Annotated in this window: 38 protein-coding genes and 1 tRNA gene; 16 read left to right on the top strand and 23 right to left on the bottom strand. The window is 39.9% G+C overall.

Annotated features, from left to right (window positions below; genetic code table 11):
• Positions 1 to 125: 125 nt before the first annotated feature.
• Positions 126 to 3,449 (bottom strand): TonB-dependent receptor, encoded by a 3,324-nt coding sequence (locus tag JWR23_RS17730; protein ID WP_299517870.1) that lies wholly within the window; start codon positions 3,447 to 3,449, stop codon positions 126 to 128.
• 919 nt (positions 3,450 to 4,368) lie between these two features.
• Positions 4,369 to 5,274, bottom strand: coding sequence for a 23S rRNA (adenine(1618)-N(6))-methyltransferase RlmF (rlmF, locus tag JWR23_RS17725; RefSeq protein ID WP_299517869.1), 906 nt, complete (start codon positions 5,272 to 5,274; stop codon positions 4,369 to 4,371).
• Positions 5,275 to 5,393: 119 nt separating this feature from the next.
• On the opposite strand from rlmF, the gene JWR23_RS17720 reads away from it, so the two are divergent.
• The 3 genes from JWR23_RS17720 (at position 5,394) to JWR23_RS17710 (ending at position 8,284) form a co-directional block, all read left to right on the top strand.
• Positions 5,394 to 5,768, top strand: coding sequence for a response regulator transcription factor (locus JWR23_RS17720; protein WP_299517867.1), 375 nt, complete (start codon positions 5,394 to 5,396; stop codon positions 5,766 to 5,768).
• Positions 5,769 to 5,921: 153 nt separating this feature from the next.
• Positions 5,922 to 6,863, top strand: a complete 942-nt coding sequence (locus JWR23_RS17715; RefSeq protein ID WP_299517866.1) for a HEAT repeat domain-containing protein — start codon at positions 5,922 to 5,924, stop codon at positions 6,861 to 6,863.
• Positions 6,860 to 8,284, top strand: a complete 1,425-nt coding sequence (locus JWR23_RS17710; RefSeq protein WP_299517865.1) for a glycosyltransferase family 2 protein — start codon at positions 6,860 to 6,862, stop codon at positions 8,282 to 8,284. The genes JWR23_RS17715 and JWR23_RS17710 overlap by 4 nt, the downstream gene beginning before the upstream one ends.
• Before the next feature lie 10 nt (positions 8,285 to 8,294).
• On the opposite strand, the gene JWR23_RS17705 is transcribed toward JWR23_RS17710, so the two are convergent.
• Entirely contained in the window at positions 8,295 to 9,542 is a 1,248-nt protein-coding gene (locus tag JWR23_RS17705; RefSeq protein WP_299517864.1) for a YaiO family outer membrane beta-barrel protein, read from the bottom strand.
• A gap of 331 nt (positions 9,543 to 9,873) precedes the next feature.
• Positions 9,874 to 10,581 carry an MBL fold metallo-hydrolase gene (locus JWR23_RS17700; RefSeq protein WP_299517863.1) on the bottom strand — a complete coding sequence of 236 codons (708 nt, stop codon included), beginning with the start codon at positions 10,579 to 10,581 and terminating at the stop codon, positions 9,874 to 9,876.
• Between the two features lie 1,124 nt (positions 10,582 to 11,705).
• Between JWR23_RS17700 and JWR23_RS17695 the strand changes: the two genes are divergently transcribed.
• Entirely contained in the window at positions 11,706 to 12,224 is a 519-nt protein-coding gene (locus JWR23_RS17695) for a hypothetical protein (RefSeq protein ID WP_299517862.1), read from the top strand.
• A gap of 236 nt (positions 12,225 to 12,460) precedes the next feature.
• Here JWR23_RS17695 and JWR23_RS17690 read toward each other — a convergent pair.
• Positions 12,461 to 12,532, bottom strand: a tRNA-Arg gene (locus JWR23_RS17690).
• Positions 12,533 to 12,620: 88 nt separating this feature from the next.
• Complete coding sequence (gene metG, locus JWR23_RS17685; RefSeq protein WP_299517861.1) at positions 12,621 to 14,690, bottom strand: methionine--tRNA ligase; 2,070 nt, start codon at positions 14,688 to 14,690, stop codon at positions 12,621 to 12,623.
• Positions 14,691 to 14,835: 145 nt separating this feature from the next.
• On the opposite strand from metG, the gene JWR23_RS17680 reads away from it, so the two are divergent.
• Positions 14,836 to 15,756, top strand: a complete 921-nt coding sequence (locus JWR23_RS17680; protein WP_299517859.1) for an LD-carboxypeptidase — start codon at positions 14,836 to 14,838, stop codon at positions 15,754 to 15,756.
• 53 nt (positions 15,757 to 15,809) lie between these two features.
• Positions 15,810 to 16,733, top strand: coding sequence for an FKBP-type peptidyl-prolyl cis-trans isomerase (locus tag JWR23_RS17675; protein ID WP_299517857.1), 924 nt, complete (start codon positions 15,810 to 15,812; stop codon positions 16,731 to 16,733).
• Between the two features lie 357 nt (positions 16,734 to 17,090).
• Here JWR23_RS17675 and JWR23_RS17670 read toward each other — a convergent pair whose 3' ends face one another.
• Genes JWR23_RS17670 through JWR23_RS17660 form a run of 3 tightly spaced genes read right to left on the bottom strand, consistent with a single transcriptional unit; the run spans position 17,091 to position 22,541 of the window.
• On the bottom strand, positions 17,091 to 17,684 hold the full coding sequence (locus JWR23_RS17670) for a DUF1735 domain-containing protein (protein ID WP_299517856.1): 594 nt from the start codon (positions 17,682 to 17,684) through the stop codon (positions 17,091 to 17,093).
• Between the two features lie 52 nt (positions 17,685 to 17,736).
• On the bottom strand, positions 17,737 to 19,338 hold the full coding sequence (locus tag JWR23_RS17665) for a SusD/RagB family nutrient-binding outer membrane lipoprotein (RefSeq protein WP_299517854.1): 1,602 nt from the start codon (positions 19,336 to 19,338) through the stop codon (positions 17,737 to 17,739).
• Positions 19,339 to 19,349: 11 nt separating this feature from the next.
• Positions 19,350 to 22,541 carry a SusC/RagA family TonB-linked outer membrane protein gene (locus tag JWR23_RS17660; protein WP_299517851.1) on the bottom strand — a complete coding sequence of 1,064 codons (3,192 nt, stop codon included), beginning with the start codon at positions 22,539 to 22,541 and terminating at the stop codon, positions 19,350 to 19,352.
• Positions 22,542 to 22,727: 186 nt separating this feature from the next.
• On the opposite strand from JWR23_RS17660, the gene JWR23_RS17655 reads away from it, so the two are divergent.
• From JWR23_RS17655 to JWR23_RS17645, 3 genes are all read left to right on the top strand, one after another.
• Complete coding sequence (locus tag JWR23_RS17655; RefSeq protein WP_299517849.1) at positions 22,728 to 23,060, top strand: PadR family transcriptional regulator; 333 nt, start codon at positions 22,728 to 22,730, stop codon at positions 23,058 to 23,060.
• 24 nt (positions 23,061 to 23,084) lie between these two features.
• Positions 23,085 to 24,731 (top strand): PspC domain-containing protein, encoded by a 1,647-nt coding sequence (locus tag JWR23_RS17650; RefSeq protein ID WP_299517847.1) that lies wholly within the window; start codon positions 23,085 to 23,087, stop codon positions 24,729 to 24,731.
• A 414-nt stretch (positions 24,732 to 25,145) separates the two neighbouring features.
• Entirely contained in the window at positions 25,146 to 27,590 is a 2,445-nt protein-coding gene (locus JWR23_RS17645) for an outer membrane beta-barrel family protein (RefSeq protein WP_299517845.1), read from the top strand.
• A 55-nt stretch (positions 27,591 to 27,645) separates the two neighbouring features.
• Here JWR23_RS17645 and JWR23_RS17640 read toward each other — a convergent pair whose 3' ends face one another.
• Genes JWR23_RS17640 through JWR23_RS17630 form a run of 3 tightly spaced genes read right to left on the bottom strand, consistent with a single transcriptional unit; the run spans position 27,646 to position 30,730 of the window.
• The gene (locus JWR23_RS17640) at positions 27,646 to 30,144 is read right to left on the bottom strand and encodes a M14 metallopeptidase family protein (protein ID WP_299517843.1); all 2,499 of its coding nucleotides are present in this window, start codon (positions 30,142 to 30,144) and stop codon (positions 27,646 to 27,648) included.
• A gap of 17 nt (positions 30,145 to 30,161) precedes the next feature.
• Positions 30,162 to 30,509, bottom strand: a complete 348-nt coding sequence (locus tag JWR23_RS17635; RefSeq protein ID WP_299517841.1) for a DUF5615 family PIN-like protein — start codon at positions 30,507 to 30,509, stop codon at positions 30,162 to 30,164.
• Entirely contained in the window at positions 30,506 to 30,730 is a 225-nt protein-coding gene (locus tag JWR23_RS17630; RefSeq protein ID WP_299517839.1) for a DUF433 domain-containing protein, read from the bottom strand. The genes JWR23_RS17635 and JWR23_RS17630 overlap by 4 nt, the downstream gene beginning before the upstream one ends.
• Before the next feature lie 123 nt (positions 30,731 to 30,853).
• On the opposite strand from JWR23_RS17630, the gene recQ reads away from it, so the two are divergent.
• Both recQ and murF read left to right on the top strand, forming a co-directional pair.
• On the top strand, positions 30,854 to 33,010 hold the full coding sequence (gene recQ, locus JWR23_RS17625) for a DNA helicase RecQ (protein WP_299517836.1): 2,157 nt from the start codon (positions 30,854 to 30,856) through the stop codon (positions 33,008 to 33,010).
• A 30-nt stretch (positions 33,011 to 33,040) separates the two neighbouring features.
• Positions 33,041 to 34,360: a UDP-N-acetylmuramoyl-tripeptide--D-alanyl-D-alanine ligase gene (gene murF, locus JWR23_RS17620; protein ID WP_299517834.1), complete on the top strand. Its 1,320-nt coding sequence runs from the start codon at positions 33,041 to 33,043 to the stop codon at positions 34,358 to 34,360.
• An 18-nt stretch (positions 34,361 to 34,378) separates the two neighbouring features.
• On the opposite strand, the gene JWR23_RS17615 is transcribed toward murF, so the two are convergent.
• Positions 34,379 to 35,518 carry an FAD-binding oxidoreductase gene (locus JWR23_RS17615; RefSeq protein ID WP_299517832.1) on the bottom strand — a complete coding sequence of 380 codons (1,140 nt, stop codon included), beginning with the start codon at positions 35,516 to 35,518 and terminating at the stop codon, positions 34,379 to 34,381.
• Between the two features lie 135 nt (positions 35,519 to 35,653).
• On the opposite strand from JWR23_RS17615, the gene JWR23_RS17610 reads away from it, so the two are divergent.
• Positions 35,654 to 36,346, top strand: coding sequence for a zinc metallopeptidase (locus tag JWR23_RS17610; RefSeq protein ID WP_299517830.1), 693 nt, complete (start codon positions 35,654 to 35,656; stop codon positions 36,344 to 36,346).
• Positions 36,347 to 36,531: 185 nt separating this feature from the next.
• Here the strand turns inward: JWR23_RS17610 and apaG are convergent, their stop codons facing one another.
• Both apaG and dusB read right to left on the bottom strand, forming a co-directional pair.
• Positions 36,532 to 36,918, bottom strand: a complete 387-nt coding sequence (apaG, locus tag JWR23_RS17605) for a Co2+/Mg2+ efflux protein ApaG (protein ID WP_299517827.1) — start codon at positions 36,916 to 36,918, stop codon at positions 36,532 to 36,534.
• 115 nt (positions 36,919 to 37,033) lie between these two features.
• On the bottom strand, positions 37,034 to 38,044 hold the full coding sequence (gene dusB / locus JWR23_RS17600; RefSeq protein ID WP_299517824.1) for a tRNA dihydrouridine synthase DusB: 1,011 nt from the start codon (positions 38,042 to 38,044) through the stop codon (positions 37,034 to 37,036).
• A gap of 42 nt (positions 38,045 to 38,086) precedes the next feature.
• On the opposite strand from dusB, the gene JWR23_RS17595 reads away from it, so the two are divergent.
• From JWR23_RS17595 to JWR23_RS17580, 4 genes are read left to right on the top strand one after another with little or no spacing between them, the layout of a single operon-like run.
• Complete coding sequence (locus tag JWR23_RS17595; protein WP_299517821.1) at positions 38,087 to 39,013, top strand: CPBP family intramembrane glutamic endopeptidase; 927 nt, start codon at positions 38,087 to 38,089, stop codon at positions 39,011 to 39,013.
• The gene (locus tag JWR23_RS17590) at positions 39,014 to 39,220 is read left to right on the top strand and encodes a hypothetical protein (RefSeq protein WP_299517819.1); all 207 of its coding nucleotides are present in this window, start codon (positions 39,014 to 39,016) and stop codon (positions 39,218 to 39,220) included.
• A 3-nt stretch (positions 39,221 to 39,223) separates the two neighbouring features.
• Positions 39,224 to 40,036, top strand: a complete 813-nt coding sequence (locus JWR23_RS17585) for a phosphatidate cytidylyltransferase (RefSeq protein WP_299517817.1) — start codon at positions 39,224 to 39,226, stop codon at positions 40,034 to 40,036.
• Between the two features lie 18 nt (positions 40,037 to 40,054).
• On the top strand, positions 40,055 to 40,717 hold the full coding sequence (locus JWR23_RS17580; RefSeq protein WP_299517872.1) for a phosphatidylserine decarboxylase family protein: 663 nt from the start codon (positions 40,055 to 40,057) through the stop codon (positions 40,715 to 40,717).
• A 3-nt stretch (positions 40,718 to 40,720) separates the two neighbouring features.
• On the opposite strand, the gene JWR23_RS17575 is transcribed toward JWR23_RS17580, so the two are convergent.
• The 8 genes from JWR23_RS17575 to JWR23_RS17540 form a co-directional block, all read right to left on the bottom strand.
• Positions 40,721 to 41,386 (bottom strand): polymer-forming cytoskeletal protein, encoded by a 666-nt coding sequence (locus JWR23_RS17575; RefSeq protein WP_299517815.1) that lies wholly within the window; start codon positions 41,384 to 41,386, stop codon positions 40,721 to 40,723.
• Between the two features lie 21 nt (positions 41,387 to 41,407).
• Positions 41,408 to 42,430 carry a hypothetical protein gene (locus JWR23_RS17570; protein WP_299517813.1) on the bottom strand — a complete coding sequence of 341 codons (1,023 nt, stop codon included), beginning with the start codon at positions 42,428 to 42,430 and terminating at the stop codon, positions 41,408 to 41,410.
• Between the two features lie 285 nt (positions 42,431 to 42,715).
• On the bottom strand, positions 42,716 to 43,063 hold the full coding sequence (rplS, locus tag JWR23_RS17565; RefSeq protein ID WP_299495973.1) for a 50S ribosomal protein L19: 348 nt from the start codon (positions 43,061 to 43,063) through the stop codon (positions 42,716 to 42,718).
• A gap of 130 nt (positions 43,064 to 43,193) precedes the next feature.
• On the bottom strand, positions 43,194 to 43,442 hold the full coding sequence (locus JWR23_RS17560; RefSeq protein ID WP_299517810.1) for a hypothetical protein: 249 nt from the start codon (positions 43,440 to 43,442) through the stop codon (positions 43,194 to 43,196).
• A 4-nt stretch (positions 43,443 to 43,446) separates the two neighbouring features.
• Positions 43,447 to 43,944, bottom strand: coding sequence for a hypothetical protein (locus tag JWR23_RS17555; RefSeq protein ID WP_299517808.1), 498 nt, complete (start codon positions 43,942 to 43,944; stop codon positions 43,447 to 43,449).
• A 43-nt stretch (positions 43,945 to 43,987) separates the two neighbouring features.
• The gene (locus JWR23_RS17550) at positions 43,988 to 44,551 is read right to left on the bottom strand and encodes an RNA polymerase sigma factor (protein WP_299517805.1); all 564 of its coding nucleotides are present in this window, start codon (positions 44,549 to 44,551) and stop codon (positions 43,988 to 43,990) included.
• Between the two features lie 55 nt (positions 44,552 to 44,606).
• Positions 44,607 to 45,284, bottom strand: a complete 678-nt coding sequence (gene trmD, locus JWR23_RS17545; protein ID WP_299495970.1) for a tRNA (guanosine(37)-N1)-methyltransferase TrmD — start codon at positions 45,282 to 45,284, stop codon at positions 44,607 to 44,609.
• 55 nt (positions 45,285 to 45,339) lie between these two features.
• Positions 45,340 to 45,756: a VOC family protein gene (locus JWR23_RS17540; protein ID WP_299517803.1), complete on the bottom strand. Its 417-nt coding sequence runs from the start codon at positions 45,754 to 45,756 to the stop codon at positions 45,340 to 45,342.
• Positions 45,757 to 45,947: the final 191 nt, after the last annotated feature.

Raw genomic sequence — 45,947 nt, 5'->3', positions numbered from 1 at the left:
TTACAATCTGGTCGGCTGTCAGCAAATTGGTTGGCTGTACAGTCAACAGGTTCTTCCGGCAGGAGCATAGCCCTGTCAAAACCACCATTAGTAATACAATTTTAATCTGTCTCATTTCTTTAGTTTTAAAAAGTTATGTTAGCACCTGCTGTTATATTCATAACCAAAGGGGCATTATAGTTAGAACCACCACTTTGAGGGTTGCTGTCAGTATATTCCGGATCAACAAAACTCAAACCCTTGCCATGCACTGTAAAAACGTTGTATGCAGATGCAAAAATGCGTAACTTGCTGATATTTATTTTACTAAGCAATTTCTTAGGGAAAGTATAGCCAACCTGTACTTGTTTTAAACGTGCATAAGATCCGTCGAATACAGTAAATGTACTTTTGTTTTGTAAACGGTTACTCCTATCGTTCGGACCAGCTGTTGATGGCCATTTTCCTGGTACCCACGGGCTATTTTGGTCAAACAGATCCTGGTGGTGCCATCTGTCAATATATTCAGTAATAGGATCCTGCGGGTCACGAATGAACGGTTGTGATAAGGCGTCAGTATAGTTAACGTTATAATTTGTAGCACCTTGTATCAGGAAGGTAACATCTAAACCTTTCCAGGTAGCATCAACAGTCATACCAAAGAAAACCAGTGGTTTTAAACCGCCATTAGCTAAAATTGTTTCGTCATTACCATCAATTATACCGTCACCATTGGTATCCTGATATTTTAAATCGCCCGGTAAAACTGTTCTGTTACCGTTATTATCAATAATAGGTTTGTATGCATAAATATCAGCATAGCTTTGGAACTGTCCAACAACTGTTCTTCCGCGGATGAAATCCACATACCTGTTTTCGCTATTATTTAACCAGTTATCATATGGATTTGTCCTTGGAGCTTGCTCATTATGGATCCAGTTAGAACGTGAAAAGCCCATGTTAGTGCTAATACCGTAGCTCACTTCGCCGGATACACCTCTATGGCCCAGGGTAATTTCAAAACCACGTGTACGGTCAGAGTTCAGGTTAACCTGAGGTAATGTACCACCAAAGTTACCCGGAATTGCAATTAATCTTGTGGCTAATAAACCATGTCTTGTTCTGCTAAATACATCAGCTTCAAAAGTTAATAATGAATGCCAGAATGATGTTTCTAAACCTATATCAGCAGTTGTTGAAGTATACCAGGTAATATCAGGGTTGGCAATTGATTTATAATCAACACCCTTAGTAGTACCACCGGTTGTACCAAATACGGTACCTACCTGTAAACCACCGTTTCTGCCGCCTGTTGAAGGCTGATAGATAGAGTTAACCGATGGATAAGTATACCCTGTTGTAAATGCAGGGAAACTACCAGCAGCGCCCTGGTCATCTCCGGTTGTACCGTATGAACCGCGAAGCTTAATGTTATCTATCCATTTAAAATTGTTTTTTATAAATGATTCTTCAGATATTCTCCATCCACCTGATACGTAAGGGAAAAAGCCCCAACGGCCCGATGGCGGGAAATAAGATGATCCTTCATACCTGAAACCACCTTCTAAAAGGTATTTACCGGCATAATCATAATTTAAACGACCAACATAACTTTCGTTAGAGTTGATGTTTTTGCCGCCTCTTGCACTTTGGCCAACTGCCAAACCTGCATTTAACAAGTCAAGCACGTCAACCGCGAAAGCTGAAGTTCCTGTTAGGTTATCACTTTCATTATACAGTGCTTCATAAAGTGCCAACGCAGAAAAATTATGCTTTCCGAAATGCTTGTTGTAGTTTAATGAAAACTGCAAATCATTTCTCATGCTTTGAATATAATTTTCTGATAATTGGGTTAAACCACCTATACCACCGTGGTTATAAGTATTTAAACTGTTAGTAGTAAAGTTCCAATTGTATTGGTTAAATGCTTTTATTTGTTGTTTTTCTAAGCTGTTATTATTATCCCAGCCAACTTGTACTTTAGCTGTTAATCCTTTAATATGCGGAACTACCCAGGTTAAACCGGTAACAGAAGTAAACTGTTTAGCATTCATATCATCATATCCACCTACGCTACGGGTAATAGTTGCCAATGGGTTATCTCCTCCATTGTCTATAGCCTGATTAAAGTATTTAGGATTGTCATTTAAATAAATAGGATCCTGCGGAGTAAAGCCCCATGTGTTACGGGTTAGTACATAATACCTTGCAGTTGATTGATTTGGTCTTGAATATAATTGATCAATAAAGCCAATATTAACATCAAAAGTAAGGCCCTTTGTTATTTCGGCTGTTACAGATTGTCTTGCGTTGTATTTATCAGATGATTCGATATTTGTTGAAAGCAAACCACCTTCATGGATATAACCGCCTGAAGTAAAGAATTGTACCTTATCAGAACCACCACTTAAATTAACGTTGTGCTGATATTGATTGCTACGGCTGTTTTCTAAAGTACTAAGCCAATCAACGCTTGTACCTTTTCCGTTAAAAGCATCTTGAATATTCTGAGAGGTCCATTTAGGAGTAATAGGATCGTCCCGGTTAGCTATCTGCCTGTTAAACAGCATTTCATCATAAGTTGTTTCCTCCTGATAAGAATTCTGCAACTTAGGATACGTTAAGATCAAAACAACACCACCCTGACCTGTGTAGTTAACTTGTACCTTACCTGCCGCGCCTTTTCTGGTAGTAACCAAAATTACACCATTTGCAGCTTGTACACCGTATATCGCAGCAGACGCATCCTTTAATACAGAGAAGCTTTCAATTTCATTCGGATCCAAGTGGTCAAATGATGCTTTATCTCTTGGGATACCATCAATAACGAATAGTGGGTTTTGATAACCACCAGCTGCACCAGTATAACCACGGATATCTATATTAGTATTATATAAACCCGGGTTAGCATCAACCGTTGTAACACGCACACCAGGTGTACGACCAACGATAGCGTTAGTTAAATCCGTTACTGAGTTTCTTTTGATCTCGGCAGCGTTAATTGTACCTACAGCACCGGTTACGCTTGTACGTTTTTGTGTGCCGTAAGCCACAACTACTACTTCATCAAGATTTGAGTTGGTTGGTACCATTGTTACGTTAATAACAGTTTTACCTCTTGATGATTGCTCCTGAGTTTCGTAACCCACAAATGAGTAAATAATTGTGGCATTATCATCAGTTGAAACTAATTTATAGTTACCCTGAGCATCAGTTGTAGTAACATTTGTAGCGTTACTTTTTGATTTTACAATAACTCCTGGTAATGGTAAGCCCTTCTCATCGACTACCTTACCTGTTATTGTTTTTTGTGCAACTTCTAAAGTTGTACCAACAACATTAGAAGATTTCGCGCTTGCCTGCATGAAGGCCATAGTTAACAAAACCATGGTAAGCTTCATTATAAGCAGCGATTTTTTTGAACAGCAAAATTTTTTGCCGCAAATAAATGCATTATATATCTTATACATTGAATGTTAGTTTAATTGTAATTGGTTAAATTAAATGATTACCTGGGGTCAGCTTCCAAAAGCCAAAAACCGGAGTAAAAGTACTCGGTACTTAATTAGGTAACAGTGAGGTTTAGGTATCGATTAAGCCATAGTTGCCCTCCTTTCTTCACTTTTTAAATGCGCGCTTGCTTTGATCTTTTTTAACAAAGAGTTAGCACCAACATTAGCTGACACAGCTAATGTTGTATTGTAATTAACCGGGGCTAAATAAGCCCGCAATTCGTTACAATCGATTGTACTAATTGTATTAAAAAAGTACATTTTCAACAAAACACACAATCTATCGTTGTTCACTTGTTTTGATTTAATATTCGAAAAAAGGGTATTATATTGGTTGTATTCTATAAAAATTGGTAAACAAATGTAACAATAAAATTATATTTGCAAATAAAATTTTAAAGTAATTGCCCATTTATTAGTATTTATTCTGTTTTTATACTATATTATATTGCAATCGATGCCATAGCTATGGCATCGATGCCAAAAACCCATATTGATTAGTGGCCGAAATATTGGTAATAAAAAAGTATAGGTTATGCTTTTATTAATTAACCATATTGGTTGTTACTGATAAATCATTATCTGATAACGTATTATTAATGGTGGCACACCCTGTATCACCCTATTACGGGTGCCCGGTTGGGTGTATCGCTAAACACGTTAATAGTTAGTTTTATTTGGAAATTGTTTAATATGATGATTTTCAGCGCATTACAATTTTGGGTGTACCAGGGTGTATCAACGTGTACATGGTACAGTACAGTAATAACATTTAATGGGTATAGGTTTATTGCTGCATTTGCTTACTTCACGGGGGAAACTAATTTTTTATATCGAATTTAATCACTAAACACGTTTTATATAATAAAACAAACAGCTAAAATCGCCAGGCAACAACTCTGCTTATTTTTTGCCCTTGTGCCATATTTATGGTTCTGACATCTGCAGCATTTACCCATTTTAGTGTTTTATAAATTATTGGAAGTGTGTCTTTTTTGGACACCAATGAAGAGAACCATTTACATTGATTAGCTACTAAAACGCTTTGCTCAATTATTCGATTGATAAATGCCGCCTCGCCACCCGCGCACCATAGCTCTGTATTTTTGCCGCCAAAGTTTAATTGTGTACTTAGACTCCTGCCTTTCAGGTTTTCCCACTTTTTCACAGTGCCTGCCTGCGCATCCTGTGAAGATGCATGGAAAGGCGGATTGCAAATACTAATATCAAAAACCTCTCCCGGTTTAATTACTTCTTTAAAAATATCGTTCTGGCCGGTTTGCAGGCGCAGCTCAATATTATCCTGAAAGCTTTTATTTGTTGAAATTATCTTTTTTGCTGATCTTATTGCGTCAGGATCTATATCTGTGCCAACAAACTGCCAACCATAGATACTATTACCTATTAAAGGATAAATGCAACTTGCCCCTACACCAATATCTAAAACTTTTATTTTATTGCCCGCAACACCGGTTTGGGTTTCGTTTAGCAAGTCGGCTATATAATGAATATAGTCTGCCCGGCCCGGTATAGGCGGACAAAGGTATCCTGGCGGAATATCCCAGTTATCAACATTATAAAAATGTTTTAACAATGCTTTATTTAGGGCCCGTACGGCTTCGCGGTTGCTAAAATCTATAGACTCATCCTGGTATTGATTTATCGATACAAACGCCTTTAAGCCGGGGCTGGTTTTGCAAAGCTGTTTAAAATCATACCTGCCACGGTGCAAGTTGCGCGGATGTAAATTTTCCTTTTCGGCAGATTGTGATTTTTGAGGCATAAATAAGCTATAGTTATAAAACTTAAACCGGCAGCAATTTACACTATCAAGTTTGAAGTTTGGTACTTCGCTAAATTTTGTACAACTTTAGGATAATAATTTCGTATAAATGCTGAGATATGAGGATTTTAGTAGCTGAAGATGATGATTTAATGCTTAAAACTTTAGAGTTCCGCCTTAAAAAGGATGGGCATGAAGTAATAATAACACATGACGGACGGGAAGCATTAGAAAAAATAGAATCATGTATGCCTGATCTAATAATTACCGATATTATGATGCCTTACTCATCGGGATTAGAAATTATCAGTGCTGTGCGGCAAAAGTATGCTAACCGGATCCCCATCATTATGCTTTCTGGCATGGGGCAGGAAGATGTTGTACTTGAGGCGTTTCAGCTTGGTGCAGATGATTATATAACCAAGCCATTTAGCCCGAATGAGCTATCAGTTCGCATTAAGAGGTTCGGACTAATAAAAGTTGGTCATTCATAAAATAAATTCACTTATTTTATGGTCATCGAGCTCCACTATTTTAACCTGGCCATCCTTTTTTTTATTGTAGTTATTTTACTGCTTATTGGTTTTATTCTTATTTATATGCATTTAAGAATTAAACGTAGCCACAAGCTTCATAAATGGAAGTTGATGGCAAATCTTTTAATTCGCAAAGCCATATTCTATGAAGAAACTGAAGATGATCCTGCAAACAACATCCCAATTACCTCGCGCACAAAGAGGCTGTTGTTAAAAAATTCTCATTTCAGAAAATTGCTTACAGATGAGCTGTTAAATGCTAAGAAGAATGTAAGCGGCAGCTCTGCCGAAAATCTCAAACATCTTTATATACAGCTTGGCTTACATCAATATGCATTAGCCGAGCTTAAAAACTACAAATGGTACATAAAAGCACAGGCTATACAAGAATTATCTATCATGGGCTTAAAGGAAAATTTAACATCAGTATACCGGTTTACCAATAACGCTAACGAACTGGTGCGCATGGAGGCGCAAATTGCTGTTGTAAATTTTTATGGCTTTGAGGGATTGCGCTTTTTAGATGTGATATCGCATCCGGTTACCGAGTGGCAACAAATTCAATTATTACATGAACTATCTCATACCACCGAAAATTTCAGTGGTATCGAAAAATGGCTTAAATCTGAAAACAAAACAGTGGTTGCTTTTGCCTTAAAGTTAGCCGGAAACTATCATAGGTTTGAATTGCACGATAGTATCGTTGAATGCCTGGAAGACCTAGATCCTAATGTAAGATTACAAGCTATAATAAGCTTGGGTGAAATTTATACTGATAAAACTTCTGAAATTTTAATTAGCAGATATTTAATAGAAGATATAAAGCACCAAATGGCAATTGTTAAAGTATTGCAAAATATTGCTACAAATGATGATATCCCGATTTTATTAGATCAGCTAAATAATGAAAACGCGGCGTTAAAACTAATGGTTGCACGCACCCTGGCTAAAATTGGCGCCGATGGTTTTAAAAGTTTGCAACATCATTATCAAGCGCAGCAATATCCGCTTGCAGAAATTATTGCTCAAATAAAAAACGAGTTGGCTTTATGAATTTGCTGCCAGTTATAATTGATATTTTCACTTATGGCATATTAGCCTATTCAATAATATTGCTATTGTGTTATATATTTATTGGCATATACTCTATTGGCGAAGTAAATAATTATCTGCATAAAAATAGCTTTACCGACTACCGCATACTGGCGGCCTCAACCCAGGCACCCAGTATTAGTATTTTGGCGCCTGCTTATAACGAAGGTGCAAATATAATTGAGAATGTACGATCATTGCTTTCTATCCATTACAACAATTTAGAGGTTATTATTATAAACGACGGAAGCAAAGATGACTCATTAGAAAAGTTAATTAAAGGATATGACTTATATAAGGTTGGTTTTTTTGTAAACCAGCAAATTCCAACCAAAAACGTACGCGGTGTATATAAAAGCCATAATCATATATACCGCAAACTTATAGTAGTTGATAAGGATAACGGTGGTAAAGCGGACGCTTTAAATGTAGGTGTTAATATTGCTAAAAATGATTACATCGTATGTATTGATGTAGACTGCATTTTAGAGCAGGATGCCTTGCTAAAACTTACCAAGCCATTTTTAGAGCACCCCCATCATAGGGTAATTGCAACAGGTGGTGTAATACGTATTGCCAACGGCTGCGAAATTGAAGGAGGCAGGTTAATAAATGTAAATTTACCTAAACAGTTTTTACCCCGGGTGCAAACACTTGAATATATACGGGCTTTCTTGCTTGCGCGTATGGCCTGGAGCCGGCTAAACGGCTTGCTATTAATATCTGGTGCGTTTGGGGCGTTTGATAAAGAAATTGTAATTAAATGTGGTGGTTATAATCATAACACCGTTGGGGAAGACATGGAGCTGGTGGTTAGAATGCGCCGCTATATGAAAGAATTAAATCTACCCTATAAAGTAGCTTTTATTCCTGACCCGTTATGTTGGACAGAAGCCCCGGAAACTTTCAAAATTTTGGGCCGGCAGCGCAATCGCTGGACCCGCGGCACTATTGAAACACTGCGCCTCCATAAGGTTATGTTTTTTAACCCGCGTTATGGCTTATTAGGAATGATAAGTTACCCCTATTGGTTCTTTTTTGAGTTTTTGGCGCCAATTGTTGAATTCGTTGGCATGGCGGGTTTTTTAGTACTCGGTATTTTGGGCTTAATAAATTGGATTTTCTTTGTTACGTTATTGGGCTTTATATTCAGCTTTGGTTTTCTGTATTCTATTTTTGCAATATTAATGGAAGTTTTAACATACCATCAATATAAGCGGCAAAAAGATATATTAAATTTAATGTTAACTGCACTTTTAGAGCCCTTAATATTCCACCCATTTGTGGTATGGTCTGCCATCAAGGGCAATATAGATTTATTAAGAAAGAAAAATTCATGGGGCGAAATGACGCGAAAGGGGTTTACAACCAAAAAAAGTTAGCCGCCCAGGATTAAAAATGCCTGATATAACCAATACCGGCATCAATCTGATTTCCCCTGGTTTGTTGCTTATACTCCTGGTTAATCCAGCTTAAGTTTATAAAAATCACATTTAATGTTTTAAAGGCGTGCCTGTAACCAACAGCTATATTGTTTGAACGCAATTTATAAGCATTGTCACTATTTAATAAAATGTTATTCCTCGGGTCATCCGGAGATATACCGGTGCCTATACTAAAACTTAGATAATCATCTGCTCCCGAATAATAATACCTGGCGTTAAGCAAAAATGATTGCGAAACACTATTGTTGTTTGGTGTAAGAAAGCTTCGAAAATTAAACCAGTAATTTTTATAATACTTACTTACTGATGCAGTATATATCCAGGTAGGCCCGCTGAAACTTAAATACCTAAAGCCAGCCTCGCCCTCAAAACTGGCGGGTAAATTAGCGTACAATGAAAAACCCGCCCGGTATTTTGGGAATATACCAACATTAGCCGAGTAGCCGCCGCTTACGTATGCATAAAATATTTTAGATAAATGCGGATAGGCATCTACTTCAAACTGGGCGCCATTGGTTTTAAAACGATTAGCATAATTTATGCGACCCGTTATAGATCCTATAGTGGTTTGCCTGCTATAGTCAATACTCGCCAAGTGCCAGGGATTACTAAATTGCTTATCAAAATTAATGAAATCGTAATTTACGCTAAACTTGTTTTTTGAAGTTTTGTCTTTTATTCGTGCTGCCAGTGCTCTGGCTTCTGTATTTTTGGGGTTTATTGTAAGCACAGTGTTAATAGCAAGGTTTGCCTCATGGAACCGCTTCAGATCATTAAGTACTTTAGCTTTTAATAATAAAAGATCTATCGACGCAGGATGATATCTCAGCCCCTGTTGTACAAATAGCAATGCCTTTGCCGAATGGTCATTCCAATACTCTAAACTGGCATAGGCAACTGCACCGTCTTCGTTATCAGGGTGCCTGTTTAATGCTTCGTCGAGCTGCACACGTGCGCTATCCACATGGTTCGACCAAATATAAAGCCGACCCAAAAATACCCGAATATCAGTATAATCCGGACTTTTAGAAAGCGCCTGTTGAGATAAAGCTATAGCGTCTGCGTAGTTCTTATTGTCGAAAGCCATTTTTCGCGCCTGCTGAAAAAGTTCATCAGACGACGACGGTATACTTTGAGCAAATATTAAGTTTAATGGATTAAGTAACAGAATTATAAATAAAAGTTTATATCGCATAAAAGCAAGCCCGTCGTATCAAATAATATTCTTCCTTTTACGATAAAGGTAAGATAATAGATTGCTAATAATAAGATTAGTTTGCGCAAGCTTAATAAGGATTATTTAATTAATACCCGGGTAGAATATTTACGGCTATATAGTTTATATATCATAGCTAAGTTGAATAGCGTGAAATTTGAAATCTTTGTTATACAAATATTAATTAAAGAGGCAAACAAGGTTGGCCCACTGCATTCTGCATAGACAAAGATAAGTTTAAGGCCAAAGGTATAAAGCTCTCGGCCCTGGTGCTTCAGGATTTGAGTGACTTTCATGTTTGGTGCCCGGCTTAAATGAGTGCATAATCATAGTTAACGAAGGCCTGCCGCGTGATGCTGCCGGCATCCTTCAAAATTGGCCTGCCATGCCCGAAGACCATTTTATCAAAGTCCAGGTTGGTCACTTTCAGGATGCTGCTGATGCCTTCGGCCATATTTTCATAGATGACGCTCAGGCCCAACCCGGTGCTGTTTGACAATAGGTCGCCTGCTATTAGTACTTCTTCGTTTTCTGCCAGCAGCGAGATATGGCCTTTACTATGGCCTGGTGTGTGGATGACGCGAATGCCACCTAACAAAGGCAGCAGGTCATGGTCATTTAACTGTTCGTCTATACAAACCGGCTCAATATTGATGCCGGCCCGTTTGATGGCCAACTCATAGATCAGCCAGTTTTTCAGTCCGGGCGTCAGGCAGATCTCTTTGCGGCAGGCAATACCATAGCGCATGATCTTCGCATCCTCGCTGTGCGCCATTACCGGAACCCCTAACATTCGCTTAAGCTCTTCGGCACTTCCGGCATGATCCGGATGTGCATGGGTCAGAATAATCTGTTTGATATCGTGAGGGTTCTTTCCGGCGTTCTTAATTGCGCCGAAAATTTTTCCTACACTCCCTTTGGTACCGGTATCAATCAGGGTCAGGCCATCATCTTCTATTACAAAAACGTTGACCCAGCCTAAGCTGATCTGGTATATATTACTGCTGATCCTTTTCATACGATTATTCATTTTAAATAAAAACTTATTGATTAATGCGTAAAAATGAGTTCATAGCTCTTGCTTTCGGATTTGAAGTAGTTATTTAACAGTTATCGTTTGTACCTGCAAGGTTGTCCCTGCTGAAATATCAAACGTTGTTTTATGATGCAAACGTTCACAAGGGTCATGTTAACAAGTGTTAAAAGCGACAGTCTGGCGTATTTTGCCTATTAATAGCCAAATTAAAGCGACGATATCAAGTAAATTTTTTAAAAGAAACAGGCAACTTGGGAGAGTGTGGGCACCGGGAAATGAGAAGGCGGGCATTCCTATTAATAATTAACCCGGATTTACCTGTTACGCGCCCATTAGGCAAAACGCAGCTCTTGTAATAAGAAACTGCGTTTTTTTGTGGTCCTTAGACTACAAAACTCGAACTCTTTTATGGCTGATTTGCATTGTGCGGCGGGTTTGGATGATAATTTGTATCCGACTTTGGATGGGATGTAATTACATCGTAACAATAAAAAAGCCAGTTTTACACTGGCTTTTTTGTGGAGATGGGAGGAATCGAACCTCTGGGGTGTTATGATATTTTCGTTCATGCACCGTCTCAACAGATTAACTTTTTTGAAAGCATCCCCGTAACTACCCCAATCCACCTTATTATGTTATTTTTCATATCATTTAAATTTAATTGTTTTACAAAACCGTTTACACTAACTATGCCCATAACTAACTGAAAAAAAGTTGGGAATGGGTAACTAAAAATTAAAGTTGATATAAATGCAAGAACTACTGTTATCCGAAGTACAGTACAAAGGTAAATAATAATTAAGGGAACCTGAATGACTAACGATCTGTATAAATCAGTTCTAAGTCATATTTATCCGCCAAAAACTCGGCGATTTTTTTGACTTCATAATATGCTCCAACTTTTACTTCTGAATTTTGATTAATAACTTACATCAGGCAGAAATATATACCCCCATAATTAATATAATATGGGTTTTTATAATACATAAATTGTGATGAAGTATGCAAAATGACATAATTATACCATTACTTAAAACAGGCAAGAGAAATATTTGTAACTATTTGAAAATGACTATATTTGGTTACACAAACTTAAACTCTCAAGTATGAAATTCCCCAACATCCTCGGTACAATTGTTGCAGAAGCAACATTGACCAACAAAGAATCGATTTCAAAAGCCTTTAATCTTTTTGCCGATCAAAGCCGTTTCGATTACTTTACATTTAGAAACGACACTGTCAATTGGGTTGCGAAATTAGTACTTTTCACGGGCCATGACGAATCTGGTGTACCTACAAGACCCGGATATGTAACCGAAACAGGAGTTACAGTTGGTGGCGTTAACGTTACAGAAAGGTCAGCTCAAACAACAACGTTGCAGCCACAAGTGAAGTGTTTAGCAACGCGAGTTAAGTGTTCCGCTCAATGTTTCAGACCGAGTGATGGCGCTCAACAACAGATAAATTTTCAAGATCATGTAGCACCTGCTGGTAAGTACTTTATTAACGCAACCTTTGGCATAGCTAATCCAACATTGGCAGGTAACCAAAATGACACACAGGCGTTTGTCGAATTAATTGATAATGATGGTGCCAAATACACACTCACTGTTAATATAAAGTGATTAATTACACTATAATTGTGGTATCCTTTTTGTTCCTTTAATATTAATTATGTAGAAATTAATCCAACTAAAAGAGGCCGTCTCATAAGTAAAATCAAGGCTCTGAGAATCGCTTATACGAAAATACTCTCCACCATCTATCCGAATAAATCAAATTAAAAGAGGCTGGTCACACACTTATGAGACAGCCTTTTTTAATTTGATTCCCATGACGCACCAACGGTGGATCATTTCAGTGGTCCCGACGAGAATCGAACTCATATCTAGAGTTTAGGAAACTCCTATTCTATCCGTTGAACTACGGGACCTTTTTTATTGAAGTGCAAATGTGCAAATTATAGCTGAGTTAGTCAAAAACATTTGCACATCTGCATATCCACGCATTTGCACATTAATCTATCTTACAACAGATCCATTGTGCAAATCATCAACGGGCGATACAAAGCTCAGTTTGCCTTCGTTATCCTCGGCCATTAATATCATACCCTGCGATATGATGCCTTTTATTTCGCGCGGTTCAAGGTTAACCAAAATACTTACCTTTTGCCCTATAATGGCATCGGGCTCATAAAACTCTGCAATTCCCGATACTACTGTACGCTCATCAATGCCGGTATCAATAGTTAGTTTAAGCAGCTTTTTGGTTTTGGCAACTTTTTCGGCAGTTAAAATGGTGCCGGTTCGTATATCCATTGTAGCAAAGGTTTCATAATTGATGTTTTCCTTTGCGGGGGTTATTGGCGTTTCTTCCACTGCTTCGGTTGCTTGTTTCTTATTATGTAATTTTTCTATTTGTAAAGCTATTACCTCATCCTCAACCTTCTCAAACAATAATGCTGATGGGTTTAGCTGATGGCCGTTTGCAAACGCTATTTCGCTTTCAAAATCAATCTGGGCAGGCAGGTTTAGCATGCCAAATATTTTTTTAGCGGTAGCCGGTAAAAACGGCTGTAAACAGGCTGCTAAATGCCCTATTATAAACAGGCAATTATGCAATGCATCCTTAGCATCTGCAGGATCGGTTTTTATCGATTTCCAGGGCTCTTTGTCTGTTAAATATTTATTGCCCAAACGCGCAATATCCATTACGCTTTGCAGGCCCTGCCTAAATCTATAGGTTTCCAGGCTGCTTTCCAGCGAATCATAAAATATACCTATTTCATCATTTAAATAGCCATCTGTTAGCCTGATTTTAACGGTATCGCTTTCTACTTTGCCATCATAAAACTTGTGCATCAGTATCATTACACGGTTAACAAAATTGCCTAAAATAGCTACCAGTTCGTTGTTTACACGGGCCTGGTAATCTTTCCAGGTAAACTCGCTGTCGCTGGTTTCGGGTAATATTGATGTTAGTACATAGCGCAACTCATCCTGCTTACCGGGGAACTCTTCCAAATACTCATGCAGCCACACCGCATGGTTGCGCGATGTTGAAAGCTTATCACCCTCCAAATTTAAAAACTCATTTGCAGGTACATTTTGAGGTAAAATATACCCGCCATGCGCATGCAGTATTGATGGGAAAATAATGCAGTGAAACACAATATTGTCTTTACCAATAAAATGGATAAGGCAGCTATCATCTGCTTCATTCGCCTGTTTTTTCCAGTATAGTTTCCAGTCTTTTCCGTTATCAATGGCCCATTGCTTGGTTGCCGAAATATAGCCAATCGGCGCATCCATCCATACATAAAGCTTTTTGCCTTTAGCCTCTTCTAATGGCACATCAATCCCCCAATCCAGATCGCGTGTCATAGAGCGAGGCTGCAGGCCTGATTTTAGCCATGATTTGCATTGCCCAAATACATTTACTTTCCAGCTGCCCTCTTTTTTATCTATCCATTGCTCCAGCCAGGGCTGATATTTATCCAACGGCAAATACCAATGTTTGGTAGGGCGCAAAACCGGCGATTTACCACTTAGGGTTGATATTGGATTAATAAGGTCTGTTGGGTTTAATGAGGTGCCGCATCTTTCGCATTGATCGCCATAGGCATTTTCATTATGACAGTTGGGGCAGGTACCTATTATGTATCTGTCTGCCAAAAACTGGTTAAAGTCTTCATCATAATATTGTTCAGACATTTTTTCTACGAACTCATCCTTTTCATACAAATTCAGAAAAAACTCCTGCGAAAGATCATGATGTATGGGTGATGACGTGCGATGATAAATATCGAACGCTATACCAAACTCTTCAAAGCTGCTTTTAATTTGGTTATGATATTTATCAATTATAGCTTGTGGTGTTGTGCCTTCTTTTTTAGCTTTTATGGTGATGGCTGCGCCATGCTCGTCTGATCCGCAGATGTAAACTACATCCCGTTTCTTCAGGCGCAAATATCTAACAAAGATATCAGCAGGTAAATATGCTCCGGCTAAGTGGCCAATATGCAACGGGCCGTTAGCATAAGGTAAAGCCGAGGTAATAGTGAATCGTTTAAATTGAGTAAGTTGCGACATAATGGATTTGGCAAAGATAAGCTATTTGGTTTGGGAAGCAAAAAGGGCGTTGCACAACACATGCATACCTGCACCTAACTGCACTATTTTACTTGTTCAGTACCGGTATAAACCATAAAGTCAGAAAGTTTTTTTAATATTGGCTATGCATAACGCAACGCCAACTTCCGGAATACAACCCCCATATCTTAAAAAGGGCGACAAGATTGCAATAACCTGTCCGGCCAAAAAATTACCCGGCCCAATGACGGATGCTATTACCCTGCTACAATCATGGGGGCTTGAGGTTGTTTTGGGCGAAACGGTTGACGCATCCTTTCATCAATTTGCCGGGGATGACGACTTTCGCGCACGAGACATGCAGCGCCTTATTGATGATGACAGCGTTAAAGCGATAATTGCCGCCCGGGGCGGTTATGGTACTATCCGCATAATAGATAAGGTTAATTTTAGCCGCCTTGCTCAAAATCCTAAATGGTTAATTGGCTTTAGCGATATTACCCTGCTGCACACCCATTTATACAGCAACTATAATATACAAACCATTCATGGGCAAATGCCGGTAAACATTCCTGATGCTTCTGCCAGATCTTTAGAAAGCTTAAAAAAAGCATTATTTGGTGATGAAATAACCTATTCTTTTAACGCTCATCCTTTAAATCGTTGCGGCGAGGGGGCCGGTGTTTTAATTGGCGGTAACTTAAGTTTGTTAATTGCGTCGTTAGGTTCTGTATCTGATTTTAGTTATGACGGCAAAATATTATTTATTGAGGATGTGGGTGAATATTTATATTCGACAGACCGAATGATACGTACGCTTGACAGAGCCGGAAAATTAAAAACCCTTGCTGGCCTAATAGTGGGAAGCTTTACCGAAGTAAAGGATAACGACATCCCCTTTGGGCAAACTGTTGAAGATATTGTTATGGATGTTGTAAAAGATTATAGCTACCCGGTTTGTTTTGATTTCCCGGCGGGTCATATTCCTGATAATTGCTCTTTAATATTTGGCCGGGGTTTACAATTATCTGTAAAAACACATCATGTTGCGGCAAGCTATATTTAAGTTATAAATTTGCTCAATTAAGCCTAATTTTATCCCCATTAAACCATAATTAAATGACGAGAAAAAGCATATTATTTTTAGCGTTTGCTATGATAGTATTGGTAAGCTGTAATGGCGGCTATCAAAAGGCTACGGACGGGACGTTGTATATTAAGTATACTAACAAAGGCGGCCCCAGAATAAAAGCGGGCGATTTTGTAAGTATGAATGTTATTGTAAAAACAGATCTTGATAGTGTAATAGATAATACTTTTTTAAAGGGAACGCCAAGATTAATGATTTTACCCAACCCTATTTTTAAAGGCGACGTATTCTCTGCTTTACGGCTAATGGCCGAGGGTGACAGCCTTTCTGTTAAAATGAGCGACGACAGCATATTTAAAAAAACTACCAGGCCGGCTGGCTTTAAAGGCCAGTTTGTAATTTATGATATAAAAGTTGAGAAAGTAATACCTAAAGGTACAATGACCGGGCAGGCATTACAAGAGAAAGCGATGGCTTATGTGAGGGGGCTGGCAGATGTGATTAAAAATGCCGAGCCTGCTAAGATTAATAAATACATTGCCGATAAGAAGATGAAGGTTACAAAAACAGACTCGGGCCTATATTATAGGGTGGATAAAAAGGGAACGGGGCCCACGGCAGCAGTAAATGATACTGCGGTGATAGTGTATGTAGGCTCATTATTTAACGGAAAAATTTTTGATACTAATATTTTAGAAAAGGCCCAAAGCGCAAAAATATTTAACCCTAAACGCGAGTATCAGCCAATAGGTATACCGGTACAACCACAAAAAGCTATAGCCGGGTGGATACAAGGCTTGCAATTATTAAATAAGGGAGCTATTGCTACTTTTATAATACCATCAAAACTGGCTTATGGCAATAATGGCAATGGCGTTATCCCTCCTTACAGCCCCCTGGTTTATCAAATTGAAGTGGTAAGTATTATACATTCTTCGAAGGCTAAAAAATAATTTGAATTTTATTACCTGATAACTGATCAATAAAACCACGAACAAAAAAGCCCCGCGATAATATCATGGGGCTTTGTATTAGTATATAATTATTAAGCAGTAAATTATGTGCCTGCTGTAATAGCGTAGATCAATTTATTAAACTGTTCTACAATTACGCCCTGGCCGCTTGCACTTGTAATAATAAGTGGTAAAGCGTATTTAAACGTTGGGTCATATTAATACCAATGGCCACTTTTCATTAGCTTTTACTCCGGCCTAATCAATGAACAGCGTAACAACGCATTTAAAACCGCGCCAAATAAAAAAAGCCCCCCAAATCTCGGGGGGCTTTTGAGTTATTAATTAAATATGTTATTATGGGCCAACTACAATTTTGAAAAATAAAGTTTTGAATTGGTCAACAATAGCGTCATTTCCTGTTGCCGATGATATAGTAAGTGGCAGCATGTAAGTTACTGTTGGATTAGCAGTCTGCAATGTTTTAAGAGCAGGGCCATTAACAGTGAACGATACGTATCCTAAGCTGGTTGGTAAAGTTACCGGAGTGCCTACTATTGGCAGCACCGGGGCAACACGCTCTACAATACCAGGAACAATGTTAACAGTAAGGCTACCTGCTATAGTGTAAACGCTTGCAGGTAATAGGGTGTAAGTTGTTCCATATTTAGTTGTCATTGCAGCCTGGTCAACAATTACCGTAACCGCTGTAGGCGACGTAAGATCGCGCGGTGCGGAAGCAACTATCTGGGCGTTAAGGCTGCTGGTTGCTGCTGTACCAGATATGGTGGCAGTTGTTAATTGCTTGGCATTAGCCGTCAATGCAAAATCAACAACAGGCTTATTCGATGCAAAATCGATAGACCTTCCATCATCTTTTAAACATGAGCTAAAAACAGTCGCCAACATCAATGAAGCCGAGGCGAGTTTTATATAAAATAGTTTTTTCATCTTTTAATTTTTTAATTTAATTTATAGGGTTAATGCCTTATTTAACTTTAAATTACGGTTTCGCCCAAAAAATCCTGCCTGTAAATGTATCAGCCACACCCGCTTTAGCTACGTTAGCAGCATTGGTGTTGTACTCGGTTAACGGATACGGGATCCGCGCCGGTTGGGTTGTACCGGTAGCGGCCGGGAATATAGAGCGGGGCAGATCCGGATAGCCTGTTCTGCGGTACTCATTAAACGCTTCAAAGTAATTGGCAGGATTTAACGCAACCCATTTTTGATAGATAATAGCACTTTCCTGTACATCATCTGATCCGGCAGCAGGATAAGCATAAGCTGGCTTGGCCAAATATGTGGTTGCCGCGGTAGCAGTTAAACCAAAATCAATAAATGAAGCGGTTACACCTGCGTTATATAACGTAGCAGGTATCCCTGTTATTAAACCACTTTTAGCGGCTTCTGCCTGCAAAAATAATGATTCTGCAGCCGTGAAGATCGGCGATGATTTTACCGGGTTTAATATAAACGCGCTGTATTTACTTTGGTTAACGCCTACCAACGCGGTACCTGCATTATTAAGCTCTTGCGGTGGCGCGGTTTGACCAAGGGCGGTAGCTTCAATTTTACCAACAGCGGCATTAACAATAGGAGCTGTAGTAGCTGAAGTTGATTGCGCATAAACCTGGAATAAACGAACATCATCAGGCGCGTATGGTGTACCGGCCCCGATCAGTTTGTTAACATAATATGAGTTAGCAAAATAAGTAGCACCTGACCCGGATACACCGCCGGTTTGCGTGAAACCAACCGCTTGATCGATAGGTGACTGTTGGCCGTTGATATTGGCATAACCCGGCTGTACGTTAGCCTCGGCTCCTACAACTAAATTGCCTGATGTGTTAGTTGGTACAGCAACGTTAATGTAACCGATAGCAGCAGTAGCCTGTACTGCAGTTTTAAGTGCCGCGGCTTTGGCAGCAACGTTTGACTGGCGAATTGCTAATTTCAATTTCAGCGTATTAGCAAATATTTTCCAGTTACCCATTTCAGTAGTTTTGTTAGCGCCATACACAATGTCTGATGTGCCTGGTGCATTAACGGTGGCTGGCGCATTGGTAATTAACACGATAGCCGCGTCAAGCTGCTTCATCAGGTCATCATAAATCGACGAACCACTGTCATAAACAGGTGTTAAATTAGTTGCGCCCTGCAATGCCTGGCTGTAAGGTACATCATTATAATTATCAACCAATGTCTGGAACATATAAACCTTCATGATCTTAGCTATAGCAGTATAGTAAGGATCGGTAGTTGATTTGATGATATTATCATAACTGGCCAGGTTAGCGTATATAGGCGTAAAAAAATCAAAGGTCGACGTGGTGTAGATATACTGGTATACTGCCTGGTCTGGCTGTGTACCGGTACTCCATGACAAATAGCCCGAATAAAAACCATAAATGGTAAGCCTGGTTACACGCGAAGATCCCGGAGCAACCAGGTCTGCGGTTGTTTTTAAGGCGCCGGCCAGCAATAACGCGGGCGTTGCAACAGCCGGCGTATTAGGGTTAACCGCCAGTTCGCTTAAAAATGTCTTCTTACAACCGCTCCCGGCCGTTGCAAGTATCAAAATAGCAATTATATATTTTTTCATTTTTTTTGTTGTTAAAAAGTCACATTTAAAGACCCGCCAAATATACGGGTTGCTAAAGTTGTACCAACGAAACCTTGGTTGTTACCGGTTCCACCAAATTCCGGATCGAAATATTGATTGGTTTTCGGCCTGAACATTAATAGGTTACGTCCGTTTACAGCGATGGAAATCCGTTTGATAGCTTTGATACTCTTAGTAAACGATGTAAGATCAAATACCAGATCGGCCTCTCTTAGTTTCCAATATGCACCACTGGTTGTGTAGGTTGTATTTGCGTTATAAAACGCGCCGCTATCCCAGAAGTTAATGTTGCCTTCACTAATGGCTGAATTAGTATTAGTTACGTATACAGGGGCGGCGGTAGTCCCGGTATTAATTACTGAGTTAGGGAACACAAAACGGCTACGGCCTGTAGAGGCAGAAAATGCTGATATACCAGCGCCTGTTAGGGTTCTTAAACCGTCAAGATATACTACATACCCTGTACGGAATTCACTGGTAACGGTTAGCGTAATAAATTTATAACTTACTGTTTGCGTTAAACCTAATATATACTTAGGTGTGGTACGGCCCAGCGGGCGCACAGTAGGGTCGGCTACCGGGTAACCGGTAGCAGCGTTTACTACAGCATGGCCCTGGCCATCGCGCAATATATCGGTACCTACTAATTGTGGGAATGCTAACCCTACAATAGCCTGGTTATTGTTTGTAATGGATATTGCATTTATCCCGGGTATAATCGAAAGAACTTTTGAATCCTGGATAGCCAGGTTTCCGCTCAAATCTAACCCTACTTTATTCTTCGCTTTGGTTAAAACCTGGCCACTTAATCTAAACTCCATACCATAGTTTCTTACATCGCCCACATTAAGCGTGGTACTTGTATAACCGATTGATGGTGAAGTTGTAACCTGTAGGGTTTGATTAGTGGTGTGGTTATTATAATAAGTAGCAGAACCTGTAATTCGTCCGTCAAACAAGCCTAACTCCAGGCCCAATTCTGTTTCCCTGGTAACCTCAGGCTTTAATGCCGGGTTGTTTAAGTTGGCTGAAGGGTATAAAGCGGTTAAGCTTCCGTAAGGAAAGCCTCCGGAAGCTACGCTTGGTACAGAGAAGCTGGTTGGTTGGTAAAGATAAGGACCAATGTTTACGTCACCCACTTCGGCCCAGCCACCTCTTACTTTTAAGTAGCTGATATATTTGTTGTCTTTTAATGCCGGTATAGCATTTGTTAACACAATTGAGGCGTTGGCAGATGGGAACCAAATAGAACGTACAGACTCTGCAAGACGAGAATCATGTTCGTTACGTACAGTTCCTTCGATAAAAGCAACATTCTTATAGGCTAAGTTTAGGTCGCCAAAATAACCGGTCTGTCTGATTTTAGCACTTTCCTGGGTAGTTGTAGGCTGGCCTGAGATATATCCGATGTTATAAAAATCCTGGATAAACAAACTTGTGCTGCTGTTGGTGATACGGTTATAATTTTCTTCCCAAATGGTAGCACCTATACGGGCGTCAGCTTTAAAATTTGTCAGAAAATCATGTTGAAAGTGAACCAACATGTCTTGTGTGGTACGTGCAAAGCCTTGCGGTCCTGCTCCTGTTGAGTTAGAAGCATCACCAAACTGGGAAATATTTGTTACCTGGCCAGGGAAGATCGGCGTACCTACACCTGAAGCGCGGTTACCGGTACCTCCCGGATCAGAAAGTGCATACTGGCTATAATTACGTTGGCGTTGCGTAAATTGAGACTGATAAGTACCAAAGTTAGTAGCTAAACGATAAGTCGCATCAAGCCACTTGTTAAAGGTGTACACACCGCTAAAACTACCATTGAACGCATCCTGACGTACATTTGTCCTTGACTCTGCTATACCTGCATATGGGTTGGTATTGTAAGAGTTGAAATAGGTATTCCGGTCAGCAAAATCTGAATAAATATTTTGGAAATTTTGCAACGGCACCCATGATGGGGTGTTTATCAATGTGTTTATCGGATCAGCGCCGGTGCTTTGATCTGATTTAGAGTAACTCGCTGTGAAATCCGCTTTAAATTTGCCATAAGTATGCGCTGCCGATATCCGTACTATGGTACGTTGGTAGGTATCGCCGGGTGTAATAGCGGTTTTATCCAGGCGGTTTAAAGACAAGTTAAAGGTATTACCTGTAGCAGCGTCACCTTGTGAATATGAAAGTGCATTTTGCTCGGTATGGGCAGTCTGGTAGAAACCCCAGCGTGAATCGGGGTTAATGTGTGAATAAGGATATTTCTGTGTGGTACCGTTTTCCAAAGGAATACCTAACACTTGCAGGCTGCCATCATATAAAGGGCCGTAAGATTGGTTTTCGTAAGAGATTGGGTGAGTAATAAAACCTGTGTTAGGATCAAGATCGCCGGTTTCACCACCATAGCTACCAAAAAGTTTTTGAGTAGCAGGTATGTTTGCAAGCTTCTCTAACTGGTAAGTATTACTGTAACTAATCTGCGGAGCGCCATTAGACGAACCTTTTTTAGTGGTGATTACCATTACACCGTTAGATGCCTCAGAACCATACAATGCTGATGCTGCCGCACCGTTCAGCACGTCAACACTCTCAATGTCGTCCGGGCTGATGGTGTTAACATCATTTGGCGAGATTGGCACACCGTTTAAAACCACCAACGCGAAGTTGTTGCCATTAATGTGGCGTGTACCGCGCAGGGTAAAACGTGTGGCAGGATTAATGCCGTTGTCCTGCGTTGTAACTACCAAACCTGCTACCTTACCGGCCAGGCCGTTGGTAAAGTTGGTAACACCACCGTGCTTAAGCTCCTTGGCACTAACCGAAGTTGTAGTGTAGCCCAAGCTTTCTGAGGTCCTTTTAACACCAAAAGCGGTATTAACCACAACCTCACTTAATTGGTTGGTTGTAGTTTCAAGCATCACTTTTAGTTGAGTGCTGCTGGCAGATACTTCTTGGCTTGCGTAACCGATAAAGTTGAACACTAACACCGCGGTAGGTGGAGCGCTTATCGAAAATTTACCATTCACATCTGTTGGCACTCCAACACTTGTTCCTTTAATTTTTACTGTTACTCCCGGAATGGGTAGGCCATCATCCTTGGCGGTAACCGTACCAGTAACTGTACGGTTTTGTGCGAATACTTGTGTTACGCATAACACCAGAAAACACAAACTTACTAGTAGAAGTTTTTTCATGTTTGTTAATAATAAGATCAGTTAATAGTTAATTAATTATAAAAGTAGTGTTCCATTATCAAAAAGACAAATAAAATCGTTAAAAAATTGAAAGTTTTTTTCCGAAAAGTGCATTTAATTAAAAAATATTAAATTATTTAGTACCATGTATTGCATAATACATTTTAAAGCATATATCTTTGCCATATGATTGCAGAAAACACACAAACACAAATGCGTAAGGGTATATTGGAGTATTGCATACTATCAATCATAGCCCGTGACGAAACTTACGCCTCTGATATAATTGCCGAGCTTAAAAAAGCACAACTACTTGTTGTAGAGGGCACTTTATATCCATTATTAACGCGGTTAAAAAACAATGGCCTGCTTACTTATAATTGGGTTGAATCAACGTCTGGGCCGCCAAGAAAATATTATGCGCTATCTGATGAAGGCCGGAAGACGCTGGAACAGTTGGATAAAACCTGGCAGGAGCTTGCCTTTGCAGTACAAACCACTATTGGAAAAAAGAAATAAACCAAACCGATAAAATATCATATCATGAACAAAACGATCATTATAAACATAAACGGCACCGTTTTTCATATTGAAGAAGATGCCTACGAAACATTAAAAACTTATATGACGGATGTAAAACGTCATTTTTTAAACTCGGCAGACAGCCTTGAAATTACAACAGATATTGAAAACCGCATTGCCGAAATGTTTACTGATATACTGGCCCGTGAAAACAAACAGGTTATAGTTGAGCAGGATGTTAGGCTGATTATTGAGCAAATGGGCACAGTTGAAGATTTTGAACATGCCGAAGAAGAAACATCATCCACACACAATAACTATACCTATAATAATAGCGCCACACGTGCGTTGTTCCGCGATCCGGACGATCATTTGTTAGGTGGTGTTTGTGCCGGGCTGGCAAATTACTTTGATATACAAACTATATGGGTAAGGCTGGCCTTTGCCTTGTCTGCTGCTTTTTTTGGAACCGGCGTTTTATTGTATGCTATATTGTGGATAATAATCCCCCGCGCTATTACCCGTGCAGACCGCATGGCCATGAAGGGCGAAAAGCTAAATCTTCAGGGTTTTAAAAACAACTTCGAAGAAGAATTAAGTGCTGTGCGCAACCACTTAACAAATTTGCAGGAAGAAGCAAAGCCCCTTGTATATAAGTTTAGAGACTTCATAAATGAGTTCTTTTTCCACTTAGGTAAATTTATCAGAGGTGCCGGTAAAATATTTATTAAAATATTGGGCATAATGATACTATTGGCCTGTTTAGGCTTTGCCATATTCCTGGTAGTTTGCCTGGGCCTTGCAACCGTATGGGGCGACTCACATACGCACATGTTCCCATTTAGCGTCATGTTAAATGAATATGCAAACAGAATATATGTATCCGGCTTTATTGCGGCCTTTATTCCTGTACTTGCTATTTTCTTATTAACTATTAAAGCAATATTTAATACCCGCACTATCGATAAGTCAATTGCCTCTGTAATATTTGTAGCCTGGTTATTTGCTGTTGGGGTACTGGTTTTTTACGGCTCAAAAATTGCAGCCGGTTTCAGGTCATCCGCCAGCTTTAACCAAACAGTTACAATAGCTCCTACCCCTAAAAACACCTATTATTTAAAACTTAATGATGTAAAATACTTTTCACATGATGATAGTGTTAGGCTCGATATGAAATCACATTTTCAAAACATGGTTGTTACCGATGAGAATAATGATTTTGAACCGGATAACCTTTCCATCAAAATAGAAAAAAGCGACGTGAGCCAACCTGTTCTGATCGAGACCTTTCATGCCAAGGGCAGCCACTATGATGACGCATTATTAAACGCGCGCAATACCCGGTATATATTTGTACAGCAGGACTCAATTTTAAAATTCGACCGGTATCTGCAAAGAATGCCAGGCGAATCATGGCACGACCAGGAAATTGAACTTACTTTAAAGATGCCTTTAAATTCAACCCTGATAATTGATGAAAGGTTAAATGAGTTCTTGAGAAACGGTATCAATGTGCGCGAATGCAAAGAAAGCAACAAAAAGCCTGACGCAACATCGGCCACATTTATCATGACAGTTAACGGACTGGAATGTAAAATAGATACATTGGTTACCCCGGTAATAAAACCAGATTCGGCTAAAGTTGCAAAACCTGCAAAAGTTAAATAATGAAACTATTTGTTACATATATAAGGTATATAAGTCTGCTGCTTATTGGCGGGCTTATATTAACCTTATATATTAATAGTATAACTCCTATTACTACTAAAGCAGAAAAGCATGTGGCAGAAAAGAATGACTTATGTAGTACCCATAGTAAATCGCCTTCCATAACCTTTTCACTTTTAGATGATTTATTAGGTGCACTTTTCCCCGCATTAAAAAATTAAATCAATTTGTAACCTTAACCCCCTTTTATGCATCTTATATAAAACATTTGCCCCGGCATTTAAAAAGATACGCTATGAAGAACAACAGCCGGGAAACAAAGCCGGTTAAATAAAAATATCAAACCTTAATTAACAAACTAAAAAAGAAGGAAAAAATCCTTCACTGGCATACTATTGCCTAAAATTTATACTTATGAAATCAATCACTACTAAAATATATTATACGCTGTTATTAACAATATTGGGCTTTAGCACCGCATTTGCGCAAACAGCAAAATCAACCATTACCATAACAGGCAAGCTGGTTGGCGAGCAAAATACACCTATAGATTACGCTACCGTTAGCCTGCTAAAAGCAACAGACTCTACCGTTGTGAAGGGCACACTTACCAATGGCGACGGCGTATATTCTTTTGACAACATTACCCCGGGCAATTATATAGTTAAAGGAACAACTGTGGGATATAATAAAGTGGCAAGCGCGGTATTCAGCGTAACCAACGCACGCCTTGCCGTTCCTGATCTAACTATGCACCCTAATGTGAAAAGTTTAAATACGGTCACCATTACCTCATCAAGGCCATTAATTGAGCGCAAAATAGACCGCACCGTAATGAATGTTGAAAACAGCGTTCTGGCGGCAGGCAACACCGCTATGGAAATTTTAGAAAGGGCGCCCGGCGTAACGGTTGATAAAGATGATAACATCAGCCTGAAAGGAAAACAGGGCGTAACCGTAATGATAAATGATAAGCTGACCTATTTGTCGGCAGCACAGCTGGCCACGTTGCTGCGATCGACCGATGGCACTACCATACAATCCATCGAGATCATTACCAACCCATCAGCTAAATATGATGCGGCAGGTAACTCGGGTATCATCAACATCAAACTAAAAAAGAACAAGCAGAGTGGCACCAATGGTAGTGTTAATATAGGTGGTGGCTACAGTAAACATCCACGGGATAACATGAGCCTTAATTTAAATCATAAAGAAGGTAACCTTAATCTTTTCGGCACATTTAGCCATGGCGATAACCCACGTTACCGCGACCTGGATATTAGCCGGATCATTACTGATAATACCGGCAAGCACACTTATTTTGATCAGCTAACGCAAATGTCGCAAACCAATCATTATAATAATTATAATACCGGAGCCGACTACGACCTGACCAGTAAACACATCATAGGTTTCGTGATAAGTGGCTATTCAAACACGGAGAACGACAATAATTTTACCCCTACTACTATAGGAGCTGTATCGGGCGTTGCAGATTCGTCATTAAATACTTCTTCGAGCATTAAACAATCTTATAAAAACCTTGCCTTCAATGTGAATGACCGGTATAAAATAGATACACTTGGGCAGGAGTTAAGTATTGATTTGGATTATTCAAAGTTCAATAATAACTCTATTGCACAATACAATACAGACTATTTTCTTGCAAATGGCAGCAAACAACACGACCCATTGTTGCTGCGCAACCAAACGCCATCAACTATTGAGATTTACTCTGGCAAGGCTGATTATGCCAAACCGCTTACCAAGACTATAAAGCTGGAAGCAGGAGCAAAATTAAGCAGTGTTAAAACCGATAATGATCTGCGGGCGCAAAAGGCCCTGGTTGACGGTACATATATAAATGACACAACCCGCACTAATCGTTTTATTTATTCTGAAAAAATAGATGCCGGTTACATAAACCTGAATAAACAGTTTAAAAACGGATCGGTACAGGTGGGCCTGCGTGGCGAATACACCCAATCAAATGGTAACCTGGTGGGCAGTACACAGGTGGACCGCAGTTATTTTAATTTGTTTCCGAGTGTGTTCCTGAACCGCACGCTGGATAAGAAAAATGAGATCAGCCTATCCTACAGCCGCCGTATTGACCGCCCCGGTTATGGTAACCTTAACCCTTTTATTTATTATCTTGACCCTTATACCTTTTCAAAAGGGAATGCATTTTTAAAACCGCAATACACCAATAACTTCGAATTTGATTATACCTATAATAAAACGGTCAACGTTAGCGTGGGTTACAGCCGTACTACTGATGTGATTACCGAACTGATCCTGACCCAGGGGAACAAATCGTTTCAAACCAACGATAACCTGCAGGTACAAAACAGCTATAACATTAATATATATTCACCTTATACCATCACTAACTGGTGGACAGGCAGCTTTAACTTTAACGGGTTTTACCTGGGCTTTAAATCAAACGGTTTATATGGAGGAAATGTTGACAACGGGCGTGCAGCATTCGTTTTCAGAACAACGCAAACCCTATTGTTCGGCAAATTTAAGGCAGAAATATCGGGCAATTATAATTCTTCATTAACTTATGGCATTTATAACATATTCCCTAAGTATGGCATTGATGCCGCCTTAAGCCGCTCATTTGCAAATAAAAAGTTTAATGTTAAAGTAGGCCTGGATGATATATTTAACATGCGCCGCAATAATATCAGCAGTAATGAGCTAACCAATAATTTTATTGTTAGGCAAAAAAGCGATTCCCGCTTATTAAAACTTAATATTACCTACAACTTTGGCAATTCAAAAATTAAGAAACGCGAACACCGCGGCGGCGCAGAAGATGAAAAAGGAAGAGTAGGGGGTGGTAATTAAGCTGGCAGTGGGCAGCAGTTAACTGCTAACTGTCCACTTGCAAACTGCCAACTGCTCATTGCACCATAAATACCGCATTGCTAAACAACAGCTTACCATTTTCCCAAAAACCGCGGAATAATGGGTCGTCAACCAAATACACTACAGAGCCCCGGCCCATAGATTGTACGCCTAATAATAACCCGTCTTTTATTTTCTCTTTGCTTTTTTCGCCAACGAAACCAGAAACGTACGCGTCTTTCTTAATGGTGCCTACGTTCCAGTTGCCATCGTCTAAAAGGGGATAAACATCATCACTTAATTTAAGCGTGTAATAATATTTAGGGAAACCAAACCCCAGCGGGTGGGTATTATCTAAATTAATCTTATAAATAGCACCCGGCACGCTTGTTTTGATTGATTCGCGGTCGCGGTCGCCATATATTCTTATAGATGGTTTGGTTTTGCCTGTGTCGGTATCTATTCTTTTGATATCAAATCCTTTTTTGCCCGCCAGTTGCGAAACCGCGTCCTGCAGTACAATCAGTTTACCGCCATCTTTAACCCAGCTCTGCAATTTTTCTGACGGGAAATCATCATAATTGCCATCAGGAAAAATTATCGCGTCAAAATCACCCAGCTTAGCACGGCTTAAGTTTTTATAATTAACCAACGATACGGGATAACCTATCTGCTGCTCAAAAAAGTGCCATATCTCGCCCATGCTTTCTGAGGATGCACCTTCGCCCGATACCAGCATTACTTTTGGCGGATGGATATACCTGATAAAGCTTGAGCCCAGGTCTACCCCTTTATCAACAAAACCGGTTGTTAGCGGAGTTAGCTCGCGCCCGGCAGACATTGCTGCATAATGTACGTTATCATCAAAATCCACATTGTCATTGCCTGCCCTTGCTAAAATAAGCGATCCGGCACCAAATTTTTTACCCGCGGCTTCGAACGGGATTTCAGCATAACGCACCTTGATGTTCTTTTTAAATAGCTCCACCAAAAACTTAACATCATTAACAGACTGCCAGGCAGCAACGTAGGCATAAGCATGTTGTTTATTTGCTGATTCTGTTGGCTGTGGTGATAGCGATCCGCTGTTCATTTGTTGCGGAGCAACTTTTATAGGCTCCTTAAGCCCGTATGCCTGTAAGCCATAGGCATACGGTAATGACCACGCGGTAATATCATATGTGTTAGAGTCGGCCACAAAAGTTTTGGGCTCCAACAGTACATGCAACAATACTGATTTTGGCTGATAAGCGCTAACAACCATATCATTAGTATTAACATCAAACTGTTCTGTTTTACCATTGATATAATTAAAGCCTGATGCATTGGCTTTTACTCCATAATTATACTGGATGCTGTTTCTGCGAAGTACCTCTGCAAGGGCGTTTAACTTATCTTGATTATCGTTTTTAATAACGTAGGTTTTATAATCGCCGGTTGGGTTGGCGCGGCTATTATCAAAATACTTTTTAAATTCTCCCAGTGCTTTTGTGGCATTAGCCGATGCGGTTTCGATGGTGCTTAAGCTGTTTGAGTGATGGTGAGCGATACGGTCCTTCAAGGTTAAAACATCACCCATGCGGGTAGTTACTGCCAGGCCCGCCCCAATGCCACCCTGCTCATAGGTCATACCTATAGAGCCGTTATAGATAGGGTACGTGTCGCCGTATGATGGATAAAGCAGATCAAACTCTTCCTTGGTAAAATATAGCCAGCCATTTTGGTCAAAGTACCTGGCGTTGTTTTTTCCAATAATTGTTTGAAACTCTTTTTGCCAGGCAGTAATATCCCTGTGCATTGGCTCGGCTGCCGGAGCAAAGTAATAAGGCGAATTATAGCCCTGTTCATGAAAATCAACATGCACCTGCGGCAGCCATTGATTAAATAAGCCTACCCGCGCCTGCGTTTCTTTTTGCGTTTGCCAGGCCCAATCGCGGTTCAGATCAAAATAATAATGATTTACCCGGCCGCCCGGCCATGGCTCCGCATGTTCGCGCGCTGCCGGATTAGCATCGGGTGCACTTCCCTTTACCGAGTTATAGAAATTTACATACCGCTCATGGCCGTCGGGGTTTAAACAGGGGTCGATTACAACAACCGTATTTTTTAACCAGGCTTTTGTTCTGTTATTAGCCGGATCAACCATATCAAATAAGGTTTGCATAGCTGCCTCGCTCGAGCTGGGCTCGTTACCATGAACGTTGTAGCTTAGCCAAACTATTACCGGAGTATTGGTTGATGCAGTACCGCTATCTCCTAATCCGGCAAGGCCTAAGTTATTCTTGCGGATATCTTCCAGCCTGTTAATGTTTGCATCAGATGCAATGAACATCGCCACCAATGGGCGGCCCTCGTTAGTAGTGCCAAACTGCACCATCTTTACATTTTTTGATTCGGTGGCGACATATTTAAAATAGTCTACTATACGATACTGATAGGTAAATTGTGTGCCTAACTGATAGCCTAAAAATTCTGATGGCGATTTAATGCTTTGTGCGAATGTTGAAAAGGCAATGATTAAAAAGATAAATAAGAGGAGTATTTTTTTTGACATATGATTACCGGTACTTTTTATGAAAGCTTGTTGCTTATTTCTATAATATCTTCTTTTCTGTTTAACAAATCGACCGCTTGTTGCAAGGCAGATTTCAATATTTCACACATACCTGCATTTGATGTGTTGCCGCAAGTAATCCAAATTAATTGGGGTGGGCTGCCATGCAGTTCAATTAATCTAACAAAATCATAATCCTTACTCATCAAAGTAATATTCGCTTTTCTAGCCTGATCAAAAATTTCAATGTCAGTAGCATCTCTAAGACCTAAAGAACGTACAGACTTTGCCGTTAATTTGGGGAAATTATCATTTATCCAGGAAGCAATAAAAGGAGATATTTGTGCATCAATCCAAATAATCATGCTGCTATGATAGGATGATCAAGTTTGCTACCAGCATATTTTAAAGCGGCTTCAATATCTTCTGGTTCAAGATCCGGTAATTCTTGCAATACTTGGTTTTGTGTTAAACCCGAAGCAAGCAAATCAATAACATCTACCACACGTATTCGCATACTACGTATACAGGGTCTACCGCCACATTGCGCTGGGTTTGTAGTAATACGCTCTTTCCAGTTATTCATAATCAAATTTACCTTTAAAAAAGAAAGAAAGCAAAAATTCACAAATTTCTTAAATTAGCTTAATTCAGCATCATCCAAAATCTGCACATTTGCATATCTTCACATCTGCACATTAAAAAACACATGACACCTACCCAGGCCCTGCAAAAATATTTTGGATATAGCGAATTCAGGCACGAGCAGGAAGCTATTATACAGCATGTTTTAAACAGTAAAGATGTATTGGCGCTGATGCCTACCGGCGGTGGCAAGTCGCTATGTTACCAGCTGCCTGCGGTGTTATTAAACGGTTTAACCATTGTTATATCGCCGCTTATTGCTTTAATGAAGGACCAGGTAGATAGCCTGAATGTAGCAGGTATACCTGCAGCTTTTTTAAATTCTACGCAATCGCCGGATGAGCAGAGCCGTATTATTACCAAACTAAACAGTAACCATATTAAGCTTTTGTATTTGGCCCCCGAGCGCTTGTTTGGGTCGGAAAACAAGTTGGTGCAATTTTTAAAATCGCTGCCTGTCCCCGTAGCGCAAATAGCTATAGACGAGGCACATTGTATATCCCACTGGGGCCATGATTTCCGTCCGGAGTATTTGATGCTTGCCGGACTGAAAGATCATTTCCCGAACATCCCGGTTATCGCGCTTACAGCTACTGCCGATAAACTGACTCAGAAGGATATCCTTGAAAAACTTAATCTTAAAAGCCCGGCTATATTTATTTCCTCTTTTAACCGGGCCAATATTACTTACCGGGTAAACCCAAAAAGAAACAGCTTTGACCAGCTGCTTGATTTTTTAGAGGGCCGCAAAGATGAATCAGGTATAATTTATTGTTTATCGCGCAAATCAGTGGAAGCCCTTGCGACCGATCTGAAAGCGCAGGGTTATTTGGCCGAGGCCTATCATGCGGGTTTAGATAATGCCCTAAAAGCCCGGAACCAGGAAGCCTTTTTGCGTGATGATGTAAAAATTATAGTTGCCACTATCGCTTTTGGCATGGGCATCAATAAATCTAACGTGCGTTACGTGGCACACATGGATATGCCCAAAAACATTGAAGGGTATTACCAGGAAACAGGGCGCGCGGGGCGTGATGGGTTGGAATCGGCAGCGTTGCTGTTTTACTCGCCGGGGGATGCTATTAAGTTGAAAAGCTTTGTTAGTATTGACGGCGACCCTGAGCAAACGCAGATCATGATAAGCAAGCTCAACGATATGGCAAAATATTGCCAGCTCCCAACTTGCCGCCGCCAATATTTGTTAAACTATTTTGATGAACAGGCACCCGATCATTGCGGCTCATGCGATGTTTGTTTGAGCGAAATCACCAAGTTTGACGGAACACTGATCGCGCAAAAAGCATTGTCGGCAGTATACAGGTTGAAGGAGCGCTTCGGCAGCACCTACGTGATAGATTTTTTACGCGGATCGAAAAACGAAAAGATACGTGAAGAACATAAAGAACTAAAAACCTACGGCGTAGGCAAGGACCTAAGCAAAGCCGATTGGCAGCGCTACCTGCGCGAGTTGGTCGCCTTAGGCTATCTGCAATTTACTGATACCGAATACCCGGTTTTAAAACTAACCTCAAAAAGTGAGGCGGTTTTAAAAGGATTGGAAAAGGTCGATCTCATCGCCACACAAACTATAGAAGAACGACCAACCGAAGATCTGCCGTTTGAGAATGACCTGTTAAGCATCTTAAAAAATACACGCCGCGATATCGCGTTACAGGAGAATGTACCTGCTTATATTATTGTTTCGGATGCTACTTTAATGGAGATAGCCACCTATCTGCCGCAAAGTTTGGATGAGCTGCGGTTTATTTCTGGCTTTGGCGATATTAAACTGGCACGATATGGACGCGAGTTTTTAGCGCCGGTTAAAGTTTATGCCGATGAGCGCGGCCTTAATTCAAAGATCAGCCAAAAAAGTAAAAAACGCGAGCGTAAGGTTAGGACAGAAAGAGTTAGCACACCCCGCAGCAGTGACACCCGGATGGTAAGCTTAGAGTTATATCGCAAAGACAAAACCATTGCCGAAATTGCTGCCGAGCGCGGGCTTTCTGTATCAACAATAGAAAGCCATTTAAGCTATTTTGTACAATCGGGCGAAATGGATGTGCTTGATATGGTGCCTGAAGGGAAGATCCCGGCTATAAAAGATGCGGTTGAAAGTTATGGTGCCGATAGGTTAGCACCCCTAAAGGAGGTATTAGGCGCTGATTTTACTTATGGCGAGATTAAAGCGGTATTGGGCTGGATGAACAGAAATCAATAACTTTGGTTAACACCCCGCGACAAACAAAATATGACCACTACCGAACAACTATATCAACTTTATTTGCAACACCAGGCTATCAGTACCGATACCCGCAAAATTGGCGCAGGCAGTTTATTCTTTGCCCTAAAGGGCGACAAGTTTGACGCGAATACCTTTGCCCAACAAGCCATAGAAGCGGGTGCCGCTTATGCAGTAATTGATAATCCCGAATATAAGTTTAATGACCGGTGCCTTTTAGTCGCTGATGTTTTAACCGCCCTGCAGGACCTTGCCCGACATCACCGTAAACAATTAACTATACCGGTTATTGGGCTTACCGGCACTAATGGCAAAACCACTACCAAGGAGTTAATAAATGCTGTTTTATCACAACACTTTACAACACTGGCTACGCAGGGAAATTTGAATAATCATATCGGCGTTCCGTTAACTGTTTTAAGTATTAACGCCTCTCACCAAATGGCGGTGATTGAAATGGGCGCCAATCACATAAAAGAAATTGAGCTGCTTTGTAGCATTGCACAACCAACGCATGGCTTAATAACCAATGTGGGTAAAGCGCATTTAGAGGGGTTTGGCAGTATTGAGGGCGTGAAAATAGCCAAGGGTGAGTTGTATGATTGGCTGGCCCCTAATGGCGTTGCGTTTATCAACAGCGGCAACACTATTTTAACAGAGATGGCAGATCAGCGAAAGTTTGCTGTGCCGCCGGTTTTTTATGGTGATGCTATTGATGACCTGGTGAGCGGCGAGATCATAGAAAATGCACCGCTGCTGTCTGTGGAGTGGACCAACAATAGCTCGGGCGAAAGTTATGTAGTTAAAACACAATTGACCGGTGCTTATAATTTAGATAATATTTTGGCGGCCATTTGTATCGGCGTTTATTTTAAGCTGCCGGCTGTCGAAATAAACCGGGGCATTGAAGGCTATCAACCAAAAAATAACCGGTCGCAAATTGTGCAGACAGCTACCAATACTTTGATATGCGATTACTATAATGCCAATCCAAGCAGTATGATGGTTGCTATTGATAACATTGGCAAGATAACGGCCAACAGGAAAGTGTTGATCTTGGGCGATATGTTTGAGATGGGCGCAGAATCGGCTATAGAGCATAAAGCGGTTATGGAAAAGGCGTTGGATACAGAAGTTGATGAACGCATTTTTATCGGCAAAGAATTTCAGCAAGCGGCATTTATTATGAACTATCGACCATCGACTATGGTCTACCCAACTGCCGAAGAGGCTATTGCCGGGCTAAAAGCCAATCCTATAAAAAACTCAACTATATTAATTAAAGGCTCGAGAGGTATGGCTTTGGAGCGGTTGGTGGAATTGTTTTGATACAGCGCGCTCAAATTATCAACCGTTTATCGCCAACTCCGCAACCTCTTCCCCTACCAAACTTCCCATTGCTACACCCATACCATTACAGCGTACCGCGCAAAAAACATTGGGTTGCACTTCTTTTACAATCGGGGTAATATCTTCACCAAAGCCCATGATGCCGCTCCACCAGTAATCTATTTCTATGTTTTGGCCGGGTAGTATTATTTCGTTTAAATAGGTGGTTAGCTGTTGCTTTACTTTTTCGGTATGCCCAAAATCATATGTTTCTTCTGTTTTATAATCAATGTTCCTGCCGCCACCAAAGAGTACCCGGTTATCAATATTCCTGAAGTAATAATAACCTTCATTAAAATGATAAGTGCCTTTTAGCTTTAAGTTAGCGATGGGTTTAGTGATAAGCGCCTGGCCGCGACCCGGTACTACTTCTAATTCCGGATATAGTTGAGCAGCAAACGCATTTGTGGCTAAAATTACCTTACCTGCTTTAAAATTTCCCTGCGAGGTAGTAAGTTGGATATGATTGCCCTCTTGTTTAATCTCATCTACACTGCAATCATTCAAAACCAGTGTACCTGTTTCATAAACCTTCTGCAATAACGCGCGCATCATTTTACCGGTATTAAGCTGGCCCTCAAAGCGGTTAACTATTATTTGGTTAATTCCATTAAAGCCAAAACCTGCAATTTTATCATTAGCAACTGCATATATGTCAGGTTCGCCAATAGCTTGTTTTAATAAATTGTTAAAGTATGTTAAGCTATCCAGGCATTCTTCTGCTTGTTTAAGCTCATTGTTCCTGAATAATTCATAGCCGCCATATTGGTAGAAGTCGATAGCTACATCGCCCAGATTTTTCCGTAACCGTTGCAGGCCCCGCCATTTATAATCAACCATACGCAAAACTTCCGGCTCTGATGATCTTTTTAAGTACCCAATTTGTTCTGAAACAGTGCCAAAACAGGCAAATCCGGCATTTTTTGTGCTTGCGCCACTGGGTAAAAAGCCGCGCTCCAGCACCAGTACTTTTAAAGCGGGTTGCTGTTTCTTTATGTGTAGCGCGGCGCTCAGGCCCACAATGCCGCTGCCAATAATTACCACATCGGCATTATTAACAAATTCGGTTTGCTCCCAGTATGAAAAATTGCTTCGCATTAAGTCAAAAGTAAAAAATTCAAAATTCAAACCAGCAGCTTTTTGACTTTTGAATTTTTACTTTTTAATTTAACTGGAATGCTTTTTGAAATACCTGTTTAAAAAATTTAACATTCATTTTTAAGATATATAGATATGGGATCAGCATGGTTTTTAATGATCATTATAGCATTGGTGAGCTTTATTGTTCAGTGGCGCTTTAAAAGTAAATTCAAACAATATTCAGAAATGGCTTTATTATCCGGCCTGTCGGGCCAGGAGGTTGCCGAGAAAATGCTGCACGATAATGGCATTTATGATGTACAGGTAATATCAGTGGAGGGGCAACTAACCGACCACTATAATCCCGAAACAAAAACAGTTAATTTAAGTCCGGATGTGTTTAACAGCCGTAGTGTAGCCTCGGCAGCCATAGCGGCGCACGAGTGCGGGCACGCGTTGCAACACGCCGCGGCTTATAATTGGTTAAACTTGCGCACAGCGTTAGTGCCGGTAACTAATGTAGCGTCAACTTTAGTACAGGTTACTTTGTTTATTGGTGTAATGCTGTTATTCTTTATGCATAATCCGCTGGTGTTGGCTATTGGTGTGGCTGCTTTGGCAGTAGTAACTTTATTCAGTTTTATAACCCTGCCCGTTGAGTTTGATGCCAGCAGCCGTGCGTTGGCCTGGTTAAATAACAACTACACTGTTATGCAAACCCGCGAAGAACATGATCAGGCCAAAGACGCCCTATGGTGGGCCGCTATGACGTATGTGGTTGCAGCATTGGGATCGTTGGCTACATTGCTGTATTATGCTTCGTTTTTATTTAACAGGAGGAGCTAACCCCCCGGCCCCTGAAAGAGGAGTAATAGCAAACATGAATATATAAAGACGCATCATCAATAGAGTCAGGAATAAAGTGATAAGACTAAACTTTTATGCCTGAGTATTAATAAAGAAAGCCCCGGATTGAATAATCAACCGGGGCTTTTATATATCTTGTCTCTTTGTTTCTTTGTTTCTTTAACTTAATTCATCCTATACGGAGCTATCAAATAAAACTCAGGTATTTGTACATTAAAAACAGCGCTGTCCATCAGGCGCATCATTTGATATTCGCCCTTCATGCTGCCCATATCTGTTTTAAGGTTACAGCCTGATACATACTCGTGCGAGCTGCCCGGTTCAATTACCGGTTGCTGCCCAACTACACCTTCTCCCTCTACCTCGCGCTTAGCGCCGTTCGAGTCGAAAATATACCAGTGCCGGCTTAACAAACGTACAGCATAGCTACCCATATTTTCTATATTAACCTTATAAGCGAACATAAAATGATCGTTTGCCGGGTTGGAATACTCCGGCTGATAAATAGTTTCTACCGAAACTTTAACCCCATCAGTTATGAATGTGACCATATACACAGCATCTTTTAGTTCAAATATAGCGCAACAGCTCAAAAATCAAGCCATCTGAATGGCATAATTTTTAGCAATATATATTTTTTAATGAAAAAGAAAAAAAACTAAAATGTTAAATCTCTATAGTAGATACGGGATTTTCGAACCTGGGGTTGTTTTCTAACTCGTGTAAAATATCTTCCAGCTCGTCAAAAGTACCTGCGGTAACCAGTTTCATACGGTATTCTTTAAAGTTTTCTATCCCTTTAAAGTAGTTAGCATAATGCCTGCGCATCTCAAAAACACCTGTTTTAGGGCCCTTCCATTCTATTGATTTTACCAAGTGTGTACGGCAGGCATCAATACGCTCGGCAAAGGTTGGCTTGTCTAAGTGTTCGCCGGTTTTAAAATAATGCTTGATCTCGCGAAATATCCATGGGTAACCAATAGCCGCCCTGCCAATCATCATGCCATCTACACCATATTCCATGCGCCATTGTGCCGCCTTTTCGGGCGAGTCAATATCGCCGTTACCAAAAATGGGTATCTGTATTTGCGGGTTTCTTTTAATCTCACGTATCAATGTCCAATCGGCCTGTCCTTTATACATTTGCGCGCGGGTGCGGCCATGTATGGTTAAAGCCTTAATACCTACGTCTTGTAAACGCATGGCAACTTCCTGTACGTTTTTGGTATTATCGTCCCAGCCCAGGCGGGTTTTTACGGTTACCGGTAAATGAGTGCCCTCAACAACCGCTTTGGTCATAGCTACCATTTTATCAATATCCTGCAATAAGCTTGCGCCCGCGCCACGGCAAGCCACGTTTTTTACAGGGCAGCCATAGTTTATATCGATCAGGTCAGGACCTGCTTGCGACGATATTTCAGAAGCTTCACGCATGTGCTCAATATCGCTGCCGAATATCTGTATGCCTATAGGGCGCTCGTATTCAAAAATATCCAGCTTTTTACGGCTTTTTGCCGCATCGCGAATTAAGCCTTCGGACGAGATAAACTCGGTGTACATCATATCCGCGCCATGTTGCTTGCACACGTAACGGAAAGGCGGATCGCTCACGTCTTCCATCGGTGCCAGCAGCAGTGGGAATTCTCCTAAATCAATATTTCCTATTTGTACAGACATGGCTTATCTTTAAGCGCTGCAAAAATACGAATTTTAAGCTAAATGATAATAACCGTAAATAAACATACCCGCCCGTCTTTACAATTCTTAATTTTTATTGCGTTAACCATAGGCATTATTGGTGTTGGCTATTTAATTGGAGCAGCGGCAGTAATTGGTTTGTTTGGGGCAAATGTTTTAATGGATATAGCCCGGCTTAACCTAACCGATCCAAACGCGGCTAATGCCTTATGGATATTGCAAATTGTTAGTACCACTATCCCTATTATAACCGCCTCGGTTATTTTTGCTTACGCGATAGTAAAAGATCCAAAAGAGTATCTTAAATCAACCTTTAAATTTCCATGGATATTATTGGTTATTACTTTTTGCGTGATGGTAATATCATCGCCATTAATTGAGTACCTGAGTAATATCAACCAAAAAATGGTACTGCCTCATTTTTTAGATGGCTTACAAAAATGGATGCGTGATACCGAGGACCAGGCGCAAAAGCTTACTGCCGTTTTACTGCAAATGAAAACCATTTGGAGCATGATATTTAAATTGCTGGTAATTGGCTTGCTTACGGCAATAGTTGAGGAATTTATGTTTAGGGGTTGCATACAAACCATTTTTACCAAATGGACCGGGAATATGCACGCTGCTATATGGATAACGGCTGCTTTGTTCAGCGCGTTCCATATGGAGTTTTTTGGCTTTCTGCCACGAATGATGCTGGGTGTTTTATTTGGTTATTTTGTTGCCTGGAGCGGCAGCATCTGGACAGCCGTTTGGGGGCACTTTATAAATAACGGCACCGCGGTTATTGTGAGTTATCTTTTCCAAAATAAAATGATAAAGATCAACCCCGACGATCAGCATATATTTAATTATGGCGCTTACCTGTTTAGCCTGATAATTATTTTATTTTTGCTGTATCTATACTATAATATCGCAACGGGTAAAAAGCAAATGCCTGTATTGTAAATGGAAAAAAACTGGATCAAAATATTTACTTCGCCTGATTTTTACCGGTCGGAAATTGTAAAGCAGGTGCTTTGTGAGCACCAAATTGATGCGGTATTATTAAATAAACAAGCTTCATCACACCGCAACTTTGGTAATGTTGAGGTTTATATTCACCAGGAAAATTTTAGCCATGCCATTGAGCTGATGATCCTGAACCAAATTTAAATTATGAGAATACGCGCCATTACGGGCTTCTTTTTTATTATTGTAATGCTCGCCTCCGTTTTATTGAACAATTATGTATTCGGGGTATTTTATTTACTGCTCAGCGGGTTTTGCTTATGGGAGTTTTACGGCTTGGTAAAAAAAGCCGGCATAAAACCCAATATACAAAGCGGCTTATTAAACGGCATTTTTATTTATGCCCTATTTGCGCTGATAAATTATTCTTCCAATACTGATGCCCATAAATTATTATTCCTGCTGCCTATTACCCTAAGCGCCATATTTATACAGGAGTTGTTTAAAAAAACCGATGCGCCATTTACCAATATCGCCTACACCTATTTAGGCTTGATATTTACCATTATGCCTTTTACTTTTTTCCACGCGTTAGCTTATGTGGGCGGGGCATTTAATTTCCATTTGCCACTGGCATTTTTACTGATGCTTTGGGCAAATGATACCGGGGCCTACCTTGTAGGAAGCAAGTTTGGAAAAACCAAGTTATTTGAACGCCATTCGCCTAAAAAAACATGGGAAGGTTTAATTGGCGGCATTATTATTACAGCCGTTACAGCCTACATTATAAGTATTTATTATACCGAGCTGGGTTTAGAACATTGGATATGGACAGGTATATTAATAAGCTGCTTTGGCACTACCGGCGACCTGATAGAATCTATGTTTAAACGCAGCATTGATGTGAAGGACTCGGGCGGCATATTGCCGGGTCATGGTGGTTTGCTCGACAGGTTCGACGGGTTATTAATAGCCGCGCCAATTGTATATGCTTATCTATACTTCATTACAAATGCTTAATTTTGCCTTATGAAAAAAATGACTTTCCATAAAGAAGGATATACTTCGCTTGCATTGTGTATCCTGTTTATATTTGTTTTGAACGCGGCTATACAATTTTATTTTCCGCAGGCAATTATTATAAAATGGATAATATATATTCTATCTTTTGCTCTTTTTGTTATCATAGTGCAGTTCTTCCGCAGCCCGTTTTTAGAGGTTGCCCGGGATGAAAAAAGTGTACTTTGCCCTGCAGATGGTAAGGTAGTAGTAATTGAAGAAACTGTAGAAACCGAATTTTTAAAAGATAAGCGTATTCAGATTTCAGTTTTTATGTCGCCTATAAATGTGCATATTAACCGTAATCCGATAAGCGGCGTTATTAAATATTTTAAATATCATCCGGGTAAATATTTGGTGGCCTGGCATCCAAAATCATCTACCGAAAATGAACGCACTACTGTTGTTATCGAAAACAGCGCAGGTACACCTATTTTATTCAGGCAAATTGCAGGCGCGTTGGCCCGCCGCATTGTTTGGTATGTAAAAGAGGGTGATGTAGTGGAGCAGGGCGAGCAATTTGGCTTTATAAAATTTGGCTCCAGAGTTGATGTTTTTTTACCGCTGGGCTCAAAAATAAACGTGGAGCTTGGCGAAGTAGTTAAAGGCGGGGTTACAACACTGGCAGAATTGCCTGCATAACCATTACCACCAGCGTTGGGTATTATTAGAATTATTTTCTTTTTTTAACGAGGCCTCAGCAATTGCTGGCGCGGGCTCTTGCTCTTTTACCGCAACAGGTTCTGGTGGTGTATCGGCTTTATCAATAATAACCTCAATGTGCTTTTCCTCAGTTACAATAGCAGCAACCGGTTCAGGTTTAACTTCTTGTTTTACAACAATATTCGTCGCTTTGTTTTCTTTATTTAGTTCAGCTAATTCGCCGGCTAATTTATTTGCAAGGTAATCATCTGTCGAGAATTTTGTTTTATTCCATTGCTCAGTAAGCGCGTCTATATCCTCGCCTATGGTTATATAACCATTAATAACGGCCCCGGGCTCAATATGTACAGTGGCCGACTGTATATTGCCTCTTACAACGGCAGTGGCTTTAATATCAAGCAGATCTAACGAGGTTATATCACCATTTACGGTGCCGTTTACTACACATAATTTAGACGTAATATTACCTGTTAGTACTCCCCGCGGTTCAATTGAGACTTTCTCGGCACAAAATAAATTACCGGTAAGTTTTTCATCTAATATGATCAATTCTTCAGAGAAATAATCGTTTCCCTCACTTATCAATTCTTTGATATTGCTGATGGATTCTGTTACCTGGGGCGTTTCTTTTTTAAAGATACTTAACATGGGGTATTTTTTTACATGGTATTATTGGTCGCTACCGAACCGGGTTACCACAGTTGTTGAATTACCTATATCAATACCGATAGATGACTTTTCTAAACCGCCTGAAATGCGCAATGAGTTTAATGCATAACCTTTACTTGCCAATGCAGCCGGGTCGCTTACAACCTCTAATTGAACTATCTCACCAAACTCTGCTTTAAAGCAATCTACCAGGTCCTGGTAATACATTCCACCTCCACATAAGTAAACCTTATTGGTTTTCATTAAGTTCTTATCTATAATAACATTCCTTAGGTTTGGAGATATTACTTCATTGTAGTATGATCTTAATGCATTTTTTCTGATCTCTCTCAAATCAACATTTTTCCTGTCAATAAATATATACCCTTTCTGGAAAGCGTCATCCAATGTATGCGCTGTTCTTAATTCAAGATAATAGCTTTTTGAAAGTTCATTGATCATATAGTTTATCGCATAGCGCAAACCATGGGTACTTATCATACTTTGTTCAATCACGCCCGAATCCATACTCAGTACAGATTCAAATGTTCCAAACCCGCAGCTTAGTATAAAAAAGTTACCTTTTGCCGCTTCTTCGCCTTTTCTTAAAGCAATGGAGCAGCCAACAATTTCTGGTATAACATCAACATTCTTTACATCCAGTATTGCCGTTCTTTTTCCGCTGCCGCCAAAGGTTGATGAATCATACTCTACTATATGGTTTTTTTTCAATTGCTCAATAGCAACCTCTTTATAGATACGATAAGTAGCATAGGGAAAACCTGTAGTAATAGTTACGGGTTGCTCAACATCATCTGTAACCAACAGCATTGCTGCCTTTATCAATAATTGATAATCAAGATCATTTGGCGAAGAATTAAGCAATTTATGAGGTGCCTGCCCTTCATTAAGCGCTAAATTACCGCAAATGTACCACTGGTTATTATGAAAAACTTTCAAACCGTTCAACAGGTCTGAAGATGTATTGTTTAATGCAGAATTGTTGTTTTCAATTAAACTGGAAAATGTTTGTGATAGTAGCATTTTAATGTTTGGTTAAGGTTGTTATACAAATTATGATAAATCGGCAAAAATTATACTGTATGGTATCGGCTTTTTAAATAGATTGTAAATAAATATAACGTTTAGTTGAAAAACAACTTATTAATAATAGCTTCCTGTTTATCAAATTTATAACATTTAGCTATAAATAAAAAACAAAATACGCTTTTTAGCATGCTTTTTACAATAATAGCTATTTTCTTTTAAATTAAAATGCATAAAAAAAGCCTTCCTGTTTGGCAGGAAGGCTTTTTTATTTTGCTGTAACTAAACTCTTTTTGATTTGATACGAGCCGCTTTACCGGTAAGGGCGCGCAGGTAGTATAATTTAGAGCGGCGTACTTTACCGTAACTATTTACTTCTACTTTATCAATATTTGGTGAGTTGGCAGGGAAAATACGTTCAACGCCAATTCCGTTTGAAACCTTACGTACAGTAAATGTTTCTGAAACACCAACGCTGTTACGTTGGATAACCACACCCTGGTAAACCTGAATACGTTCTTTGTTTCCTTCTCTGATTTTATAATGCACGCTTACAGTATCGCCTGCTTTAAAAGCTGGAAATTTATTAACGGTTACTGTTTGCTCTTCTACAAATTTTACTAAATCCATGATTTTAAGCTCTAAAAAGCGATTTTTAACCCGTAAAAATCGGATTGCAATTATAGGGATTATTTTTGATAATAAAAAGTCTGTTTTAAAAAATTCACATTTTCTTTTTTATTAACAAAATACCTTCACTTTATTCCTTATCCGTTGTGGTAATTTGCGGTCTGGCCTCTGTAAAATAAGCAATAATTGTATAAACCAATCCTATAATTAACAGGTTAAATACAAAATTGATCATAGTGTCACTCCCCGAGTGCGATCTGCCGTCAATATCAATAAATGTATATACCGCGTATGCAATAGCCAATACAAATATTACCCAGCCTATAATTGATGCGGGCCAATAAATTAAACCCTTTCGTGTAAACCAATTTAGTTTCATGTTCTTATTTTTTAATTGATATGGAGATATTTTCCGTCATTACATAAGCCGTAAAAACACCAATTATCCCAAGGCTAATCAATATAAGCAATATATTAATTAGTCTTAGTTTCAAGGTAATCATTAATTCATTTACTTTCGTTCTTTTGGCATCTACTCTTACATATTGCACATGTACGATAGCGAGCGAGTTGATAACAAGGCATACAAACGGCAAGCCCACCAATAATAATGGTGATAAAAACCGGGTATTGGGATTTTTATCTAAATCGGCAACCAGGTTAAACATAGCCTCGAACCAGCTGATGTGAATGTGGAAGAAGTAGTACATAAATACGCAAAACAAAAAATAGCAGGGTATAATAACCAACCATACACCAAGTGCTGCAGACCGCCCGGCATTCATGATAGCCATTTTCACCATTTGCTGGTGTTTTACCGGATCAACATCCGGAACTTGTAAACTTTCCATTTGCTTTAAAAATTCGTTTTTGTCTTTCATGTTAACTATTCTTATAATGCAAAAATTAAATTTGGTTGCAGTATTAAATCATATTGCTCAATTTTTCTAATCCGCGCGATAGCAATGATTTTATAGTGCCTTCATTTTTATCTAAGATCAATCCTATTTCGTTAATTGATTTTTGTTCGAAATAGCGCAACGCAATCACTTCCTGGTACTTAATATCCAGCTTAAGCAGATTTATCCTTATTAAATTATAATCATTATGTGCTTTTAGTTCCTTTTCCATTACTTCTCTTTCATCATCAGCGGCATAATGCAGCAGCTTTTCCATTTGCGGGTTTTCTAATAATTGCTGTAGCGATTGTGGCATGTATTTATTACGGCGGTAATATTGATTAAGCTCATTAGTGGCTATGCGGTATAACCATGAGGAAATGCTAATGCCTTTCCATTGGAAAGTATTTATTTTAAGAAAAGCTTTCAGAAAGGTCTCGGCAGCTATGTCTTTTGAAAGATCATAATCACCGGTGCGGCGCATGATGTAACCAAACACGGGTTTATACCAAATATCAAACACCTGCCCAAATGCTGCCGCGTCTTTATGGCATTGTTCAATAAGGATTTTTTCCTGTTCGGGTTTCATTGTTGCTTTTGTATAATGCAGTTATAGCATTTACGTTGCAACTTAAATGTACAAATTAATCTTCCAGTATATCCGGCCTTCTTTCCTTTGTACGCTCAACCGCCTGCTCAAATCGCCATTTTTCTATTTCGGGCGTGTTGCCGCTTAGCAAAATATCGGGTACTTTATGGCCGTTCCAGTCGGCGGGGCGGGTATAAACCGGGGCGTCAAGCAAGCCGTCCTGAAAAGAATCAGACAGGGCCGATGTTTCATCAGATAATACGCCGGGTATCAATCGCACCACGGCATCAACTACAATGGCTGCGGGCAGTTCTCCGCCCGATAACACATAATCGCCTACAGATATTTCGCGGGTAACAAAAATGTCGCGTATGCGTTGGTCAATGCCCTTATAATGCCCGCAAAGAATTATAATATTTTGTTTGATGGATAGCTGGTTAGCCATTGCCTGGTTTAGTGTAACACCATCAGGCGACATGAAGATCACCTCGTCATAATCACGCTCTGCCTTCAACTTATTTATACACGCGGCAAAAGGCTCAATGGTCATCACCATACCACTGCCACCACCGTATGGATAATCGTCTACGCTTTTTTGTTTATTAGTAGCATACTCGCGCAGATTATGCACATGTATTTCGGCAATGCCTTTTTTTTGCGCGCGCTGTAAAATTGAATGTGCAAAAGGGCTTTCCAGCAAACCTGGCAATACAGTGATGATATCAAAACGCATTGGGCAAAGTTAGAGATTTAAGTTAGAGATGAGTGATTAGTTTTTAAGATCAGCACTAACCCTTCCAATCCGGCGATGCAGGTATGCGGCATTGGATTACCCAATGATGGCCAAATGGGTCCTTCAGCTCGCCTTGCCGGTAGCCATATTCATAGTCGATAACCGGCGATATTATGGTTGCGCCTGCAGTAATTGCCCGGTTAAACAGGCCATGTACGTCTTCGGTCATTAAGCCTATGATTACAGTACTGCTATTGTATTTATCAGGACTAATCTTCGCCGGATTATGCGGCATCATCTCATGTAAGTGGAACATAGCATCCTCTATCATGAATTCGGCTACATGTACGCTCCCGTCATCATTGTTAAGGCGCATGTTTTCAACCGCGCCGAAGGCATTTTTGTAAAAATCAATATCCGTCACACCATTGCGAATGGTTAACATAGGCGCGAAAGCTGTTTTTGTTTCCATGATAAAACTTTAATCTTTACTAAAATAAATAAAATTATCATCAATGTCATTTCTCTCTCGTACCTCGTTCGATTTCTATGATCTAAACAACTAATTTACAATAATTTTTTTCGTAGGGTCTGTTCTGATTAACGCAGGCAAATATCCGTAAGATGAGTTTGTTTCTGACTGCATTTATCACACTCATTTTA

The sequence above is a fragment of the Mucilaginibacter sp. genome (assembly GCF_028288205.1).
In the GTDB taxonomy this organism is placed as follows: Bacteria; Bacteroidota; Bacteroidia; order Sphingobacteriales; family Sphingobacteriaceae; genus Mucilaginibacter.
This window is presented reverse-complemented; position numbering and strand designations above follow the sequence as displayed.

What these genes read in the sequence shown, in the direction of transcription:
- JWR23_RS17730 (WP_299517870.1), bottom strand. Translation starts at nt 3,449, where the DNA reads ATGTATAAGATATATAATGCATTTATTTGCGGCAAAAAATTTTGCTGT.
- rlmF (WP_299517869.1), bottom strand. Translation starts at nt 5,274, where the DNA reads ATGCCTCAAAAATCACAATCTGCCGAAAAGGAAAATTTACATCCGCGC.
- JWR23_RS17720 (WP_299517867.1), top strand. Translation starts at nt 5,394, where the DNA reads ATGAGGATTTTAGTAGCTGAAGATGATGATTTAATGCTTAAAACTTTA.
- JWR23_RS17715 (WP_299517866.1), top strand. Translation starts at nt 5,922, where the DNA reads ATGGCAAATCTTTTAATTCGCAAAGCCATATTCTATGAAGAAACTGAA.
- JWR23_RS17710 (WP_299517865.1), top strand. Translation starts at nt 6,860, where the DNA reads ATGAATTTGCTGCCAGTTATAATTGATATTTTCACTTATGGCATATTA.
- JWR23_RS17705 (WP_299517864.1), bottom strand. Translation starts at nt 9,542, where the DNA reads ATGCGATATAAACTTTTATTTATAATTCTGTTACTTAATCCATTAAAC.
- JWR23_RS17700 (WP_299517863.1), bottom strand. Translation starts at nt 10,581, where the DNA reads ATGAAAAGGATCAGCAGTAATATATACCAGATCAGCTTAGGCTGGGTC.
- JWR23_RS17695 (WP_299517862.1), top strand. Translation starts at nt 11,706, where the DNA reads ATGAAATTCCCCAACATCCTCGGTACAATTGTTGCAGAAGCAACATTG.
- metG (WP_299517861.1), bottom strand. Translation starts at nt 14,690, where the DNA reads ATGTCGCAACTTACTCAATTTAAACGATTCACTATTACCTCGGCTTTA.
- JWR23_RS17680 (WP_299517859.1), top strand. Translation starts at nt 14,836, where the DNA reads ATGCATAACGCAACGCCAACTTCCGGAATACAACCCCCATATCTTAAA.
- JWR23_RS17675 (WP_299517857.1), top strand. Translation starts at nt 15,810, where the DNA reads ATGACGAGAAAAAGCATATTATTTTTAGCGTTTGCTATGATAGTATTG.
- JWR23_RS17670 (WP_299517856.1), bottom strand. Translation starts at nt 17,684, where the DNA reads ATGAAAAAACTATTTTATATAAAACTCGCCTCGGCTTCATTGATGTTG.
- JWR23_RS17665 (WP_299517854.1), bottom strand. Translation starts at nt 19,338, where the DNA reads ATGAAAAAATATATAATTGCTATTTTGATACTTGCAACGGCCGGGAGC.
- JWR23_RS17660 (WP_299517851.1), bottom strand. Translation starts at nt 22,541, where the DNA reads ATGAAAAAACTTCTACTAGTAAGTTTGTGTTTTCTGGTGTTATGCGTA.
- JWR23_RS17655 (WP_299517849.1), top strand. Translation starts at nt 22,728, where the DNA reads ATGATTGCAGAAAACACACAAACACAAATGCGTAAGGGTATATTGGAG.
- JWR23_RS17650 (WP_299517847.1), top strand. Translation starts at nt 23,085, where the DNA reads ATGAACAAAACGATCATTATAAACATAAACGGCACCGTTTTTCATATT.
- JWR23_RS17645 (WP_299517845.1), top strand. Translation starts at nt 25,146, where the DNA reads ATGAAATCAATCACTACTAAAATATATTATACGCTGTTATTAACAATA.
- JWR23_RS17640 (WP_299517843.1), bottom strand. Translation starts at nt 30,144, where the DNA reads ATGTCAAAAAAAATACTCCTCTTATTTATCTTTTTAATCATTGCCTTT.
- JWR23_RS17635 (WP_299517841.1), bottom strand. Translation starts at nt 30,509, where the DNA reads ATGATTATTTGGATTGATGCACAAATATCTCCTTTTATTGCTTCCTGG.
- JWR23_RS17630 (WP_299517839.1), bottom strand. Translation starts at nt 30,730, where the DNA reads ATGAATAACTGGAAAGAGCGTATTACTACAAACCCAGCGCAATGTGGC.
- recQ (WP_299517836.1), top strand. Translation starts at nt 30,854, where the DNA reads ATGACACCTACCCAGGCCCTGCAAAAATATTTTGGATATAGCGAATTC.
- murF (WP_299517834.1), top strand. Translation starts at nt 33,041, where the DNA reads ATGACCACTACCGAACAACTATATCAACTTTATTTGCAACACCAGGCT.
- JWR23_RS17615 (WP_299517832.1), bottom strand. Translation starts at nt 35,518, where the DNA reads ATGCGAAGCAATTTTTCATACTGGGAGCAAACCGAATTTGTTAATAAT.
- JWR23_RS17610 (WP_299517830.1), top strand. Translation starts at nt 35,654, where the DNA reads ATGGGATCAGCATGGTTTTTAATGATCATTATAGCATTGGTGAGCTTT.
- apaG (WP_299517827.1), bottom strand. Translation starts at nt 36,918, where the DNA reads ATGGTCACATTCATAACTGATGGGGTTAAAGTTTCGGTAGAAACTATT.
- dusB (WP_299517824.1), bottom strand. Translation starts at nt 38,044, where the DNA reads ATGTCTGTACAAATAGGAAATATTGATTTAGGAGAATTCCCACTGCTG.
- JWR23_RS17595 (WP_299517821.1), top strand. Translation starts at nt 38,087, where the DNA reads ATGATAATAACCGTAAATAAACATACCCGCCCGTCTTTACAATTCTTA.
- JWR23_RS17590 (WP_299517819.1), top strand. Translation starts at nt 39,014, where the DNA reads ATGGAAAAAAACTGGATCAAAATATTTACTTCGCCTGATTTTTACCGG.
- JWR23_RS17585 (WP_299517817.1), top strand. Translation starts at nt 39,224, where the DNA reads ATGAGAATACGCGCCATTACGGGCTTCTTTTTTATTATTGTAATGCTC.
- JWR23_RS17580 (WP_299517872.1), top strand. Translation starts at nt 40,055, where the DNA reads ATGACTTTCCATAAAGAAGGATATACTTCGCTTGCATTGTGTATCCTG.
- JWR23_RS17575 (WP_299517815.1), bottom strand. Translation starts at nt 41,386, where the DNA reads ATGTTAAGTATCTTTAAAAAAGAAACGCCCCAGGTAACAGAATCCATC.
- JWR23_RS17570 (WP_299517813.1), bottom strand. Translation starts at nt 42,430, where the DNA reads ATGCTACTATCACAAACATTTTCCAGTTTAATTGAAAACAACAATTCT.
- rplS (WP_299495973.1), bottom strand. Translation starts at nt 43,063, where the DNA reads ATGGATTTAGTAAAATTTGTAGAAGAGCAAACAGTAACCGTTAATAAA.
- JWR23_RS17560 (WP_299517810.1), bottom strand. Translation starts at nt 43,442, where the DNA reads ATGAAACTAAATTGGTTTACACGAAAGGGTTTAATTTATTGGCCCGCA.
- JWR23_RS17555 (WP_299517808.1), bottom strand. Translation starts at nt 43,944, where the DNA reads ATGAAAGACAAAAACGAATTTTTAAAGCAAATGGAAAGTTTACAAGTT.
- JWR23_RS17550 (WP_299517805.1), bottom strand. Translation starts at nt 44,551, where the DNA reads ATGAAACCCGAACAGGAAAAAATCCTTATTGAACAATGCCATAAAGAC.
- trmD (WP_299495970.1), bottom strand. Translation starts at nt 45,284, where the DNA reads ATGCGTTTTGATATCATCACTGTATTGCCAGGTTTGCTGGAAAGCCCT.
- JWR23_RS17540 (WP_299517803.1), bottom strand. Translation starts at nt 45,756, where the DNA reads ATGGAAACAAAAACAGCTTTCGCGCCTATGTTAACCATTCGCAATGGT.